Source organism: Clostridium mediterraneense, from assembly GCF_900091705.1.
In the GTDB taxonomy this organism is placed as follows: domain Bacteria; phylum Bacillota; class Clostridia; order Clostridiales; family Clostridiaceae; genus Sarcina; species Sarcina mediterraneense.
Genome location: NZ_LT594784.1, coordinates 115,343 through 173,013 on the forward strand (window position 1 = coordinate 115,343; position 57,671 = coordinate 173,013).

57 protein-coding genes and 1 pseudogene (1 of these 58 cut by a window edge) are annotated in these 57,671 nt (G+C 25.1%); 30 read left to right on the forward strand and 28 right to left on the reverse strand.

Annotation, left to right across the window (positions count from 1 at the left end):
• The first annotated feature begins 185 nt into the window (after window positions 1-185).
• The gene (locus BN8917_RS01820) at window positions 186-1,358 is read left to right on the forward strand and encodes an MFS transporter (protein ID WP_066869823.1); all 1,173 of its coding nucleotides are present in this window, start codon (window positions 186-188) and stop codon (window positions 1,356-1,358) included.
• A 175-nt stretch (window positions 1,359-1,533) separates the two neighbouring features.
• Window positions 1,534-2,541 carry a hypothetical protein gene (locus tag BN8917_RS01825; protein ID WP_066869826.1) on the forward strand — a complete coding sequence of 336 codons (1,008 nt, stop codon included), beginning with the start codon at window positions 1,534-1,536 and terminating at the stop codon, window positions 2,539-2,541.
• 78 nt (window positions 2,542-2,619) lie between these two features.
• Here the strand turns inward: BN8917_RS01825 and BN8917_RS01830 are convergent, their stop codons facing one another.
• The 4 genes from BN8917_RS01830 to BN8917_RS13990 form a co-directional block, all read right to left on the reverse strand.
• Entirely contained in the window at window positions 2,620-3,405 is a 786-nt protein-coding gene (locus BN8917_RS01830; protein ID WP_066869829.1) for a hypothetical protein, read from the reverse strand.
• 271 nt (window positions 3,406-3,676) lie between these two features.
• Window positions 3,677-4,324: a pentapeptide repeat-containing protein gene (locus BN8917_RS01835; RefSeq protein WP_066869832.1), complete on the reverse strand. Its 648-nt coding sequence runs from the start codon at window positions 4,322-4,324 to the stop codon at window positions 3,677-3,679.
• Between the two features lie 140 nt (window positions 4,325-4,464).
• Window positions 4,465-5,007, reverse strand: a complete 543-nt coding sequence (locus tag BN8917_RS01840; RefSeq protein WP_066869835.1) for a hypothetical protein — start codon at window positions 5,005-5,007, stop codon at window positions 4,465-4,467.
• Between the two features lie 244 nt (window positions 5,008-5,251).
• Entirely contained in the window at window positions 5,252-5,728 is a 477-nt protein-coding gene (locus BN8917_RS13990; protein WP_235829964.1) for a VanZ family protein, read from the reverse strand.
• Between the two features lie 190 nt (window positions 5,729-5,918).
• Between BN8917_RS13990 and BN8917_RS01850 the strand changes: the two genes are divergently transcribed.
• Complete coding sequence (locus BN8917_RS01850; RefSeq protein WP_066869840.1) at window positions 5,919-6,923, forward strand: acyltransferase; 1,005 nt, start codon at window positions 5,919-5,921, stop codon at window positions 6,921-6,923.
• A gap of 111 nt (window positions 6,924-7,034) precedes the next feature.
• Window positions 7,035-7,652 carry a sugar O-acetyltransferase gene (locus tag BN8917_RS01855; protein ID WP_066869843.1) on the forward strand — a complete coding sequence of 206 codons (618 nt, stop codon included), beginning with the start codon at window positions 7,035-7,037 and terminating at the stop codon, window positions 7,650-7,652.
• A gap of 62 nt (window positions 7,653-7,714) precedes the next feature.
• On the opposite strand, the gene BN8917_RS14585 is transcribed toward BN8917_RS01855, so the two are convergent.
• The 3 genes and pseudogenes from BN8917_RS14585 to BN8917_RS01865 all read right to left on the reverse strand — a co-directional run bounded on the left by BN8917_RS14585 (window position 7,715) and on the right by BN8917_RS01865 (window position 10,466).
• Complete coding sequence (locus BN8917_RS14585) at window positions 7,715-7,948, reverse strand: hypothetical protein (RefSeq protein ID WP_066869845.1); 234 nt, start codon at window positions 7,946-7,948, stop codon at window positions 7,715-7,717.
• A 534-nt stretch (window positions 7,949-8,482) separates the two neighbouring features.
• Window positions 8,483-8,638, reverse strand: a pseudogene (locus tag BN8917_RS14810) (SH3 domain-containing protein); the annotation flags it as partial.
• Window positions 8,639-8,831: 193 nt separating this feature from the next.
• A complete protein-coding gene (locus BN8917_RS01865; protein WP_066869847.1) occupies window positions 8,832-10,466 on the reverse strand; it encodes an SH3 domain-containing protein in 1,635 nt (544 codons plus the stop codon).
• A gap of 702 nt (window positions 10,467-11,168) precedes the next feature.
• Between BN8917_RS01865 and BN8917_RS01870 the strand changes: the two genes are divergently transcribed.
• A complete protein-coding gene (locus tag BN8917_RS01870; protein ID WP_066869850.1) occupies window positions 11,169-12,524 on the forward strand; it encodes a glycosyltransferase family 2 protein in 1,356 nt (451 codons plus the stop codon).
• Window positions 12,525-12,648: 124 nt separating this feature from the next.
• Here the strand turns inward: BN8917_RS01870 and BN8917_RS01875 are convergent, their stop codons facing one another.
• Together BN8917_RS01875 and BN8917_RS14295 are read right to left on the reverse strand one after the other, a co-directional pair.
• On the reverse strand, window positions 12,649-13,137 hold the full coding sequence (locus tag BN8917_RS01875) for a hypothetical protein (protein ID WP_066869853.1): 489 nt from the start codon (window positions 13,135-13,137) through the stop codon (window positions 12,649-12,651).
• A gap of 498 nt (window positions 13,138-13,635) precedes the next feature.
• The gene (locus tag BN8917_RS14295) at window positions 13,636-13,773 is read right to left on the reverse strand and encodes a hypothetical protein (RefSeq protein ID WP_159426719.1); all 138 of its coding nucleotides are present in this window, start codon (window positions 13,771-13,773) and stop codon (window positions 13,636-13,638) included.
• Window positions 13,774-14,058: 285 nt separating this feature from the next.
• Between BN8917_RS14295 and BN8917_RS01880 the strand changes: the two genes are divergently transcribed.
• Together BN8917_RS01880 and BN8917_RS01885 are read left to right on the forward strand one after the other, a co-directional pair.
• Window positions 14,059-16,491 carry a sialidase family protein gene (locus BN8917_RS01880; RefSeq protein WP_066869856.1) on the forward strand — a complete coding sequence of 811 codons (2,433 nt, stop codon included), beginning with the start codon at window positions 14,059-14,061 and terminating at the stop codon, window positions 16,489-16,491.
• Window positions 16,492-16,889: 398 nt separating this feature from the next.
• Complete coding sequence (locus BN8917_RS01885) at window positions 16,890-18,743, forward strand: glycosyl hydrolase family 18 protein (protein ID WP_066869859.1); 1,854 nt, start codon at window positions 16,890-16,892, stop codon at window positions 18,741-18,743.
• Window positions 18,744-18,825: 82 nt separating this feature from the next.
• On the opposite strand, the gene BN8917_RS01890 is transcribed toward BN8917_RS01885, so the two are convergent.
• Window positions 18,826-19,626, reverse strand: coding sequence for an EFR1 family ferrodoxin (locus BN8917_RS01890; protein ID WP_066869862.1), 801 nt, complete (start codon window positions 19,624-19,626; stop codon window positions 18,826-18,828).
• Between the two features lie 1,240 nt (window positions 19,627-20,866).
• Here BN8917_RS01890 and BN8917_RS01895 point away from each other — a divergent pair.
• Window positions 20,867-21,220, forward strand: a complete 354-nt coding sequence (locus tag BN8917_RS01895) for a DUF5412 family protein (RefSeq protein WP_084748437.1) — start codon at window positions 20,867-20,869, stop codon at window positions 21,218-21,220.
• Between the two features lie 130 nt (window positions 21,221-21,350).
• On the opposite strand, the gene BN8917_RS01900 is transcribed toward BN8917_RS01895, so the two are convergent.
• Complete coding sequence (locus BN8917_RS01900) at window positions 21,351-21,893, reverse strand: hypothetical protein (protein ID WP_066869864.1); 543 nt, start codon at window positions 21,891-21,893, stop codon at window positions 21,351-21,353.
• 203 nt (window positions 21,894-22,096) lie between these two features.
• On the opposite strand from BN8917_RS01900, the gene BN8917_RS01905 reads away from it, so the two are divergent.
• The 10 genes from BN8917_RS01905 (at window position 22,097) to BN8917_RS01950 (ending at window position 31,946) form a co-directional block, all read left to right on the forward strand.
• Complete coding sequence (locus tag BN8917_RS01905; protein WP_066869867.1) at window positions 22,097-23,068, forward strand: ABC transporter ATP-binding protein; 972 nt, start codon at window positions 22,097-22,099, stop codon at window positions 23,066-23,068.
• Window position 23,069: 1 nt separating this feature from the next.
• Window positions 23,070-24,584, forward strand: a complete 1,515-nt coding sequence (locus tag BN8917_RS01910) for an ABC transporter permease/substrate-binding protein (RefSeq protein ID WP_066869870.1) — start codon at window positions 23,070-23,072, stop codon at window positions 24,582-24,584.
• 291 nt (window positions 24,585-24,875) lie between these two features.
• Entirely contained in the window at window positions 24,876-25,376 is a 501-nt protein-coding gene (locus BN8917_RS01915) for a hypothetical protein (RefSeq protein ID WP_066869871.1), read from the forward strand.
• 105 nt (window positions 25,377-25,481) lie between these two features.
• Window positions 25,482-25,958, forward strand: a complete 477-nt coding sequence (locus tag BN8917_RS01920) for a DUF3794 domain-containing protein (RefSeq protein ID WP_066869874.1) — start codon at window positions 25,482-25,484, stop codon at window positions 25,956-25,958.
• A 14-nt stretch (window positions 25,959-25,972) separates the two neighbouring features.
• Window positions 25,973-26,455 (forward strand): SPOCS domain-containing protein, encoded by a 483-nt coding sequence (locus BN8917_RS01925; protein WP_066869877.1) that lies wholly within the window; start codon window positions 25,973-25,975, stop codon window positions 26,453-26,455.
• 14 nt (window positions 26,456-26,469) lie between these two features.
• Window positions 26,470-27,714, forward strand: a complete 1,245-nt coding sequence (locus tag BN8917_RS01930) for an SPOCS domain-containing protein (protein ID WP_066869880.1) — start codon at window positions 26,470-26,472, stop codon at window positions 27,712-27,714.
• A 57-nt stretch (window positions 27,715-27,771) separates the two neighbouring features.
• Window positions 27,772-28,581 carry a DUF11 domain-containing protein gene (locus tag BN8917_RS01935; protein WP_066869883.1) on the forward strand — a complete coding sequence of 270 codons (810 nt, stop codon included), beginning with the start codon at window positions 27,772-27,774 and terminating at the stop codon, window positions 28,579-28,581.
• A gap of 173 nt (window positions 28,582-28,754) precedes the next feature.
• Window positions 28,755-29,675, forward strand: coding sequence for a BclA C-terminal domain-containing protein (locus tag BN8917_RS14740; RefSeq protein ID WP_407641387.1), 921 nt, complete (start codon window positions 28,755-28,757; stop codon window positions 29,673-29,675).
• 231 nt (window positions 29,676-29,906) lie between these two features.
• Window positions 29,907-30,707, forward strand: coding sequence for a DUF11 domain-containing protein (locus tag BN8917_RS01945; protein ID WP_066869890.1), 801 nt, complete (start codon window positions 29,907-29,909; stop codon window positions 30,705-30,707).
• A 93-nt stretch (window positions 30,708-30,800) separates the two neighbouring features.
• Window positions 30,801-31,946 (forward strand): glycosyltransferase family 2 protein, encoded by a 1,146-nt coding sequence (locus BN8917_RS01950; protein WP_066869892.1) that lies wholly within the window; start codon window positions 30,801-30,803, stop codon window positions 31,944-31,946.
• Window positions 31,947-31,987: 41 nt separating this feature from the next.
• Here BN8917_RS01950 and BN8917_RS01955 read toward each other — a convergent pair whose 3' ends face one another.
• The 5 genes from BN8917_RS01955 to BN8917_RS01975 form a co-directional block, all read right to left on the reverse strand.
• Window positions 31,988-32,749 (reverse strand): hypothetical protein, encoded by a 762-nt coding sequence (locus tag BN8917_RS01955; RefSeq protein ID WP_066869895.1) that lies wholly within the window; start codon window positions 32,747-32,749, stop codon window positions 31,988-31,990.
• A 2-nt stretch (window positions 32,750-32,751) separates the two neighbouring features.
• The gene (locus tag BN8917_RS01960; protein WP_084748439.1) at window positions 32,752-33,591 is read right to left on the reverse strand and encodes a ParA family protein; all 840 of its coding nucleotides are present in this window, start codon (window positions 33,589-33,591) and stop codon (window positions 32,752-32,754) included.
• A gap of 244 nt (window positions 33,592-33,835) precedes the next feature.
• Entirely contained in the window at window positions 33,836-34,021 is a 186-nt protein-coding gene (locus BN8917_RS01965; protein ID WP_066869902.1) for a DUF4177 domain-containing protein, read from the reverse strand.
• Between the two features lie 515 nt (window positions 34,022-34,536).
• On the reverse strand, window positions 34,537-34,911 hold the full coding sequence (locus BN8917_RS01970; protein WP_066869905.1) for a cytidine deaminase family protein: 375 nt from the start codon (window positions 34,909-34,911) through the stop codon (window positions 34,537-34,539).
• Window positions 34,912-34,970: 59 nt separating this feature from the next.
• On the reverse strand, window positions 34,971-35,333 hold the full coding sequence (locus tag BN8917_RS01975; protein ID WP_066869908.1) for a hypothetical protein: 363 nt from the start codon (window positions 35,331-35,333) through the stop codon (window positions 34,971-34,973).
• A gap of 193 nt (window positions 35,334-35,526) precedes the next feature.
• Here BN8917_RS01975 and BN8917_RS14005 point away from each other — a divergent pair, with 193 nt between their 5' ends.
• Window positions 35,527-35,670: a DUF4177 domain-containing protein gene (locus BN8917_RS14005; protein ID WP_235829968.1), complete on the forward strand. Its 144-nt coding sequence runs from the start codon at window positions 35,527-35,529 to the stop codon at window positions 35,668-35,670.
• A 245-nt stretch (window positions 35,671-35,915) separates the two neighbouring features.
• On the opposite strand, the gene BN8917_RS01980 is transcribed toward BN8917_RS14005, so the two are convergent.
• The 4 genes from BN8917_RS01980 to BN8917_RS01995 form a co-directional block, all read right to left on the reverse strand.
• Window positions 35,916-37,049, reverse strand: a complete 1,134-nt coding sequence (locus BN8917_RS01980; protein ID WP_066869911.1) for a DUF4825 domain-containing protein — start codon at window positions 37,047-37,049, stop codon at window positions 35,916-35,918.
• 36 nt (window positions 37,050-37,085) lie between these two features.
• A complete protein-coding gene (locus BN8917_RS01985) occupies window positions 37,086-37,469 on the reverse strand; it encodes a hypothetical protein (protein ID WP_066869914.1) in 384 nt (127 codons plus the stop codon).
• Window positions 37,470-37,753: 284 nt separating this feature from the next.
• Window positions 37,754-38,347 carry an ATP-dependent Clp protease proteolytic subunit gene (locus BN8917_RS01990; RefSeq protein WP_235829965.1) on the reverse strand — a complete coding sequence of 198 codons (594 nt, stop codon included), beginning with the start codon at window positions 38,345-38,347 and terminating at the stop codon, window positions 37,754-37,756.
• Between the two features lie 379 nt (window positions 38,348-38,726).
• Window positions 38,727-39,221 (reverse strand): helix-turn-helix domain-containing protein, encoded by a 495-nt coding sequence (locus tag BN8917_RS01995; RefSeq protein WP_235829966.1) that lies wholly within the window; start codon window positions 39,219-39,221, stop codon window positions 38,727-38,729.
• A gap of 356 nt (window positions 39,222-39,577) precedes the next feature.
• Here BN8917_RS01995 and BN8917_RS02000 point away from each other — a divergent pair, with 356 nt between their 5' ends.
• Window positions 39,578-40,009, forward strand: coding sequence for a GNAT family N-acetyltransferase (locus tag BN8917_RS02000; protein ID WP_066869920.1), 432 nt, complete (start codon window positions 39,578-39,580; stop codon window positions 40,007-40,009).
• A gap of 114 nt (window positions 40,010-40,123) precedes the next feature.
• On the opposite strand, the gene BN8917_RS02005 is transcribed toward BN8917_RS02000, so the two are convergent.
• Window positions 40,124-40,609, reverse strand: a complete 486-nt coding sequence (locus BN8917_RS02005; RefSeq protein ID WP_066869923.1) for a hypothetical protein — start codon at window positions 40,607-40,609, stop codon at window positions 40,124-40,126.
• A gap of 303 nt (window positions 40,610-40,912) precedes the next feature.
• Between BN8917_RS02005 and BN8917_RS02010 the strand changes: the two genes are divergently transcribed.
• Window positions 40,913-42,349 (forward strand): hypothetical protein, encoded by a 1,437-nt coding sequence (locus BN8917_RS02010; protein WP_066869926.1) that lies wholly within the window; start codon window positions 40,913-40,915, stop codon window positions 42,347-42,349.
• A 377-nt stretch (window positions 42,350-42,726) separates the two neighbouring features.
• Here BN8917_RS02010 and BN8917_RS02015 read toward each other — a convergent pair whose 3' ends face one another.
• Window positions 42,727-44,424, reverse strand: a complete 1,698-nt coding sequence (locus BN8917_RS02015) for an MFS transporter (protein WP_066869929.1) — start codon at window positions 44,422-44,424, stop codon at window positions 42,727-42,729.
• Window positions 44,425-45,273: 849 nt separating this feature from the next.
• Between BN8917_RS02015 and BN8917_RS02020 the strand changes: the two genes are divergently transcribed.
• The 3 genes from BN8917_RS02020 (at window position 45,274) to BN8917_RS14685 (ending at window position 46,982) form a co-directional block, all read left to right on the forward strand.
• Window positions 45,274-45,996, forward strand: a complete 723-nt coding sequence (locus BN8917_RS02020) for an MORN repeat-containing protein (RefSeq protein ID WP_066869932.1) — start codon at window positions 45,274-45,276, stop codon at window positions 45,994-45,996.
• Between the two features lie 28 nt (window positions 45,997-46,024).
• A complete protein-coding gene (locus BN8917_RS02025) occupies window positions 46,025-46,687 on the forward strand; it encodes a hypothetical protein (RefSeq protein ID WP_066869935.1) in 663 nt (220 codons plus the stop codon).
• A gap of 160 nt (window positions 46,688-46,847) precedes the next feature.
• Window positions 46,848-46,982 (forward strand): hypothetical protein, encoded by a 135-nt coding sequence (locus BN8917_RS14685; RefSeq protein ID WP_265327628.1) that lies wholly within the window; start codon window positions 46,848-46,850, stop codon window positions 46,980-46,982.
• Between the two features lie 204 nt (window positions 46,983-47,186).
• Here the strand turns inward: BN8917_RS14685 and abc-f are convergent, their stop codons facing one another.
• Window positions 47,187-48,752: a ribosomal protection-like ABC-F family protein gene (abc-f, locus tag BN8917_RS02030; RefSeq protein ID WP_066869938.1), complete on the reverse strand. Its 1,566-nt coding sequence runs from the start codon at window positions 48,750-48,752 to the stop codon at window positions 47,187-47,189.
• A gap of 620 nt (window positions 48,753-49,372) precedes the next feature.
• Between abc-f and BN8917_RS02035 the strand changes: the two genes are divergently transcribed.
• Window positions 49,373-49,786 carry a hypothetical protein gene (locus tag BN8917_RS02035; protein WP_066869941.1) on the forward strand — a complete coding sequence of 138 codons (414 nt, stop codon included), beginning with the start codon at window positions 49,373-49,375 and terminating at the stop codon, window positions 49,784-49,786.
• A gap of 518 nt (window positions 49,787-50,304) precedes the next feature.
• Here BN8917_RS02035 and BN8917_RS02040 read toward each other — a convergent pair.
• Window positions 50,305-50,490, reverse strand: coding sequence for a hypothetical protein (locus BN8917_RS02040; protein WP_066869943.1), 186 nt, complete (start codon window positions 50,488-50,490; stop codon window positions 50,305-50,307).
• Window positions 50,491-51,041: 551 nt separating this feature from the next.
• Between BN8917_RS02040 and BN8917_RS02045 the strand changes: the two genes are divergently transcribed.
• On the forward strand, window positions 51,042-51,482 hold the full coding sequence (locus BN8917_RS02045; RefSeq protein ID WP_066869947.1) for a hypothetical protein: 441 nt from the start codon (window positions 51,042-51,044) through the stop codon (window positions 51,480-51,482).
• A 252-nt stretch (window positions 51,483-51,734) separates the two neighbouring features.
• Here BN8917_RS02045 and BN8917_RS02050 read toward each other — a convergent pair whose 3' ends face one another.
• From BN8917_RS02050 to BN8917_RS02065, 4 genes are all read right to left on the reverse strand, one after another.
• A complete protein-coding gene (locus BN8917_RS02050; RefSeq protein ID WP_341472951.1) occupies window positions 51,735-51,986 on the reverse strand; it encodes a hypothetical protein in 252 nt (83 codons plus the stop codon).
• Between the two features lie 46 nt (window positions 51,987-52,032).
• A complete protein-coding gene (locus BN8917_RS02055) occupies window positions 52,033-52,425 on the reverse strand; it encodes a hypothetical protein (RefSeq protein WP_066869950.1) in 393 nt (130 codons plus the stop codon).
• A gap of 2 nt (window positions 52,426-52,427) precedes the next feature.
• Complete coding sequence (locus BN8917_RS02060; RefSeq protein WP_066869953.1) at window positions 52,428-52,625, reverse strand: helix-turn-helix transcriptional regulator; 198 nt, start codon at window positions 52,623-52,625, stop codon at window positions 52,428-52,430.
• 306 nt (window positions 52,626-52,931) lie between these two features.
• Window positions 52,932-53,738: a glycosyltransferase family 2 protein gene (locus BN8917_RS02065; protein ID WP_066869956.1), complete on the reverse strand. Its 807-nt coding sequence runs from the start codon at window positions 53,736-53,738 to the stop codon at window positions 52,932-52,934.
• Window positions 53,739-54,078: 340 nt separating this feature from the next.
• Between BN8917_RS02065 and BN8917_RS02070 the strand changes: the two genes are divergently transcribed.
• The 4 genes from BN8917_RS02070 to BN8917_RS02080 form a co-directional block, all read left to right on the forward strand.
• Window positions 54,079-54,501, forward strand: coding sequence for a hypothetical protein (locus BN8917_RS02070; protein WP_066869959.1), 423 nt, complete (start codon window positions 54,079-54,081; stop codon window positions 54,499-54,501).
• Window positions 54,502-54,629: 128 nt separating this feature from the next.
• Window positions 54,630-56,294 carry a DUF11 domain-containing protein gene (locus BN8917_RS02075; RefSeq protein WP_066869963.1) on the forward strand — a complete coding sequence of 555 codons (1,665 nt, stop codon included), beginning with the start codon at window positions 54,630-54,632 and terminating at the stop codon, window positions 56,292-56,294.
• A gap of 258 nt (window positions 56,295-56,552) precedes the next feature.
• A complete protein-coding gene (locus BN8917_RS14305) occupies window positions 56,553-56,726 on the forward strand; it encodes a hypothetical protein (protein ID WP_159426720.1) in 174 nt (57 codons plus the stop codon).
• A gap of 513 nt (window positions 56,727-57,239) precedes the next feature.
• The coding region annotated (locus BN8917_RS02080; RefSeq protein WP_141668650.1) for a hypothetical protein crosses the window boundary (this coding region is incomplete at its 3' end): on the forward strand, window positions 57,240-57,671 show 432 of its 3,936 nt. Its footprint extends 3,504 nt past the window's final position.

The following is a 57,671-nucleotide window of genomic DNA, read 5'->3' on the forward strand; positions in this document are numbered from 1 at the left end:
TCTTTTTTCTTTTTATAAAAAAAATAGTTGATTAATCAACTAAAATAGTTGACACATCAACTAATATGTTTTATACTAAGATAGTTGATTGGTCAACTAATTAAAAAATAAGCTTATAAACATAGGAAAGCACTAATTATAATAAATAGATATATAAATTTTTTTAACAAAGGAGAAATTTAAAAATGAGAGCAATAGAAAAGATTGCTATTTTATCAGTTTCAATATTAACAATAATAGCAACAGCAGCATTAGGACCTGCACTTGGGCTAATAAGTCATCAATTTCCAAGTGCATCACCATTACTTATAAAATCAATAGTTACATTACCAGCACTTATATGTATCCCGATAAGTTACTTTAGTAATGATTTAGCAAAGTTTATATCTAAGAAAAACTTAATTATTATAGGAACAATACTTTATCTTATAGGTGGAGTTTCAGCGTACTTTACTACAAATATTTATTTCCTTTTAGGAACTAGAGCAATTTTAGGTCTTGGACTTGGAGTTGTAGCATCACTTTCATTAGTACTTATTGGTGATTTTTTTGAAGGTAAAGAAAGAGCTAAGTTTACAGGATTCTCAACTTCAACAAGTAATCTTGGAGCAGTAATAGGAATTTTACTAGTTGGATATCTTGGAACAATTAATTGGAGATATATTTTCTTTGTTTATCTAATTGCACTTATAGTACTTGTTTTAGTTGTAATGTTCTTACCAAATAAAAAAGAAGAACAAGTAGCTAGTGCTAATGATGATACAAAGAATATAAAATTTAATAAATCAGTATTTAAATATTCAATAATTGTAATATTAGCTTTTATGGTATTTTACAGTATTCCAACAAATATAGCTTTATTTATGGGATATAAGCATCTTGGAAGTTCAGAAATGTCAGGGTTGTTAATTGCACTTCTAACATTCTCAGGATTTCTATTTGGATTAAACTTTGGTAGATTATTAAAGATATTTGGAGAAAAATTAATTTTACTTGCTTTTACACTTATGACAATAGGAGTTTTAGTAGTAGGATTTGCTCCATCACTTTTAGTAATAATAATCGGAGTTATGTTAGTAGGATTTGGATTTGGTTTATCAGTTCCTTATTCAATATTCCATGCATCTAAAATTGTTCATGCAAAGCATACAGGACGTGCAATTACTATAGTTACAACTTCAATTTATGTTGGGGTATCTATATCACCAATGGTGCTTGATTCTCTTGCAAAATTACTTCATGTAAATAATATGGTAGGATCATTTTATGGAGCTGCTATCCTTGGAGTAATAGCAATCTTATTTAGTCTTTATGTGATATTTGGTGGAAATAAGAAAAATGAAGCTGTAGCAGCTTAATAAAAAAGAGTTAAACTAAATTTATAGTTTAACTCTTTTTTTGTTTATTTATAAAGCAATTTTAAAGTTTAAAGATAATTTATTGGTGAATTGTAAATTATAATCTATATAAATAAAATATTGACTAATTTTGTGATAAAATTAGATTAAGCTTTAGTCAGATAGGAGGGATGGAATGAATATTATTCTTTATTTAATATTTGCTATATTTATTATGGTCTTTTTAAGTGCTGTACTAGGCAAAGGTGATTTTGCTAGAACGGTTCTATTTTTTATACAAAAATATTATAATAAAATTTTTATGGTTATAATTGTTGTAATAATAGGAATTTCTATAAAAAACGTATTAACTCCTATGTCTAAACTAACTCCTTATTACAATAGTAATGGTATTTATCAATCTAGCCATGATATAAAAATGCAAGCATATATGAATTTAATTATATTTGGTATAGTTATAAGTTTTATTATTTATAATTATTTTAAAAATAAAAAGAATATAAATAAAGATAAAAAGAATAATCCTCATGAATTTACTGAAAAGTGTATTCCAGATGAAATTAAGAATAAAGCTCCTAGAGAAATTGATTACCTAGCAAAGATAGATGATATGGCAAGGTACGGTAAAAGTAGTGCAGAAATTGCTTGGAAACTTGGTCTTAATGATTATTTTATAGATAGTCTTGATGTTTTAAGAAAAAAATTTGATGATGATTATATAAATAAACTAATAAGAGTTGTTAAATATAGAGTGGATAATGATGTAGTTATCTTAAAAGCTAGTATGCCTTTTATTAGTGAAGAAGAAAAGCTAAAAGTTATAGAAAATGAAAAAATTAAAAAAGAAAGTATACTTAAAGCTGCAAAGCTATTTGAGGAAGGTTTTATTAAATGTGAAGTTTCTGAAAAAGTAGATCTTATACCTATATATATAAATATTACTTCAGAGCATTATAAAGAAATAAATAATACAGAAAACTTAAATGAAATGAAAGATATAATAAGGTTCTTTTATTTAAGAAGTGAGGAATATAGAGAGTTTATAGAAGGTCTTGTAGAATATTATGATTTCCTTAAAAGATATTTACCAGAAGCACATGGAGAATTTGTTAGAGAATATATTGGACTTGATAAAAAGTCTTATAAAGCATTAAAGAAAGAATTTAATAGTAAAAATAAATAAAAAAGATATTCACTTTACATAAAGTGAATATCTCTTTTTTTTGCTATTAATTTAATATAAACCTCTTAGATGATTTAATTAATTATTAGCTTTTCTCCAAATGATTTTATCACCTGAAATTTCACCATAATAAGTAGGATTTCCTACTATATGTTGACTAGGTATAGATATAGTTCCTTTCATCATCATTTGTGAGTCACAATTTACAAATTGGATTGAATTATTTCCATTAATTAAAGTAAAGTATGCATTATTAGTTCCTTTAATCTTAGCATTATAGAAATTAATTATATCAGCATCTGTAGTTGTGGCTGGATTATAAGTTGTAGTTGCATATTGTCCGTATGTAATAGTATGAGTACGATTCATTTCAGGATGCTCTACAAAATTAGGATTTATTCCACCAAAATTATTAGTATTTTGATTTATAGTTGTAGTTGTGCTTGTAGATGGCTTTGATTCACTAGTATTTTTAGCAGCCGCTACATTTGGTGAAGCTTGGTTACTACTTGTATTTTTAACTTCAGTTTTAGTAGTAGGATTTACCTTAACTTCAGTTTTATTAGGAACTACTTTATTCGTTTCAGTTGTTGTATCATTAGACATAACTTCTTTTGAATTATTAGCTGCAACATCTTTTTTATTATCAGTTACAACTACTTTTGTATCAGTTTTAGTTACTGGATTTACTTTATTTTGATCTGCATTTGCTACAGGAGCTTGTACAGGTTGAGTAACTGGAGCTACTGCTGGAGTTGGTGATTTAGCTTCATTTTTAGAATCACTTGACTCACTACTACATCCAACAAAAGCAAGAGCCCCTATTATTAAAACACCAATAGCAATTAATTTTTTATTTTTCATTAGTATTACCTACCTTTAAATTAATTTTATAAGTAATTATAATATTAATTTCAAATAATGTTTTTATAGTTAAATTTAATACTATTAATAAATCCATGATTTAATTAATGCATATTTTATAATAAATTGTCTTAGTTAGAATTTTAATATAAATGTTACTCAAAAATAATTAAGTTAACAAAAATAAAACAGATAAGAAGGATATAATTGTATTAGAATTTCTTAGTATTAATCTTATTGAAATGATGGAATGTTAGGAAATAAATAGATTCTATTTTATTATTAGTCCAAGTAGTCTAGTTAATTCTAATCCTTGTGTAGGACTAACTATAGCACCTCTAATATCTTCAATTTGTAGACCTATTCCCATTATATCGCAAGAGCTTAAATCTATTTTATTTAAAGAAGTCTTATCAAAATATGAATTAACAAAACTATTATCATTAAATAGCACATCTGTAAGTTTTACTTCTTGAAATATAGCTTCATCAAAATTACTATTACTAAAACTTGATTTTCTTATCTTTGAAAAAGAAAAATTAGAATATCTAGCTAGTGAATTATCAAAAACAACATTTTTAAAACTGCTCTCATCAAATCTTGCTCCAACTAATTTACAATTAATAAACTCAACTCTTTCAATACTTGCAGAATTAAAATCAACATTAGATAAATCACAATTTTCAAATCTACTATCTATTAAATCTATATTATTAAAAGAACATGCACTAAAAACTACATTCTTAAAAATACAAGAATCAATAGTTATTGCCCTATCATTTTTATTATGTATTTCTATATTTTCAACTAGTTTTTCCTTTATACTATCCGCATAAATTATCTCATCATAAATATTCTCTATTGTCTCTAAATCACCTATAATCCTAGGCTTATCTATCTTTATAACTTTAGCTTTCATATAATCAATCCCCTCTATTAAACTTATTTATATTATATCAGTTTTAATATTTAGTAGAATTATTAGTTTAAAATAAAAAAATCCCTTTATATTAAGTTTATCTTAAAACTAAATATAAAGGGAGGCTTATATTTTAATAATTAAATTTCTGATTTTTCCCACTTAATTTTATTTCCATCTATTTTTCCATAATATAGAGGATCACCTATGTTTCTAGCAGCATCTGAAATAGGTCCTTTAATCATACTATCTGTACTAATCATATTATCTCCATTAGATCCGCAGAAATCTATAGAATTATCTCCATCACTTAAAATAAAGTAATTATTTTTAGAACCTTTAATTTTATCATTATAGAATCTTATTATATCTTCATCTGTAGTTGTCGCTGCATCATAAGTTGTTATAGCATAATTACCTGCTGGAGAGTCATTACTACCAATTATTGCTTTATGTTCTATTATATTAGGATTTATTCCACCATAATTAGTAGATTCTTTCTTTGTAGTATTTGCTGTTTTAGTAGTATCAGCCTTTGGTACTTCAGTTGTTTTATTATTATCAGTAGCTATGTTTGTTGTTTGAGCTGATGTATTAGGATTTACAGAATCATTACTACATCCTGTAAATCCTAATAAGACTACTATTATAGATCCTGCTACAATTAAATTTTTCTTTCTCATTTTTTCATTCCTCGCATTTATTATATGTCTGTAAATGATTATACTCTTAAATTAAAATTTGTGTTTTTACCCTTAATTTTACATTGTCAATAAATTTACCATTTAATTGTTTTATGAATTAAAATTAACATTTAAAATTTAAATATTAATATAAACGTTACTAAAATATAATTAAGTTAACAAAGATAGAACAATTTAGATATATACAAAAAGGATTTATATAATTTGTAGCAAAACTTTGAAATTAGTTTGCTAAAGTAAGTATTATGAGTAAGCTAGAAACTAATAGTAAAATTATTGAGCTACAAATAGTAATAAAAGTTTTTGTGGCAGAATCAGTTTTAAATAGCTTTTTAATTAAAGTAAAAATACCTATACCAGTAATTCCTCCAATAGTATTAGTAAAAACATCAGTTATATCAGTAGCTCCTAGACCAAAGATATATTGGCTACATTCAAAAAATACACTTATTATAGCTATTTTAATAATATTTTTAAATATAGTAGAATTTTTACTTAGTATATTTATATAAATACCCATTGGAATAAATAAAATTATATTTCCGATTATATCTAGTTTAATATAGAGACCAATGATAAGGTTATAAAATGGAATTAGATTTATTGATCTAACAGATAATCTATCACTACTAAATAATTGTAGTGGAGATACATATTTAAATAAAATAAATTTTAATATAATTAAAAGATAAAATATCAAACCTATAATAAATAAAATATTAATTATTTTCTTTTTTATCTTAAGCTCCCCCTCTGAAATATTTTATCAGAATCCTTGATGTTATCCAATTATTGGTAGTGGAATAAGATTTTAAATATATCTATATAAATATCAGACTTAGGGATACTAAAAATATAAGAAACAATTTATATTTTAAGGAGACTCTAAAATGGATAAAAGCACTAGAAAATCTAACTTTGAATTACTTCGTATAATAAGCATGATAATGATTGTTATGCTTCATACACTTGGAAAAGGATCAGCTTTTACTAGCTTTAAATTAACTAGCATTAACTTCTTTATAGTTAATATTTTAGAGTCTTTATCTATTGTGTCAGTTAATTGTTATATACTTATTTCAGGTTATTTTGGGGGAGAATCTAAGTTTAGATTTAGGAAACTTGTAGATTTATATATGCAAATTTTATTTTATTCTATAAGTATTTCAGCAGTTTTTTGGCTACTTGGAATTTATAAGGTAAATAAGGTTGATATTTATAGAACACTCTTTCCAATAAGTTTTCAAAACTGGTGGTTTATGAGTATGTTTTTTATTTTATATATGCTTACTCCATATATAAATAAGCTTTTAAAATCACTTTCATTTAAGGAGTTTAATCTTCTTTTAATTCTTTTAGTAGTTATATTTGTAATATGGCCATCAATATTTGTTTTAAAGCCAGTAGATATAACAGGTGGGTATAGCTTGTATAATTTTATTTTTCTATATATAGTTGGATTTTATATGAATAAATATCTTAGGAATATAAGTTTAAATAAATATCTTTTAATATCAATATATATACTTTGCTCCTCATTATTAGCCTTCTTAAATATAAAAGAATCTATAGTTTTAAATAAAAATTATGGAATGTATAGCTATAATTTTATATTAGTATTTATAGCATCTATAGTATTATTTTTATTTTTTAAAGAGCTTAAAATAAATAATAATAAGATTATTAATAGTTTAGCTGGTTTAACTCTTGGAGTTTATTTAATACATGAACATATTTATGTAAGAAGCTTTATATATAAGTTTTTAGGATATAGGAATTATTTTTATGGAGCTTATTTTATAATGGCTACAATACTTATAGTTTTACTTATTTACTCAGTTTCATCATTAATAGAATATTTAAGACAGCTTTTATTTTCTTTTAGGTTAAGATAACAATTATTAAAATATTGGACTAATTATAGTTCTTTTTTATTTATAAATATAATTGCTTAAACAGTATGCTATAATCTCCTTAAAATATAACTTTTAAGGGGATTAATTGCTATGAATGAAAAAGAAAAGATGTTAAAGGGGTTAATATATAATCCTTCAGATAAAGAATTAGAGGAGCAAAGAATAATAGCTAGACAAACTTCTATTGCTTTTAATAATACTACTGAATATCAAAAGGATAAAAGATATAATATTTTAAAAGAATTGCTTGGATCAATAGGTGAAAATGTAGAAATGTATCCTAATGTAAATTTTGATTATGGTTGTAATACTTATATAGGTGATAATTGCTACTTTAATTTTAACTGCACTATTCTAGATTGTGCAGAAGTTCGTTTTGGGAATAATGTATTTGTTGGTCCTAATTGTTCATTTTTAACACCAGTACATCCACTTCTTGCTTCAGAGAGAAACTTTAGAGAAGATGAGAATGGCAAAAAATATGTATTAGAATATTGCAAGCCAATTGTAGTAGAAGATAATGTTTGGTTTGGTGGTGGAGTAATTGTAAATCCAGGAGTAACTATAGGACATGATACTGTTATTGGCTCAGGAAGTGTTGTAACAAGAGATATTCCATCAGGAGTAATTGCAGCAGGTAATCCTTGTAGAGTAATTCGTGAAATTACTGAGGCTGATAGAGTATTAACTAATGAAATCTTAATTTAATAAAAAGTCCTAATAAGCTTGTTTACTTATTAGGACCTTTTTATTTTTAATATTTTTAAAGTTTAATTATCCTTTATACATTGATTTAAAGAAGAATTAGACTGTCCTCCACCAAATGTAACTAGGCTATTTCCTGATATAAGAAGGCATTGTGGGAAGCGAACATAATTTATAAATTCTTGATTAGTTAATTTTTTAGAGCTTGGTAAAGCTAATATTAGTTGAACTTGGTCAGCTTTATTATATTTTAAATCTCCATAATAATTATCTTTTGAAAATACGAATAGATACCACATACTTTCTGTTACAATATAATAATTAGGATTTTTTACTGTCCAACCATTAAATGAGAAAAGATTTTTAGTTAATATTATTTTCTTACCTTTATATGATTTAGTATAAGCACCTTGTCCTACAGCAAAACCTATTTGTTTTCCTACTGTCCATGTACCGAAGTATTTTGAAACTAATTTATTATCATTTGGATGAATTTGATTTTGATTATTTTTAAATGTTATATATTTTTTATTTACATATCCTGTACCAACATAAGGGTAATATATTTTATATGAATCTCCTTTTTCACCTAATATATTAACTTGTTGCCCATTATTAATTTGCCATTGTATATTAGGGTTATTTAATGATGTTACAACTGCTGAGTCACTATCTGGTTGAATATTTGTAATATAAGCTATTTTATTTACAACACTATTACTTGGGTTTTGAGTTGGATTATTATTTATATTAGTTTGTTTACTTATTGAACTATTATTTGTTGAATTAGTATTATTGCTTGATTGAATTTTTGATATTACTAGATATTCTTTAAAAATAAAGCCTATTGTACCATTAATATTAACTTTATACCAATCACCTTGTCTACCTAATAATTTTACTGATGATCCATTAGTTAAGGTACTTATAATAGATGAGTTTATTCCAGCAGATTGTCTTAAGTTAACTACTGAACTTACATTTACTATAGAGGCCTCCCCTTGTAAACTTAAGCTTTAAGTGATTACAGCTTTTTAATATATATGTGATTTATTTATCATATTTGTTAATATTTATAAAAGTATATAGATTTGTAATATATTTTTTTAGTATTAGAAGTAAAGAAAAAATCCTAATAAGCTTAAATTACTTACTAGGACTTTTATTTTAAATTATTAAATTTTAATACATATCTTTAATATTGTAGTCTGTTAATTTTAAATTATCTAAAGGAATCCATCCTTCTATTGTCTTTCCGTTTTGATTACTTTCAACATAAACCCAGTTACCTTCAATTTTCTTTGTTACAGCATTAAAAGATGCAGGAATGCTAGTTTTAGATGAATCAGTATCTGGCTTTGAATAGATATATCCTGCATTTAATGTAGTTGATCCTTTTCCTATATAGTCACTTAAATCAGGGATTTTAGCTTCCATCTTAATATCTCCTCTTACACATTCATTAAGTGAAGTATTAAGTAGTCCACCTCCAAAAGTTACAAGCTTATCTCCTGATACCATAACTGGAGTATAATCAAATACTAGGTTTTGAAGCTTTGTCATATAATCTTTATTAGTTACTTTTTCAGAGCTTGGAAGAGCTATTATAAATTCAACTTCTCCATTTTTATTATATTTTAAATCTCCAAAGTTATCATATTTTGAATTTCCAAAGAAGACTCCTCTATCCTTTGGTACAATATAGTAGTTAGGGTTCTTTATAGTTCTACCATTAAATGAATATAAATCTTTTGTTATTATAAGTTTTTTACCTTCAAATGATTTAACATAGACATCTTCTCCTATAGTTGAACCTATTTGTTTTCCTACTGTCCATGTACCAAAGTATTTTGAAAGGAATTTATTATCATTTGGATAAGTCTGATTTTGATTATTTTCAAAAGTTATATATTTTTTATTTATATAACCTTGTACATTTTCTGAACCATCTTTATAAACTATTTTATATAAATCACCTTTTTCACCTAATATTTTTACTTGTTGTCCATCAAAAACTTTAGATCTATAACCTGTATTATCTATAAAAGGATATTCTGTATTAGGTCCAACATTTGCAATATAAGCTATTTTATTTATTACATTATTATTTGAATTTTGTGATGTACTGTTATTAGTTCCCTTATTGTCTATGTTTGATTGTGCATTTGAACTGTTAGCTACTGATGATTTATCATTATTATTTTTTGAACTTGATGTTGAGTTATTAGCTGATGTATTGTTATTTGATGAATTTATAGCTGTTCCTATATATTCTCCATAGATAAATCCTACTGTTCCATTAGCAGTAACTTTAAACCAATCACCTTGTTTAGCTAATAATTTTACCGATTCTCCATTAGTTAATGTACCTATAACAGATGAGTTTATTCCAGCAGATTGTCTTAAATTAACTACTGCACTTACATTTATTATAGAAGCTTGTCCATCTAAACTTGTTAATTCACAGTTCTCGCAATTTGAAATTATCTTCATATTAGCTGAATCTATGTATCCAACTGCCCCTGTTTCATGTACCCTTACTTTATAATACCCATTACTACTTCCTAAGATTGTGAGCATTTCACCTGTTGATAGATAAGAATTAACTCCTTTTCCATTAGAAAATGTATAAAGATTTAATTTATTATTACCATTAATAACTACAGCTTCATTAGTTTTAACAGCTGAATTTGTTTGAGTTAATAATACTTTATAATTAGTAGAACTTGTATTTTGATTAGAAGCTAAAGTTGGTGCTGATATAAGAGCACTAACAGTTGCTGTTGCTATTAATCCTAATATAATTTTTTTCTTCATTAGTATATCCTCCCCTATAAGGTAAATCTAACCTATAATTGTAATAAAATAATATTAACACAGGAATTTAGAAGTTCAATATTCGATTAGTTACACTTTATCAATAATTATGTAATATTCTTCATATATTTGTTATTATTTATAATAAATATATATTAATAAATACATTATACTGTATATTAATAACAATTTAGAAAATTTTTATATTAATATAGATAACAAGAATTAATTAATAAAATAGTTAATTAGAAATATTATATTTCCTTTTCTATTTTGTTCTAGATAAATATATCGAGTTATTAAAGTATTAGAGGATGATCTAAATAATATATAAAACCTCCATACAATAAATGTATGAAGGTTTTTCATTTCTTTTTTATTACCATTGCTTAAGTAAGTATAATTTTAATTTATCTTTCCCCATTTAATAGTATTTCCATTAATTTGAGTATAATACTTAGGTCTAGTAATTATATTTTTTTAGTATCAAATATAGTTTTTTTATGTAAATTAAGCTTACTATAAGCTATAAATTTAACTGAAATTTTTTACTATTAATTAGGCTAAAATAGTTACTTTTAAATTTCTTAGTTGAATTTTTTGTTAATATATCTTCATTTATTAATAAATGGTTTATATTTCTTGACAATAATAATATTTCCAGTTATTATACTGCAAGGAATGAAGGTGGTGCATAATTTAATGAAAAAACAAACGAATTTTAGACAAATAAATCAAAGAAAACTATTTCCAGAATTCTATATAACAGTTAAAGCAAAATTTTATATTTGCATAGTAATAGCAATCTTATGGATGCTATTATCTTATTACATAGGTAAACGATGGATATATGACTTAGCTGAGTTAACCTCTTTACCAATAGCAATTTTAATAATATCAGGTATTGCATTGCTTCCTGGTTTTATGAATACATTTTTAGTTAGCAGTTTAATTATGGACAAGCAGCCTACTCTTAAAAGTACCAATCCTAAGGATGATGTAACTCTACTAATAGCAGCATATAATGAAGAAGCTGGTATTTATAATACTTTAAAGCATGTTAAGTCTCAAAATTATAAAGGTAAAATCAATGTTGTAGTTATAGATAACAACTCTAATGATAATACTCCATCAGAGGTATTAAGATCTAAAAAAGAACTAAATTTAGATGTAACACTTATACATGAGAAAACTCCTGGTAAGTTTAATGCATTAAATACTGGACTTAAAACTGTTACCACAGACTATGTAATAACTTTAGATGCAGATACACTTATTCATAAAGATGCTATATTAAATTTAGTATCAAGAATAAAATCTGCACCATCAGATGTTTGTGCAGTAGCTGGCTCAATGTTAACTAGAAATAGTAGAGATAATTTATTAACTAAAATACAAGAGTGGGATTATTTTTTAAGTATAGCATCTATAAAAAGAATGCAGGGCTTATATCAAGGGACTTTAGTAGCTCAAGGAGCATTTTCTTTATATAAAACAAGTGTTGTTAGAAAAGTTGGGGGATGGTCAGATGCTATAGGAGAAGATATAGTTTTAACTTGGAAAATGCTTAAACTTAATCAGAGAGTTTATTTTGAACCTATGGCAGTAGCATTTACAGATGTTCCTACAAAATTATCTCATTTTATAAAGCAACGTTCTAGATGGGCTAGAGGAATGATTGAAGGTCTCAGAGAAGTTAAGCCTTGGCAATTACCAAGCAAATTCTATAAGTTTTTAACTGGAATAGATTTAATTATTATTTTTATGGATTTCTCATATACTTTCTTCTGGATTCCTGGACTTATACTTGCTGTATTTTTTAGAAAATATTATATTGTTGGTCCTGTAATGATTTTTGTTTTGCCATTAACATTGATAAGTTTCTATATCTTATATAGATATCAAGCTAATGTTGTATTTAAAAAGCTAAATTTAGAAGTTAGAAAAAACTTTTTAGGATTTACTCTTTTTATATTAACTTATCAAATAATTATGTCTCCTGTATCATTATATGGATATGTTCAAGAATTAATCGGTACAAAAAGAACTTGGAAATAATATTATTAAAAAATCTCTAGTAATAAATGCTAGAGATTTTTTATTCATATCACTCTTTTTTTATTTTTTAAAGTACTTTTCAACTTTATTTAAATAATTAATTATAAAAATATTATTTATAGTCTTAATTTATTTTTACCCATTTAATAGTATTTCCATTGATTTGACCATAATACTCAGGCTTAGCAATTATATCTCTTTTACCATCAGAAATACTCCCTTTATGTAAATCAAGATCACTACAACCTATAAATTGAATTGAATTTTTTCCATCAATTAAAGTGAAATAATTATTATTAGATTTTTTAACTACATTATTAAAGAACTTAACTATATCTTCATCTGTAGTTTTAGATGAATCATAATTTACAGTTCCATAATAGCCAACTACCCTGTTATCACTATCTATTTCTTTATGTTCAACTATATTTAAATCTATTCCACCATATTTGTTCTTAGCATTTTGTAGACCTGAAGTAGCTATACTAGGAGTCTCTATCTTATTATTAGGATCTAATTTTATTTCTGTTTTACCAGTAGATTTATAAAAATTAAATCCTGCTAGTATTATTACTATAATTGCTGAAGCTGTAAGCAGTATCTTATTTCTCATTAATATACCTCTCTTTAATTATAAATACGAATATAATTATAACTTTAAATCAACTTTAGAGTTTATATACAGACTTTGATATTATTAATAAAATTACCATTTAATTTATTTCTATTTTAGAATTTACAAGTTTAATTAAATTTCTTATAAAAATGTAATTAAAAAACAGTTAACTTAATAAATTTGATAGATAGATTTCTTATTTTATTCAAAATAAAGGATATATTTTAATGTTTTTAAGAAAATAAAATCTATATTAATTAATATATAGTTAAAATCCTTATTAATAATCATAAAAACTTATACAAAATAGTTTAAATATTAATTCTATATATACTACATTCAACTTAGTTGTTCAACCAATTCAACCTATTAAACAAGTGATTAAACTTAGGGTTTAATAGCTTTAAAGCTTAATTGAAAGAGTTTAATAGTATTTATAAAAAAAAATTATACTTATATTAAAAAAAGTGATATAAATATATCACTCTCAAATAATTAATCAAATTTTCTTTTTAGAATTCTATATATCTTTCCTAAGTATATAGTGCACATTATTAAGCAAATAATAATTACTGCTTGTGTAGCTATACTAAGTATAGGTCCAAAAGCTATTACTAATGATATAAAATCCACTAAAATTTCCCCCTTTTAAATAAGCTTTTATTAAAAGCTCCTCTAATTAATATACTATAAATTTACATTTCCTAACAGATATAAAAGATATTTATTTTAACTTAGATAAATCTATTAAAACTAATTTTTTATTGGAAATTTAAATATTTTACTCAAATATAATTTGATTTATTTTTTACTAAATAAACTTTTTTCTAAAAATAAATAATTTGTATATCATTTGTAATATTCTTCAGTATTAAACATATTATTAAATATAAATTTATATTAAAGGAAGTGTATGATTTGAAGAAGGGAAAAATATTACAAGTGATTCTTATAACTGCAGTAGTTGGTAATATAATTACTGCTACTACATTAGCCGCTCCAAATACGACTTCAACAAAAGAATATGTTAGTCTTGCTAAGATTGATTCCAATAAAAATATTAAAATGCCAAAACCTATATTATCATCTAATAATGCTAAAGTAACAAATGGTGAGGGTGTTAATTTAAATCAATATTTAAATCAAGTAAAAAATTTAAAAGATGGAACAATTATAACAAGATTTAAATTAGATAAGATTGGAAGTATTCAATCCTTAATTGGGATAAGTAATAAAAATGAAGTAAATCATCATTTCCATATATGGACAGATGGTTCTCAAATTGGTTATGAAATAAGAAATGAATCTGAAAATATTAAAGGAACTGTAGCAGCTAAATTAAATAAAGGGATAAACACTCTTGCTTTTAAAGTAGAAAAAGATGTTGGATATTCAATATTTTTAAATGGGGAAAAAATAAAATTTGATTCATCTAAGGCTACTAAGTTCTTAAAAGATATGGATAATTTAAATTCAATTGATATTGGTAAAACTGAAAGAGCTGGAACAGCAAATAAATATCTTATGAGTGGGAATATTGATTTCTTGAATTTTTATAAAGGTGCAATATCAGATGAAGATATAATTAAAAAGACTTTAGAAACACAAAAATTAGAAGATGCTGTCCTTCCTGAAAACGTTTTTATATCAGAAACACAAAAATTATTTAATACTGGCGATTTAAATTCAAAGAATTTTAGGATTCCATCATTATTAACAACTAAATCAGGAACTACTATTGCAGCAGCAGATATTAGAAATAATCATGCTGGAGATTCACCTGCAAATATTGATGCTGGAATAAGAATAAGTAAAGATGGAGGTAAGACTTGGGGACAAGCAAAACGAGTTATTGATTATCCTGGAAATGCATCTGTGATAGATTCAAGTATGCTTGAGGATGAGCAGACAGGAAAAGTATTTTTATTTATAACTGCATTCCCTGAAAATTATGGCTTCCCTCAATGTGATAAGACAGCTACTGGATTTGAAATGTTTGAAAATGAACAATGTATGGTTTTATATGATGGTGCTGGCACAGCAGGTCAAAAAGGACAAGGTAATAAATATTATATTAAACCAGATGGAATTGTATATAATTCTAATGGTGAGAAAACATCATATACAGTAGATGCTAATAATAATTTATATGAAAATGGTACAAAAGTATCAAATACATTTTTAGCAGAAGCACCTTTAAAAGCTCTTGGAACAGCTTATTTAACAATAATTGAAAGTTCAGATGAAGGAGAAACTTGGAGTGATCCTAAAATAATATCTGGAATGGTTAAAAAAGATTGGATGAGATTTATAGGAGCTGGACCTGGAGTTGGTATACAAATTAAGAATGGAGAAAAAGCAGGAAGACTTGTATATCCTTTATATTATACAAATTCTAAAGGTTTTCAATCTAGTGCTGTAATGTATAGCGATGATCATGGTGAGACTTGGAATCTTGGAGAATCTCCAAATGATTCAAGAGATGGTCATAGTGAAAATTCAGATACTATAGGAAGTGGTAATCAATTAACTGAAGCACAAGTTGTTCAAATGCCTGATGGTCAATTAAAAATATTTATGAGAAATACAGGTAGCTATGTTAGAATTGCAACTAGCTTTGATGGTGGTGAAACTTGGGATAGTGATGTATATGAAGATAAAAATTTAAGAGAGCCTTATTGTCAGTTAAGTGTAATTAATTATGATGGATTAATTGATGGAAAAAAAGCAATTATTTTCTCAAATCCAAATGCAGCATCTAGTAGAACAAATGGAACAGTAAGAATAGGTTTATTAAATGAAAATGGAACTCATAGTAATGGAAGAACAAAATATGAAATAGATTGGAAGTATAATCAAACTGTTGTGCCAGGTAGTTTTGCTTACTCATCTATAAGTCAATTATCAAATGGAAATATTGGATTATTCTATGAAGGAGCTACAAATTTATCTGTAGATTTTGTTCAAATGAATATAGATTATTTAAAAACAGATTTAACTAAGGAGGGTGAGGCTGCTAAATTAGCTTCTGCTGAGATTATCAATAGTAAAGATTTTTATAATCCACCTCATAAAATTAATCTTAAATTAAAATTTGATCAAGCTGTAAGTTTATTTGGAGATACTAATTTTACTGCTACATTGGATAATAAGGAAGTTAAATTTAATGTTAAAGATAAAACAGCTACTGAAGTGACTTTAGAGGGAACTATTCCTAAAGATGTTTCTAAGGGTGAATATAAGGTAAATTTAAATCCTAAGAGTGATTTAGAAATTATAAATAGTTCTGGTAAGAGCATAGATATATCTAAAGGTTTAGATACTGGAATATCAATAAAAATAGGAAAGTAGATTTAAATAACTAAGGACATAGATTTTAATAGATACTTATTAAAATATAAGTTATCATTTCAAAGTTAAATAAGATTCCTATTTAGATATTTTAATATTGATTATTTGTATACAGTATAAAGGGGAGTAGATAAATCAAGGAAATAATTTATGATTTATATAAATTAGTGAAAAATATTAAGTGGGGGAATGGGTAATTAAAACAACCTTGATTTATCTTATACCTTAATTATGAACAATAAAATTAAGTTTTAATCATGTATTTAATAAATAAATATAAATACAAAAAAATACTTTTATGGAATAAAGAGGAAATGGTGAGGGGATGTAGAATTTAATTTGTATAGATTAATTTAATCATGTTAAATTATTTATTAAATTCTAAGGGGGAATCTTTTATGGCAAAAAGAGCTTTTAAAAAATTTACTAACAAAGGAATTGCAACATTAACTTTAGCTACTATTCTCTTAGGTACATCTGTTACATTGGTAAGAGATTTTAATGTAAATGCTGCAGAGCAAAATGTTACTCAAGGAAAACGTAATGTTATGTATTATGGCGACTGGTCTATTTGGGGAGGTCAGGATAATTTTTATCCAAAAGATATTCCAGCAGATCAACTTACACATTTAAATTTTGCATTTTTAGATTTTGATGCTAATGGTAACTTGAAGTTTACAGATAAGGATGCTGCTGTTGGGGCTCCTGTTGGTGAAGAAGGAGTCCAATGGGGAGGAGCCAATGCTGGGATATTATCAGCATTCCAAGAATTAAGAGCTAAAAATCCAAACTTAAAAATAGGTATATCTATTGGAGGATGGTCTAAATCTGGTGATTTCTCAGAAGTTTCAGCAGATGCAACAAAAAGGGCTAAGCTTGTTGAAAACGTTTTAAAATTTATAGAATATACTAATATGGATTTTGTTGATTTAGATTGGGAATATCCAGCTGAAAAGCGTGACCCTGATAAGGTAGATAATCAAAATGATGAAGGAACAACTAAAGCTACAGCAGCTGATAAAGAAAATTATATAAAATTATTACAAGACTTTAGAACTGCTTTAGATAAACAAGGAAAAGAATTAGGAAAAACTTATGAATTGAGTGTTGCACTTCCAGCACCAAAGGATAAGTTAGATTCAGGAATAGATATAGAAAAATTATTTAATATTGTCGATTTTGCTAATATTATGACTTATGATATGAGAGGAGCTTGGGATGAGGTTAGTGGACATCAAACAGGCTTATATACTAATCCAGAAGATCCTACTAAAGATAAGGGATTATCTGTAGATGAAAGTGTAAATTATTTAATAAGTAAAGGAGCAAAAGCAGATAAAATAGTAATAGGTGCAGCTTATTATACTAGAGGATGGGATAAAGTAGCTAAAGGAGATGATGATGAGCTTCCAGGTTTATTTGAAGAAGCTGAACTTTCTGCAAAAGATGCTGACCAAACACCTACTAGAGGTGGAGTAAATGAAGCTCCTTTAAAAGTTGGCGAAGGTGGACGTAGAGGAGGAGTTTGGTCTTATAGAAGTTTAGATAAATTAAAAGCTTTATATCCAGATATAAAAGAATATTGGGATGATACTGCTAAGGCACCTTATTTATATGATGAAAAAACAGGAGCATTCTTCACTTATGATAATGCTAAATCAATAACAGAAAAAACTAAGTATGTAAATGAAAATAATCTTGGAGGGGTAATAGGTTGGATGGCATCACAAGATGCTGAAACTAGCTCTGATTCAAAAAGAAGAGATGAATTAACTACAATTACAAAGAAAGGATTATTTGGAGATATTAAATTACCTGCTAATGAGATAGTTTACTCTGAAATTGATATTGAAACAAATGTAAAAGCTGTTACACTTGAATCTGGAACCGGTGGTGGATATGAAATCACTATAAAGAATAATGAAAAATTACAAGAATCAGATGAAGTGTTAAAAGAAGTTGAACGTGGAGGAGAAACTATAAAAACTCCTAAATTATATATAAAGACTGATAAGAAATTAACTGCTGGTGACCATATGGCTGGGGCTGTAACTTATGAAAATGGTTATGTAGTAGTAGATCTTAAAGGTGTTTGGGAAGGTAAAAATATAGAACCTGGCCAAAGTTACAAATTTAGATTAGCAGCAACTGAAAATATAGAAGATATTTCAGCTATTGAATCAATAGAATTAGTTCAACGTATGAATGAAAAAGGAACAGAATTAGGAAGACAAATAATATTTAAAAAATAGACTATATAAACATTAAATAAGGAGACTACCTCATAATGCTGTAATTTTGTATTATGAGGTGGCTCTTTTTTATTTTAAGCAACTATTTTTTGGTGAATAACTCATTTACCTTTATATCTGGCTGATGATATCTTTTTATTCCAATAGTTGAAGATTTATATTGGATTGCATCTTTAGGACACCACTGCACACAGGCAAAACAAAATTGACAATTATCTAGTTTCCACTTAGGTCTACCATCAATCATTTCAATATTATCAGCAGGGTAAACATTGCTGCAAATAGTACAACTAATACATTTATCATCTACAGAAAAACCTTTATCAAAGCGACTTTTTTTAGCTAAACTATGAATTCCATAATAATTCATCTTGTTAAGGAGGTTCTTAATATTATTTTGTTTATATTCTATTAAAGTACGATTTTTAATAGCCTGTGCAATATTTGGAATAAGCTCCTTTTCTTTATTAAAAAATTCTTCCTTTTGCTCATCTGTTGTTATATGATCCTTTGCAGGCATATTATGAGGCATCCTTATAGCAAAGCTTGCATTTAAAGATAAGTTTTTTTCTGTAAGTACTTTATCAATTTGATTAAAGACAAGCCCTTCTCCATTTTTATCACCATGTGTAGCAATACTAAAAATATAAGGATTAGTATTTTTAATTTTTAAACTACTTATAAAGCTAGCTACTAATTTAGGAATTCCACTAAAAATACTAGGAGATATAAAGCCAATTATATCTGAATCAGTATGTAAATTTTTATTTATTATATTTTGAGTTATTCTTATTAACTCTATATTATCAAAATATGTTGATAAGTCCTTAGCAACTTTTAGCCCATTTCCTGTTGCACTAAAATAATATATTGTTACCTTCATAATTCTCTCCAGTTTAATTATATAATCTATATGTTTAAATATTTTAGGCTTATTATAGCATCAAAGTTAAATCTAAAAGTGTTTATTAAAAGTCAAAATTATATATTTACTATTAATGATTTATAGGTAAATTTATTTTGAGAGAACTGTATAGTTAGAATAGACTTATTTACTAGAAGATAATGATTTAATAGAATTAAGAAAATTAATATAAAAAAAGCTTAGCAAATTTAAATTAAGTTATGTATTATAGCTTTTATTTTAATTTAAATAAAAAGGATTCAATTGAATTTATACTTTCAATTAAATCCTTTCATTTATATTTAGTTTTATGATTCAATATTTCCATTTACATTTAAATAGTATCCAAATAAACCTGAAACTATAGCCTCCATAATTATTAATGTCTTTTTCATAAGCACTACCTCCTAAATAATCTTATCTAATTTATTTATTAAAAAGTTTTTTTAGAATTCATGTAGTAACCAAACATACCTTCAAAAATTGCATTTATAATATCTAAAATATTTCTCATCCTAAGTACCTCCAAAATTAATATATCTAATCTAATTATTAAAAAGTTTTTTCAGAATTCATGTAATAACCAAACATACCCTTACAAATTGCATCAATGACATTTAAAATATTTTTCATCTTAAGTACCTCCAAAATTAATTTATTTAATCTAATTATTAAAAAGTTTTTTCAGAATTCATGTAATAACCAAACATACCCTTACAAATTGCATCAATAACATTTAAAATATTTTTCATCTTAAGTACCTCCAAAATTAATTTATTTAATCTATTTATTAAAAAGTTTTTTCAGAATTCATATAGTAACCAAACATACCTTTACAAATTGCATTAATAATATCTAAAATATTTCTCATCTTTTGTTCCTCCTAAAATGTATCACTCAGTTTATGATTTAATTTTACTATGTTTTTATCTATGCTTATATCGATTTACATTTCACTAGCCTTACAATTTTGTAATTATACTAAATAAGGCTATTATTCTATGAAATATAATAATTAGAAGCTAGTTATATTAAATAAATTATAAAGTAAATGTTTACAATATAGCTTATTATTAATATAGAACTTTAAATTAATTAGAAATAAGATTTTAATTTGTAAAATTTTTGATGTTAAAAATTAAATTATTGTATATTTTATTACCTAAAAATTCTTTTATTGATATTATTTATTTAAATATATTAAAAAGGGGAATATTTTGTGATTAAAAAATTTGTAATTAAAGCAATATTAGTTATATTAGTCTTTTGTAGTCTGCCTATTATATTATATAAATATAATTCTATAAAGGATATTCCAAAAGGCAATTTAATTGAGGAATCAGTGTCTCCAGATGAGAATTATAAGTTAAGAGCTTACTTATGCCAAGGAGAGGCAACTACTGACTTTGCAATTAGGGGAGAGATAGTAAATAAACTAGGATTTAAAAAGAATATTTATTGGTCATATCATGAAAAGGAAGCAAAAATAGAATGGTTAAATAAAAATACAGTTAAAATAAATGAGAAAATTCTTGAAGTTCCAAAAGAAGTCTATGATTGGAGAGAAAATTAATAATAAAAAGGACTATCTCTAAAGGAGAACTTTATTTATCTTTGAGATAGTCCTTTTTATTTAAACAGTATAATATTATTTAAATATATAAAAATCCTTATATTATGAAATAGTTCTATTTAAATTATTTTTAAATATTTTTAGATATTTTATTATTTTTTAATTTTTCAAGTTTTTGATTATAAGCATTTCTAGTGTAATTATAATAAAGTTTATTATCAGCTTGATACTCTACTCTATCTAAATCATCTATAAGTCCACAAAGAAGCATACCATTATATTCTAATAGTTTAGTTGTTTGTACTGCATTTAAATCATTTTCAGAATTAAATATATGATTAATTTTTAATATTGTTTTTCCATTTATCTCATCATCAGTCTCATATGTAAATTTTCCATATTTATTTAATGGAAGCTGTTCTAATATTTCTTTAAGACTAGTATTCTCATAAATTGAAATTAACTCATTTAGATTATCATCTTGCTTTGCATAATCTAAAATTAGTTTAATTTCAGATTCAATATCCTTCTTTTTATTATTTTGTTTTTCTTGTATTTCTATATTAGTAGATAATTCTTTTGTAGTATTAGTTTTAGTATTTGCAGTATTTTCTTTAGTACAAGCTGTAAATAAGCTTAAACTTATTAAACTAAGTATAAATATTTTCTTCATAATCTCAACTCCTTTTATATAATATTCCAAATTATAGCATTTATTTAGATATAATCTATTAATTTCTTATTAACTAATTGAAAAATATTACAATTAGGCTTTGTTTCTTATAAATATATAAGTATTTAACTAGTTTCTTTGTAATAAAGATAATATTAATAGAAATTTTAGATACTAATTATTTAAAAAATAAGGAGAAATTTATGATTAGATTTGAGAATGTCTCTAAAGAATATAGTACTAGTAATATTGCAGTAAAATCTTTAAATTTAAATATTAAAGAAGGTGAATTTTTTGTTCTTATAGGGCCAAGTGGCTGTGGTAAGACTACTACTCTTAAGATGATAAATCGCCTAGTTGATTTAAGTAAAGGTACAATTTATATAGGAGGAAAGAAAATAAGTGATTATAATATCCATGAGCTACGCTGGGATATAGGATATGTTCTTCAGCAAATAGCACTTTTTCCACATATGACAATTGAAGAAAATATAGCTATTGTTCCAGAACTTAAAGGTTGGGATAAAAAGAAAATTTATAATAGAGTTACACAGCTTTTAGATAGTGTAGGACTAGATCCAGAAAAATATAGAAATAGAAAACCTAGTGAACTTTCAGGGGGAGAACAACAAAGAGTTGGAGTAATTAGAGCTCTCGCAGCAAATCCAAGTATTATTTTAATGGATGAGCCATTTAGTGCTTTAGACCCTATTAGTCGTCAAAAGTTACAAGATGATATATTAAAACTTCAAAGAAAAATAAAGAAAACTATTGTATTTGTAACTCATGATATGCAAGAAGCATTAAATCTTGGAGATAGGATTTGTGTTATGAAAGATGGGGAAATTGTTCAATGTGATACTCCAAATGAAATAATAAATAATCCTAAAAATGATTTTGTTCGTAATTTTTTTGAATCAGGAAATGTATATAAATCAAGTTTATTAGATGATAAGCTAACGGTAGAAAACTTATTAGATGAAGGTTTTTACTATGATTACAGCATTTTAGATAGTACTTTCTATATAGATTATAATGAATCTATTGAAAATCTTTTAAGTCTTTTAGTAGATAAAGAAAGAATAGCAGTAAAAAAGAATGGAAAATTTATAGCCACTATAACTAATGAAAATATATTAAGATTTATCTCTTTAAAACTTCAAAAAGGAGCATAATATGGATATATTTTTTAATACACTTCAGCAACGCTCAGGTGAGCTTTTCACTGCAATTCTTGAGCATATGCAAATATCATTTATCTCAATATTTATAGCTGTTATTATAGCTGTTCCACTTGGAATTTATTTAACTAGACATAGAAAAATTGCAGAGTTAATAATTCAAATAGCAGCTATTTTTCAGACTATTCCCTCTCTTGCTCTACTTGGTATACTTATCCCATTTGTAGGAATTGGACAAGTTCCAGCAATTATAGCCCTAGTAATTTATGCAATACTTCCGATACTTAGAAATACTTATACTGGAATAAAAGAAATAGACCCTGTTCTTATTGAAGCTTCTAAAGCTATGGGAATGTATAAAATAAAAAGACTTTTTAAAGTAGAACTGCCACTTGCAATGCCTGTTATTATGGCAGGAATTAGAACTTCAATGGTTCTTATAATAGGTACTGCAACACTTGCAGCACTTATAGGAGCTGGTGGACTTGGTGATTTAATCTTACTTGGAATTGATAGAAATAATAATAGTTTAATCCTTCTTGGAGCTATTCCAGCTGCACTATTTGCTATAATTTTTGACTTTCTTCTTAAGTTTTTAGAAAAGGTAAGTCTTAAGAATATAGTGAAAATTATGGGTTTATCAATTGTTATAATTGGTTTATTTATAACAGCTCTATATTTAAATTCATCTAAAAAAGAGCTTGTTATAGCTGGAAAACTAGGCTCAGAGCCAGAAATTTTAATAAATATGTATAAGCTTATGATTGAGCAAGACACTGATTTAAAAGTAAGTTTAAAGCCTGGAATGGGTAAAACTAGCTTTCTTTTTAATGCTTTAAAATCTGGTGATATAGATATTTATCCTGAATTTACAGGAACAGTGATTGATAGTTTTATAAAAGAACCAGCAAAAAGTAAAGAGGCTAAAGAAGTTTATAAACAAGCTAGAGATGGTATGAATGAAAAGTTTTCAATGACTCTTTTAAAGCCAATGAAATATAATAATACTTATGCTATAGCAGTTTCAGATGATTTAGCAAAAGAATATAACTTATCAAATATTTCAGATCTTAAAAATATTGAAAATAAAGTTAAGGCAGGTTTTACACTTGAATTTGCAGATAGAGATGATGGATATAAAGGGCTTTCAAAGGTATATGGGCTAAGTTTTGATGAATTAAAAACTATGGAGCCAAAGCTTAGATATAATGCAATAAATTCAAAAGATATTAATTTGCTTGATGCCTACTCTACTGATAGTGAAATACAGCAGTATAATTTAAAACTTTTAAAAGATGATAAAAACTTCTTTCAACCATATCAAGGTGCTCCACTAATGTTAAATAAAACTTTAGAAAAATATAGTGAAATACAAGAGCCACTAGAAAAACTTTCAGGGAAAATAACAGATGAAGAAATGAGTGAAATGAATTATAAGGTAAATATAAAAGGAGAATCACCTTATGAGGTAGCTAAAGAATTTCTAAAAAAAGAAGGACTATTAAAATAAAAATAGCTCTTTGCTAAAAATATTTAGCAAAGAGTTATTTTATTGTATATATATTTAGTGAATAGATGATTTAGAAGATTTTAGATAAGTTTTAATTAAAATAAATATAAAATTTCTTTAATTTATCGCATATTTTAAGGCATTTACATATTAAAATAAATAAAATTTGTGAGTTATAATAAACATATTTTTTTATTTTAAATTAGTTGTAACAAACTGTAACAAAAGGCTTAGCTATCAATATACTATTAATGTAAAAAAAATATATTTCTCATAAATAGGAGGCTAACCATGAGCAAAAATTATTATAACTGCGTTACAGATTATAATTATGAAAAGCAAGAATGTTGCGATTCACCATGTAAACCAGTTAAAGAATGTTGTGATAATTCATATGTTGTAGGAAATAGTGTAGATTTTTGTGTTGATAAATGTGATAGCGAAATCAAAGCAGATATCAGAGTTGGATTTAGAGACACAGTAAGAGTATGGGGACAAATTATTGATTGTGAAGGAAGACCAGTTCCTTATGCTTATGTGAAATTAGTAAAAGTTACAAGAGATTGCCAAGAAGGAATAGCTCATACAGTAACAGACTGTTTAGGTTATTATCAATTTGACCTTTGTAAATGTGATGATGGATCAATGTTTAGACTTTTAGTAGGTAAAGCTTCAGTTGGCGGTGAAGAAAGAGTAATTTCAACTGGAATTAGAGGAGCAAATTGTAATCCTTGTGATTGTAAAGCTAATAAATGCGCTAATCCATGTGAAGATACATGTAAATGTAGATAATAGAGCGTAATTCTTAATTTCGAAAATTAATTTGCTAGTATTAATTTAAATATTAGCAAATTATTTTTAAATATAGTAATTTTAAATAATCTAAAGGAGGCAAATATGGCATCTATAGAAAGAGGATTAATTGAATATAATGGCATAGATGTATGTAGAAAAAATAATTTAAAGAATTTTAAGCAAGTAAATTATGAAAGTACTTTTTGTGTGCCAGGACAAAAGCCAGATATTGAACAAATAGTAAAGGTTTATGCAAAGACCTCAATATCAAAATCTGAAGTAGTAAAAACACCAGTAGGTAAATCACTTGAAGGTCAAGAAGTAACAGGATATAAACTACTAATATCTGGAGATATAAATTATAAAATACAATATGTTGCAAATGAAGCTACTCAATCTGTTCATACATTCCATAAATGTGTTCCATTCTGCGGTTATGTAGTTTTACCAAAGAATTTTAATGCTGGATTATATATTAGTCCATCAGCATTAATAGAAGATATTTCAGTAGAACAAATAGATTGTAGATGTGTCTATTCAAATATAACTTTATTACTATTAGTTGATATTAGCTGTTAGGGAGGTGGATAGTTATGGCGATATTTAAAGGTTCATGTATACAAAATATGTTACCTAAAGATGCAAAGTATTTTAAAGAAGAAGAAATATCTGAAATATTAACAATACCTTGTCAAAAACCAGAGGTAGAAAATGTACTATCTGTATTAGTATCTCCCGAAGTAGAGGATATAAAAGTGATAGATACAGAAGTAGGTATATCAAATGAAGGTCAAGTTCTTACAGGGAGTAAACTTATAGTAGAACTTAGAATTAAAGAAAAAATAACTTATGTTGCAGATGAAGAAACACAATCAGTTCACGCAGCTCATTATGAAAATTTAAAGAGCTTTTTTGTTGTAATTCCAAATGAAATAGATGGTGAATATGCTTGTGATTTATTACGTTCAAATAGAATAAGTGTAACTCCATATGTAGAAGCTGTTCACTCTAAAATGCTTGATAAAAGAACAATATTTAAATGTGTCCTTTTATTTATAGATGTTAAGTTTTGTTAAGGGAGGTGAAGGATATGGAAGAAAGATGCATTAATAGTTGTGATAATAGATTACTTGTAGAAAAATGTTCAAATGTAGAACATGCAATAGTAGGAGACGAAATTGAATATAGCATAACTGTTATAAATGAAAGTGATGTTATGTATGAAGATGTAACTATAATAGATACATTAGATGCTTCATTAGAATTTGTGAAAGACAGCGTATATTTAGGAAATTATCCTTTAGCATGTGCTAACGTTTTAGAAGGAGTAAGCATTAATTGCTTAAAACCAGGAGAAATTAAAATATTAACTTTTAAAGCTAGAGTATTATATAGACCAAAATGTGGTTTTGTATGTAATGCTGCTTTAGCTAAATATCGTTATGCATCAAGTATAGGTACTAATTATGAATCTTTAGAAGAAGTTAGTAATGAAGTATCAGTAAAAATTGATATAGCTGATATAGAAGTATGTAAGCGTGCTAATAAAGAAATGGCATCTGTTGGAGAAGTTATTTCTTATGAAATAATTTTAACTAATGTAGGAACACTTGATGCTAAAAATATATTATTAATAGATGAATTTCCATGTGAAGTATGTTTAGTACCTAATAGTTTAGTGGTAGATTGCAATAGAATCAATTATTCAGGTGATAGTATAAATATATATGTTGGAAATGCAAGACCAGGAGAATCTATTGTTGTAAATTATAAAGTTGTAGTTAAAGAACCAAATTGTTGTGGAGTATTATTTAATAAAGCATTTGTTAAATTTAATTATAATTTATGCAACTGTTTACTTGGAGAAAAAGTATCAGGTTGTGATAGATTATCTGAATCAGAAGTTAAACTTGGAATACACACATTTAAGCAATTATCAGTAGATAAAAATCTTTGTGTTCCAATTCAAAAACCAGATATTGAAGAAATTAATGAAGCAAAAGTAGAAGCAAAAATTGTATCATGTCATGTTATAGAAACACCAGTTAGTATTTCTAATGAAGGTCAAAAACTTTCTGGTTATAAATTAATAGTTAAAGGTGAATTAAAAGAAATTATAGAATATACTTCAGATACTTTAGAACAATCAGTTCACTCAGCTCATTATTTAATACCATTTTCTAGTTTTGTTGTATTACCAAAAAATTATTCATTGGGAAGTAAAATAGATATAGAAGCAATAGTTGAAGATGTATATTATAAGCAACTTGATTGTAGAAGTTTCTTTACTAATGTTGCCCTTTTAATTAATGCTAAAGTTTTATGCTGTGAATAAAACTATTTTTATAAATAATTTAATGATGAGAGTATGTAGAAAGGAGAAGGGTAATATATGGTAGAGTTAGTAGTTCAAAAAAGTGCAGATAAAACCTATGTATTTATGGGATTATCTAATAGAATTAAATATTCAGTAATAATTACTAATATTGGAGATCAAAAAGCTTGTGGAGTAAGATTAAAAGATATAATATGTCCAGGCGTTAATATAGTAAAAGATTCTTTTTCTATTAATGGATGCAATTTAAATATTAAAAGTCTTAATAGAGAAGTAAGTGTTGGATCAATAAGACCAGGATCAAATATTTTGATTAATTATGAAGTAGAGATTTCAGAAATTAATCCTCCATCAGAAATAATTAATCAAGCAATAGTAACTTATTGTGACGAAAATAATAATATGTTAGTAGCAAGAAGTAATGTAGTTACAATACCAATTATCAATTTAGACGTAAGTGTTTGTAAATCAGTAGATAAGACAGTAGCTAAAGTCGGTGAGGTTTTAAATTATTCAGTTCTTATTAGAAATAATAGTAATATTCCAATCAATGATATAGTTTTCTATGAAGATTTACCTCAAGAAGTGGAATTATTGCCAGGAAGTGTATTAGTTAATTTAACTCCTCAATATCTTGAAAGTTTTGAAAATGGATTACCACTTGGAAGTTTAAATCCATACTCAAGTAGTATATTAAGCTTCCAAGTAAAAGTAACTGAATTACCAAATCCAGCAATTATATGTAATATTGCTAGAATTGAATTCACTTATACAACAGTAATTTCTGGAGTGCCAATTGTCTCAATAGGTGAAACTTGCAGTAATAGTGTTTTAACAAAAGTTATAAACAAAAAAATAACTTGCTAGTAGCCTAAAAATTAATATTATTATAAAGGAGAAATTAGATGAGCGGATGTTATAGTAATCAAAATAGTTATCAATACGAATGCAATAGATCATATGGTAGTTGTAATAGACCAGTTGATAATTGCAATTGTGGATGTACCACAAGGGTATGTCCTCCAGGACCAGTTGGACCAATAGGACCAACAGGTCCAACAGGTCCGACTGGACCAACAGGTCCAACAGGAGCAACAGGTGCTGGACTTACAGGAGCAGTACCTTTTAACCCTGCAAATGCACCAGGATATCCAGTTGGTCAAGTAGTTACTTTTGAAGGTAGCACTTATTTAGTTGTTTCAGCACCACCAGTTGGAATACCAGGAAGTTCAGCTAGCTATTTATTATTAGCAGCAGCTGGAGCAACAGGAGCAACTGGAGCAACAGGAGCAACAGGTGATACAGGAGCAACAGGTCCAACAGGTCCTACAGTAGTTGGAGCAACTGGACTTACAGGAGCAACAGGAGCAACAGGAGCAACTGGTGATACAGGATTAACTGGAGCAACTGGGGCAACAGGAGCAACAGGAGTAACAGGTGATACAGGAGCAACTGGATTAACAGGAGCAACTGGAGCAACAGGATTAACAGGAGCAACAGGAGCAACAGGATTAACTGGAGCAACAGGTCCTACAGGTCCTACAGCTCTTAGTACAAGTGCTTATGGATTCTTCTCTAATAGTGGAACAGCAACACTTGCACTTGCAATAGGAATTCCTCAACAAGTCCCACTAAATGTTACAAATCTTGCATTAAATGAAACTTTAGCAGGAAATTTAGTTACTCTTGCAGAAGCTGGTGTTTACCAAATAGATTATTATATGACTTCAACAGCAGCAGTTGGAGTTGGTGTAACTGTAGGTATTAACCAAAACGGTGGAGCAGTAATACCAGGTTCACAATCAGGTGGATTAGTTGCAGTTGGAGTAGGAGCAGTATTAGCTGGACAAGCAATAGTTAATGCAGCAGCTGGAGATACAATAGGAATAGTTGCATCAGCTACTATTATAGCAGCATTTGCAGCAGCTAATATTTCAATTACTATTACAAGAATAGCATAGATAATTTATAAAGTTTAGATAAAAAAATATAGGAGCTATCTTTTTAGATAGCTCTTTTTAGATGATAATATGTTAAGTAAAACGCCATATAATCATCAACAAAAATATTTTATTGAATATTATATAGTATGTGATTGTCTAATTAGGCAAAGTTAATATTTAATAAATAAATCTCTTAATGTTAAATATCAATCTAAAGTGGATGACAATTTACAAAGGAGGAGAAAATAATTGATAAATTTAAGTGTACAAAAATTAGCTAATAAAAGTTTCTTACTACTTCCAGCGTCAAATATTATTAGATATTCAATAATAATAACTAATACTGGAGATGAAGATGCAAGATTTGTAAAAGTAAGAGATATGCTAAGCAGAGGCGTATCAATAATTCCAAGTTCAATAGTTGTTGATGGATGTCCACAATCTAATTGTAGATGTAGTGATAGTATTTTTGTAGGAACTGTAAGAGCTGGTGGAAATGTTATAGTAACTTTTGATGTAAAAGTTTGTGAAAATACTTTATTAGAATCTGTATCTAATAGAGCTGTTGTAACTTATATTGATAGTACTAATCAAATATTTTCAGTTGAAAGTAATGAATCAGTAGTTGCAATAATTAATTTAAAGATATGTGCTAAAAAGTCTGTAGATAAACTAAGAGCAAGAGTTGGCGAAACTTTAACTTATTCAGTTTTAATAAGAAATGATAGTACTGTTCCTTTAACAAATGTTTTATTCTTTGATGAACTTGAAGCAAATCTTAGTTTAGTAGCTGGAAGTATAAGAATAAATTCTATACCTCAAGCAGGAAATTCTTTAAATGGACTACCTCTTGGAACAATAAACCCTCATAGTAGTATTTTAGTAAGTTTTGAAGCTGTTATTAATGACATAGTTAGATTATCAACTATTAGAAATACAGCATCCATAACTTATGAATATACTATTATTGACAATGGAGTACCTGTTGTTTCAACTGCTGAAACAACAAGTAATTGTGTTAAGACCCAAGTTTTATTTTGTAATTGCTAATAATAATTATAGAGCTAGAAATTTATAATTTAAATAGAAGCACATGTGTAAATATGTGCTTTTTTAATAAGTAATAATTAAAGGAGATTATATATGGAAAAAAATATTTCTCTAAGTTTATGTATGATAGTAAAAGATGAAGAAGCAACTCTTGAAAGATGTTTAAATTCAGTAAAATCCTTTATTGATGAGATTATAATAGTAGATACAGGATCTACTGATTCTACTAGAGAAATTGCAAAGAAGTTTAATGCTAAGATTTATGATTTTAAATGGATAGATGATTTTGCAGCAGCGAGAAATTTTGCTTTTAGTAAATCAACTAGTGAGTATACTATGTGGCTTGATGCTGATGATTTTATAAGTGAAGGCAGTATAAAAGAAATTGAAAACTTACTTATAAATTTTGATAAGCGATATGATTATGTTAGTGCAGAATATATTTTACTTAGATATCCGAATGGAAAAGTTAGCTATTCTCTTAAAAGAAATAGAATTGTTAGAACAAGTATGAATTTTAAATGGATAGGAAATGTTCATGAATATTTAGAGGTGTATGGAAATGGACTTGCTGGTAATTTTGCAATAGAACATGGTAAGGTAAAACAACATACAGATAGAAATCTTCAAATATTTAAAGCTATGGAAAAGAATAAAAAGAAATTTACTCCAAGAGATTTACTATACTATGCAAATGAGCTTAAGGATAATGCTTATTATGATGAAGCAGTTAAAAATTATAGAAAGTTTTTAGCTACAAAACTTGGGTGGATTGAAGATATAAAAACAGCTTATGCTAAAATTATAGACTGTTTTAAGGCTACAAATAAAAAGGAGCAAATACCTAATGTTGCTTTTGAATCATTTAAATATGATGTTCCAAGAGCTGATATTTGTTGTTCTCTTGCTGAATATTTTATGGAAAAAAATGAATTTCCAAAAGCAGCATTTTGGTATAGAACTGCATTAGATTGTATTCCTCCCCAAAATAGTATGGCCATAGATAATAAAGAGTTCTATACATTTATTCCAGCTATACAACTTTGTGTTTGCTATGATAGAATGGGTAATTTAAATTGTGCTTATTTCTTTAATGAACTTGCTGCAGCTTTTATTGGAAGTTCTGATAAGGTTGATTATAATAGGCAATATTTTAAAAATAGATTTAGTCAGTTAAATATTAAAGCTCCAAGTATTGAATATCCTATTAGAATTAGTGATTATACTAAATATTTATAATATTAAAAAAGCATTGCAGAGATATTATCTGCAATGCTTTTTTATTTGTAGAATTTTTTTAGAGTTTCATTTAATATTACGTTTAACATAAGGTTTCTACTAACTTTATAACCTTTTTCATTCATAGAATTTATATAGCTTGTAAGCTTTTCTTCCATATATTCAGTTAAGTTATACATTATAGATTTAGATCCAGTATTTTTAAGCTTAACTTCTGTTATTTGAACTATTCCAAAGCTTTCAATATCATCAAGTCCTAAAGTTATTACCTTATTTGTAAAATCAATTATATTATAATTTTTCTCAGCAGCGTATTCTTTTATTGTGTCTAGTATATCATTGTAAACTCTAATTGTAGTCATTTTACCAACAAATACATCATTTTTTACATTAAGATTAAAGAAATTATCTTTATCTTTAAGAAGATTTTTAAGTACTATATTATTAGATATTTCTTGCTCTGTTTTTGAGGAGTTTATTTCTTCAATAGCTTTATTATCTAATATTTTAGAATCTTCTTTAGTTTGATTAGATGCTGTTAAAGGATTTGCTGTAATAGTAGCTTGTCCATTTGTAACTGTAGCTGTTTGTATATCTATTTCATTATTTATAGAAGTAGTTTCTGTATTTAGATTTTGATTAGGCATTGTAGCTGCTATTTCTCTATTTTCTAATACTTCTTTAACTTTATTATCTTTTTGAATAGCTATAGAATTTTCATTTCTTAAATCACTCATTTTTAGAATAGAGCTTCTTTTTCTATTCTTTTTTGATCTTGCTTCAAAACTATTTTCCTTCACCATTTTTATAATAACCCCTTTTGTCTCATTTCTTTTATAAGTTCTTCATAAGCTTCACAGGCAGTGCTCTTTGGATCATTAAAAGCTACTGGAAGTCCTGAAACTTCTGAATGTTTAAATTTAACTGTATCAGGTATTAAAGTATCAAAAATTAATCCATCAAAGATATCTTGTTTTGATAGATAAATAGCAAATTGTTTGCTAAGAACAGTTCTTCTATCAAATTTATTTACTATAAGTCCCTTAATCTTATTTTCTATTCCGATATCGCTGCAAGCACTATCCCATTCTGACATAAATAGTTTGCATCCTTTAAAACTATTCATTCCTATATCACTTACCATATATATTTCATCACTAGCATATAAGCAGTTTTGAGTTATAAGTCCTATATTAGGTCCAACATCACAAATTATGTAGTCATAAGAAGCTTCTAAGAATTCTCTATTAGCATCTATCCAATTAAGTAGTCTTTTTTGAGGGTTTATTCCTCTGATTCCCATAAGTTGAAGCTCAGATTCAGTTACTGTAAGATCTATGTTTGAAGGGATTAAATCAATATAATTAGTTTCTTCAAGTAGATTTTTTATAATAACTTCTGATGGTCTTATATCCTTAGTTAAAATCTCACTTAATGTATTATAAGTATACTCAAAATCAAAATCATCATCTTGAGCCATACCAAGATTTTCAGAAATATTTCCTTGAGGGTCTGCATCTATTAATAAAATTTTTTGCTTTTTAGCAGCAAGACAACCAGCAAGATTAAATACAACAGTTGTTTTTCCTACTCCACCTTTAAGAGTTCCAACAGTTATAAGCTTCACATATATCAATCCTTCCATTTTATATTCTATATATAAGTATATCGTATATTATATGGTAAGAACAATAAAAATTACTTAATATTTATATTATTATTGATTTTAATATTAATTAGATGGGATTTTTATATATTTTAATATAGATTACAATACAAATATAAATGAATTATAAATTAATTCATTTATATTTTATTTAGTAAATAAGCTAATAATAGATATTAGATATAAAGAAGATAGAAGTTAAGCTATATCTTCTTTGAGTAAATTAATTATTTATTTTTTCAAATACTAAATCTATTTTTGTTATTTTTCCGTTATGATATCTAAAGCTTGCAGGAATAGCAGATACAAATCTCCAACCCCCTTTACTATATTTTCCAATGATTTCTCTATGATTAGAAGCTGAAAAGAAATTATCAGTATTTATTTCAACAAATTTATATGTATACATTAATATCCCTCCTTATAAATCTACTAAATAAAAAATATTTTGATATAGATTAAAATATAAATATAAATGAATTATAAAATAATTCATTTATATTTTATCTAGCAAATAAGCTAATGATTATATAATTTAATATATTTTTATAAGTTATATTTTTTTAATTTATTAGCAAAATAATAAATTATATAAGATAATATTACTGGAATAAATAGTGCTATAAACTAATAGAAAAAGTGTCAGTACCATTTAAGCTTACAGCTTTTAATTCTGGGATATCTAAAAGATATCCAATAAAATTATATGTTAGGAATATAATTATAAAAGTAATTAAAGTGAACTTTTCTATATATTTTATTTGAATCACTTCTTTATAATTTTTAGAAATTATTAGTTAATATTTATATTAAGTAAAGATAAAAATAGGTATATTATTTTTTCTAATATTAAAATTCTTTATTATAATTTAGAGAGAATTTTTAATTACTTTCTAAATTATAGTTTATAAGTATATTAATTTTTTACCATCTGTTAGGTAATAAATCATTTAAAGTAAGAATCTTATTATTAGCTATCATTATTTCACATTTATAGTTTTCGTCGTGTATTTGACAAATAAATTCTCTGCATCTTCCACATGGTGGTACTATCACTCCAGTTTTATAAACTGATACTATTTTTTTTATTTTATTTTCTCCATCTGTAATCATAGAAGCTATAGCTGAATGTTCTGCACAAAATCCCATAGAACAAGGAGTATCTATACATACACCAGTATAAACTTTTCGATTATCAGCTAAGATGGCAGAGGCAACAGAACCCGCATAAGAATTTTTAGATATTTGCCTAGGATTTAAAGTACTTTTAGCAATTTGATATAATTCATTAAAATCCATATTTATAACTTCTCCTTTTAGATATAGCATATTAAAGTTTAGTTTTCTCTAGAGTTAATTTAAAAAGTATAGCTAATAATAATACAGATAATCCCTCCTAAAAATAAGGATGATCCACTTAAGCTAATCTTAAAATCAGTTTTCATATTATTTTTTTGTTTTTCAATTTTAGAGGTTTCTAAATTAGCAGTTGCAACATATTGAGCATTATCCTGACCTATTGAAGAAAGAGATATTCCACTAGGATTTCCGTTTATAAAGGAAAAAGCACCTGAAATAGCTACTGCTACTCCCTCAATAAATAAAACATCTTTTAAAGAAAAATCATTAAATCTAACAATGACTATACCAACTAATACTAAGATAATACTCCATAATACACCAAATAAAATACATTTAGATAAAATCTTAGATTTTTTCATAGTCCCTCCTTGATAATTTATATATCTAATTTTACCATATTTATACATGTGAGTAATATGATATGTTTTAAGAAAGTGATTTAATATAGAAAATATATTTTTTTATATCGCTTTATTTAGTATTTAAAAATTAAATGGAAATATTATGTGTTAATATAAATTTATTGAAGTTTCTTTTGATAAATTTTTTGGCATAAAAAAGGAATCTTACTTTGATAAGTACAAAGAGATAATAAATGAACAAGCAAAAGGTGGGTGGAGATTAAAACAAGTAGTTATTCTAGCTAATGAGAAAAACAGGTATGTCAGTATCTTATGCTTATCAAATTATTTTTGAGAAAGAAGTAAAATAACTAGAATACAAAAATATTTAAATTTAATACTATTTGAATTTAAGGAATATATAAAATGAATTATATTAAAATTCATTTTAATATATAATTGATTATAAATATTTTTAAAGATTATATATAAACATAAAAATAAAGCTTTAAACTAAATGATTTTAGAAAAATAAAAGAACTTACTCTTTTAGTGAGAAGTTCTTTTTATAATTTAATTAGTAGTAGTGCTTAATTAATTTTATTCTCTATTAGTTAAAAATTCTCTTACAATACTCTCATAATAATCTCTTTCAAATCCTACATTATAATCCTCATAATTTATACTAATCTTGTATAGCTCTGGAATTAAAGTATATAAAATATAAGAATTATATTCAAAGATTTTATATATTCTATCAGTATCTAGATTTTCTGTTGATGCAAAGTTTAATTCTATTGATGGTACTTCATCATTATTATTTTGATACTCAGTTATCTTACCATATTTATTTAATGGCAATAATTTAAGTAACTCATTAATTTTTTTACTATTGGGTTTTAAATTTTCATATTTAGTTATTGAATAATCTTCTAATTTATTATCTATATCAAAATTGTTGGATATAGCCTTTAATATAAAGCTTGGCTTTAGTTCTTCTACAATAGATTTTTGCTGCTCATGACCAGCTATAACATTCTTAGAAATCTCTTTATCATTTTTTATAAAATTCTCTAATAGATTATCATAATAATTCCTAGCATATACTTGAGTTTGGCCAGTTGCTTCTATAGTAATGGTATCTAATTCGGGTACTAAAGTATATAATATACATGCATTATATTCTAATATACTTGTTAATTCTTCTTTAGATATATCTTTATCTGAAGAAGAATTAAATTTGATTTTTATTGATGGTACATTATGATTATTAGTCTCGTACTGTTCTATTTCTCCATATTCATTTAGTGGTAAAGAATAAATTAATCCATTGACCCTTTGTTCATTAACTGCTAAGTCTTGATATTCAAGTATTGAGTAATCATCTAATTTATGTTCAATATTAAAGTTATCAGAAAGCTCTTTTAATAAAAGTTTAGGACTTAAATAATTTATTAGAGATTCTTTTTTAACTTCTTCTTTCTTTTGCTCTTGTTTTTTATGTTCTTGCTTTTTTGCTTCTTGTTTCTCTGACATTTTAGTGGTTTTAGCATCTACTAGGGGCTCAGGCGTATCATTAGCTTCTATATTTTCCTCTAAATTAGGAGCTGTTTTGAATGTATTAGTTTCTATATTTTGTCTATAGTTTAAATTATTTTTTGTGACATTATAAGATATGATCCCTGCTATTAAACCACTTGCTAGAATAAGTGAAATAATTTTTTTATTAACCATGGTTAATCTCCTATTTATATTAGTAAATGTAAAGTTTTATTTTTCATTAATAGCCCACTCTATATCAAATTCTCCAGAGTGCTTGTCCCCTATTGCTGTAAGATAATAATAGCCAGCTTCTTCTATCTTAACTGAATCTTCTTTTTCTAAATCAGCAATTACATTTTTTTCTTTATCTCTTAAAAGTAATTTTAAACTTCCATCTTCAGTATTAACATCAGTATTCCATTTTAAAACATCTGATTTATCTAATTTGATTTTTTTATAGTATGTCCCACTAAATTTATCATAGCTACCCTCTATATTTGAACCAATAGCTTCAATACTTCCATTTTTCATTACTCCAGAAAAGAAGGTACATGAAGCAAATATAGTTATTCCCAAAATTAATAATGTTATAACTAATATCTTTTTTATCATTTTATCACCTACATTAAACTAACTATATACTAATTATACTATATTATCCTTATAATGTATTTTATTAACAATAAATATATAATAATAATTAAATATTAGGACTTCTAATTATTAAGATAAAACATATATTAATTAATTTATATTTAGATGTTTTAACTTTCTTAACTTAATTTTTAGAAGAAAATTATATGTAGAGAATAAATTTATAATAAAAAGCTCAGTGAAACTTAAAAGCTTACTGACTTTTTATTATAATTTTTAAATTATATCATTATTCTAATATATTATAAGTTTTCTAGTTCATCATATTTTGAGATAACCTTATTTACTATTCCGTATTCAACTGCATCAGAAGAACTTAACCAATAGTTTCTATCTGTATCTTTATCAATTTTTTCTAATGGTTGACCTGTAGCTTCACTGATTATAGTATTAATTCTTTTACGCATTCTAAGTATTTCTTCTGCTTCAATTCCTATATCTGTTGCTTGACCTTGGAATCCACCTAAAGGTTGATGTATCATATATCTAGTATTAGGTAGTGAATATCTATCTTCTTTATTAGCTGCAAGATAAATTGTAATACCAGCACTTGCAACCCAACCAGTACCAATTACAATAATACGAGGTTTAACAAATTTAATCATATCATGAATTGTATCACCAGCTTCAACATGACCACCCTGACTATTGATAAATAGCTTTATTGGCTCATCACTCATTTCTTGCAGGATTAAAAGTTGAGTACTTACTTTTTCAGCTAAAGCTTGATTTATCTCTCCAGAAATAATAATTGATCTAGAATTTAAAAGCTTTTCTAAAACTAAAGCTGAAGCTTCCTTTTCTTTTTCTTGCTTTTCATCTTGATTATTCATCATAATAACACTCTCCTATAAATTTAATATATTTAGATTTAATAAAATTCTCATCTCTTTTATCTATTATAACATTATATATCCATAAAATGGATTTTAAAAAATAATTATATTTATTTAAAGTTCTTATATATTAATAAGTATTGCCTTTTAATTTGTAAAAATAACAATAGATAAATATATTTTTTAAAATTTAATAGTTTTTATTATGTAAATCGTATTTAAGTTTATAAGTAACTTGCTATAAAAAATATATAACAAGTAAGAATACTAATTATTTTATTTTAAATTAATATTAATTAAATTTATAACTAAATATATTATAATATATATTAAAATGAATTATTTTATAATTCAAAAGTTAAATAAAAAAGATTCTTATTTACCAAAATAAGAATCTTTTCTTTTTACTTCTTTCTTCTTGTCTTTGTTTTAATTCTTCTTTCTTTTCAAGAAGTAAAATTTCAGCATTACTTAATGCTTTACTTTGTAGCATTTGAGAATTTAATAAAAGTTTATTTTGTTGTTCTATTATCTCCATAAGCCTTTCAATTTCTTTATTTTTAAAATCAATAGCTTCACTTTTACTTTTAATAAGCTTTTCTAAATGCTCTATTAAACTATTTTCAACCTTACTTGAATTAGTTGAACAACCAGAGTTTAATGGATTTGAATCATCTTGAGATCTTTCAGATTCATTAAACCTTTGTTCAACCCCTTTAAGAGTATTTAAACCTTCAATTGATAGATGTTTAATCCCATCAACCATGACTATATATTGCTTTAACTCTTCTTTATTAAGTTTTTTATAAACTGCTTGTTTACTTATATTTAATTCCCTTGCAACTTGTTCAACACTATAAACCAATTCAATCATTCCTTAAATTTAATTCAACTTTACTTAATCTATTCTATAAATTGGTTTAAAAACCCTTGTAAATTAATTATTATGTAAATTATATATATTATTTAAGATAAATTAGTAAATTTAAGAATAGTAATATAAAGAGTTTTAATTAGTATATTAAACTTATATAAAGAGCTAATAAATAAACTATTAAAATATTAAAATATAAAATGTATAGAATTATAATACAATTTAAAATGAATTATTAAATAATTCATTTTGATATAAAAGAAAATAAAAGGATATTATATTTGATTAATAAAGGGATAAATTATATTTTAATCTATAAATATAATTTAAATTAGAATATGGAGTGGGGGCAAAATATGAATAGTTATATTATAAGAGAAAGTAATAGTAAAGAAGATGATTTTATTATTAATAAGATAGTGGAATATAATTTATCTAAAGTTCCAAGTAAACAGGATAATGATTTTATATGGATAAATAGAGTTATTGAAAATGAAAATAAAGAGATTATTGCAGGAATACTTAGCAAGATGTATTGTTGGAATTGTTTATATATAGATGTTTTATGGGTTAAAGAAGAGTATAGAAAAAGTGGTTTAGGATCAAAGTTAATAAAAGAAATTGAAGGCTTAGCGAAAGAAAAGAAATGTAATTTAATTCATTTAGATACTTTTGATTTTCAAGCAAAGGATTTTTATATTAAATATGGTTATGAGATTTTTGGAGTTTTAGATGAATGCCCGAAGGGACATAAAAGATATTATTTAAAAAAGAATATTTTAAATTAATTAGATATAGCAATATAAGATATATAGAATTATAATACATTTCAATATGAATTATAAAATAATTCATATTGAAATGTAAAATAATAAAGAAAAATTTATTATTAAATTTGTGGTTTAATCAGTCCACATAAGGGATATTGATTTTATATCTCTTTCAGATTCAAAGATAAATGCACATGATGTTACATATATTTCATCTAATATTTCTAAATATTTTTTACGTTTATCTGAAGCTTGTCTCCAGAGAATATATAAATCATATTCTGAATTAGAAAGAAATTCGCTTATTTCATATGCCATAGATACAGTAGTAGTATCATTTCCCATCCAATGACATAATGATCTAAAAAGATTAGATTCTTTAAGATTTTCTTTTAGATAGTTTTTATCTAATTTTCTTAACCATTTAAATTTAGTAGTGTTAGTAACATCAATATTATAGTCTGGATATTTATTTTTTAATGTATCCATAGTTTCTTTTTTTACATCCCAATTATGTTGGATCTTAATATGATCAGCTCCAGATTCTAATGCTTGATAATATTTAGCACCACTATAATTGAACAGTTCTAAAAGTTCTTCAAAGAAATTATTTTCCATATAATCACCTTCTTTAGTTTATATTAGTTATTTATATATTACACCTATGAAAAAAATAAATCTATCTAGAATATTGATAGATAGGATATATTTTAGTAAAATATTTAGTTTTTTCTTTTATGTAATTATTATGTAAAATATATATATTTTTTTATTATGAAATAAGGTATAAGATAAATGTTAGCTATTGATTTTATAGGAATACTAATTATTTATTATCTATTATATAAATATATGGATAAGTAGAACAAAGAAATTTGATAGTGATTAAACAAAAGATAAAATAAGGGGATAATTGATAAAATGGAACAAAAGAAGTTTACTTATACTTTTACTAAAGAAGAGCTTGTTTATATTTGTAAAAAGCGATTTCTAAATTTAAAAGTAAAGAATAAGAAGTTTATAGAAAAACAAGCATTAAAGAATGAAATGTTAAGAGGGGAAAGTATCTTAACTATAAATAGCAATTCTTTTGAGGTGGATAATCTTATTAATTTAAGTTTTAATGATTTAATAGAAGTGAGTTATGAAAATAAGTTATTAACTCTAAAATTTATAACTGGATTTTGGATATATATACCTGAAAGAGCCTTTAATAATATAGATGATATAAAGTTATTGATTGAAGAATTATCAGATATAGCTAAAAATAATATAGAGCAAGAAGAATTAAATCCTAGATATTATGATATAGCTGATGAAATAGTAGTAGATTCTATTTTAGAGCATTCTCAATATGAATATTTAATATCTGCTGAAAAGAATTTATTAAAGAGTAGTAATCTAAAAAGGAATTATTTTAAAAGAAGAATTTTATTTATTATTTATACTCTTATATTAACTATAATTAGTATAGGAAGTACTGTATATTCTTTTATATCAGGGGATTCCTTAGTATTTCCACAAATATTAATTTATATAATAGGATTTATTGTCCTTATTTACATTTATAGATTTATTCAAGATTGTAGGTTTAATAAAATTAGAAAAAATAATACTGGACAATATGCTAGATATAGAATTATCTTTAAAGAAAATGAAGTAAAAACTTTATATAAAGATGAATTAAAAACTTATAAGTATAAAGACCTTCAAGGAACTATACTTCAAGGTTCTGATTATATTTTAAAATTTAAAGGTGAAACTACAGAGGAAATAGTTTTTTTATCTTTACTTAAGAAACCTGAATATATGATTCAAGGAATTAAAAATAAAGTATCAAGATTTGAAAAGAAAGAAACAAAAGGAAAAAATAAATATAAAAAATGGAATGTAGCAACATTAGTTATTGTAATAATATTTATGTTTATAGGATCTTCTCCTATAAGTTTTATAAAAACAACAATGCCTAATACTTATAAAACTATGGTTATAGCTAGAAATAAGAATATATTCACTAAGATGATTAAATCAATGGCTAAGGAAGCAGGACTTCCTATACTTAATAGTTATCAAATTATATCATATAGTGGACAAAAATATGGTCTTACTGCAAATAAAAATTCTATAATTTCTATTAGTTATAGTTTAAATAATAGTTATACTCCTGTACCAAGTGATATATGTGAAGGAATCAATTTTAATAATGAAAAAAATGAATTTGTAGCAGTATTTAATAAGGAACATAAGCTTATGGCAATAATTAAACCTACAGGTAATGAGAAAATTGTAGATACTCCAAATGTTCTTAAAGATATATTAAATGGAGCTAAAACTGTTTCAAGTGGTTATGAACTTTAAATTTAATAATAAAAAACTCCCTAAAAGTAAATTTACTTTTAGGGAGTTTTTATACTTTAAAGATATTTTTATATAATCATAAATTGTTCTTTTAAAATTTAAAAATCAAGCTATTTTATCAATAATATATTAGAATGAATAAAATTATAATTCATTTGCATAAAAATATAATTTTATTCATTTTAATTTTAAAATTAATCACTCCACATAAGTGATATTGCTCTTATATTCTTTTTAGATTTAAAAATAAAAAAGGATTGTCCAAAAATAGAATTAGATTCTATTTTTGAAGACAATCACTTTTTTGTGTTTAAACAATTTTTTATAAATTTTGTTTAAAAGATAATTATGCAAAAATAAGCAAAATTTTTATACTATTATGCTAATTTTTTTAATTTATTAGGTATAAATAAAGTTGTTATAATTGCTATAGCAGCTATTATAGCTAATGTTATAAACATTTTTTCAAATCCTTGATTCATAACATGTTGATAAGTACTTTCTATTGTACTTTTTACTTTATCTAATTCTAAAAAATAAGTATTTTTCATTTGTTCTACAGCAGTTGCTGGTGAGATATTAGATCCTAAATGTCCTTTTACTCCAGCTTCTATCTTTGGTGCCATAACTGTAAATTGTTGATTTACAAAATTTCTTATTATAGAGAATATAGTTGTAACATTTGCATTTTGGAATGCGTTTATCATTGAAGAATTTCCTGCTGTAGCATTCATAGATAAAGCCATTCCATGAGCTTTAGGAAGTAATGGAATTATTTTTCCTGGTACATTTGCTCCTGTTTGAACTATAAATCCAACTAGAAGGTTTGGTGATAAAGCTATTCCTAAAGATCTTATAAGTGATAATGTTGATTGTGCTGAGCCTATTTCTTCCTTAGGTACAGAACTTTGAATTACATAATTAAGTGGTGTTCCCATTGTAAATCCTACCCCTAATCCAAGTAATGCTAATCCTATTATTAATGCGGCCATACTTAATGTTGATGTTACAATAAATGCTAGTATTAATAATCCTATTAATGAACAAACAAATCCAAATAATAAAACTATTTTAGCTGACATTTTATCTATAAGTCTTCCACCAAAAGGTGCTGCAAATCCAGAGAATAAAGCCATTAAAGTTACAAAATATCCTCCTGAACCTAATTTTAATTTTAAAACATTACTACAGAATTGAGGTAAGAATACAACTACCATAAGGCTTGCTCCAACTAAAAAGGCTATAATAAATACAGCAAGCATTTGTCTATTTTTGAAATATTTAAGATTTATTATTGGATCTTCAGCCTTAGATTCAACAAATATAAGTATAGGCAATAATATTATTGCTGCTATTAAGTAAGGATAGCATTCTATTGACTTAAAGCTTTCTCCTAAATGTATGAAATTTAAATTTGTTATAAATAACATAAGGCAAATAATAAATAATCCTGATGCTACACTTCCAGCAAGGTCCATTTTCTTCTTTATTCTTTGAACTTTAGGTATTTTTATTCTAATTAAAGCAATTAAAACTACTAAACATATAGGAATATTTATGAAAAATAATATTCCCCATCTATCAGCACCCCAAGTATCCAAAATAAATGATCCTAATGATGGTCCTATAAGAGTAGCTATTCCATTTATTCCACCAACCATTCCAAGAGCAGCTCCCCTTTTTTCTGGTGGAAAACTATTTCCTATAAATGCAGTTGCTATTGGAAGTATTCCTCCAGCACCAATAGCTTCTATTACTCTAGCAACTAATAAAAATTCATAACTTGAATAGTAATTTGATATTCCACATAGGAATGACCCTATTCCAAATATTAATATACTAATTGTAAACATTGATTTTAAGCCATTCCTATCTGCTAATTTACCTATTATAGGCATAGATACAGCATAAATTAAAGAATATAATGTTATTATCCATATACTAGCATCAGCAGAAATATGTAAGGTATTTCCCATTACAGTACGTGCTGGTGAAATTATAGCAGTATCTAATGAGCCCATAAATATCCCAGCTAAAAATATTATAAGCAATACTTTAGATGATTTCTTATTCATTTTCTTCTCCTTTGTATAAATTGAAATTTAATTTAAATAAAGTTAGGCTTTATCTAAATTTTAAAGAAAGTCTCTAGAAACCTATGTCTATAATATCTCATCCTATAAAAGTTAAGGTATTACATAAATTAGTTACTAGATAAATTCAATTTTTTAATAAATAATCTTCATGAAGTATACTATAAACTATTACCTTACGTTATGTTCAATAGTTTATTGAAAATTTTTTAAAAAAATAAGACCCATCTAAATAGTTTTAGGTCTAAATCAGGAATTAGTGCTTAAAAATAAATTTGAATTAAGTAGTATTAATAAACTAGTTTTATCCAACTTTTTATTATATATTTCATTATTCTCTGCTGTTATATATATCTTTACTCGCTAAATATTTGCTCTTTATATTAAAAAGTAAAAAGTAGTCTTGATAATAATAATCTAAGTCTATTTTTTAATATAACATTATATTTCTTTTCATTTTTAACTTTTTATACTATATATCTTCTTAGACTTGATTTAGAGAAATAACTTAACCAAATATACTGTTTATTTATAATAGATTCATCATAAAAATAATCCTTTATTATAAATTTTAATATTTTTTTATTTTACTCAAACTTAATTAGAAGAATAGCTTAGCTAAATAGCCAAGCTTATTTTATATACAGAATTATTCTATATTTTTCTTTATTTTATTAATTTATCTAATTTATATATAAATAATTAATACAAAATTAACAAAAAATATCTTTTGTATAAAATTACATAATTATTTCTTAAAAGGAACAAATTATTTAAAAATTATTATATAATTTATTTAAAAAGTATAACAAAAGATTAGAGAGGTATAAAATGAGCATATTTAAAAAACTATTTAGTAAGGCAAAACATATAAGATATGAAAATGGAGAAATTTATACTGGTGGAATTAAGGGTGGTTTAATGCATGGTAAAGGAAGATTAGAATTTCCTGATGGAAAACTTTATATGGGAGAATTTAAAAATGATAAAGTAGATGGTAGAGGCTCAATGACTTATACTGATGGTTCAGTTTACGAAGGTGAATGGAAAAATAATAAGATTCATGGAAAAGGTAAGTATACTGGCTTTGAGGGAGATATTTATATAGGTGATTGGAAAGATGGGGTACGTTCTGGAAAAGGAAAACTTATGCTTCCAAATGGTAATACTTATAATGGAGATTGGGTTAATGATTCAATGGAGGGCTTTGGTAAATATAATTGGGCTGATGGATCATTTTATGAAGGTGAATGGAAAGATAATAAGAGAGAAGGAAAAGGGATATTTGTTTTACCTGGTGAATATGCCTATGATGGTGAATTTAAAAATAATACATATACAGGTGAAGGTAAATTAATGTACTTAGATAAATATACATATTTTGGACAATTTAAAGATAATTTATTTCATGGTCATGGAACTATGATGGTAGAAAAAGAATATGTTTATATTGGTGGATGGAAAAATGGCCTAAGACATGGACAAGGGGAGTTAATGTTAAATGACGGAAGGGCTATTAGTGGTAAATGGGAAAATAATGAGTTTATAGGCTAATTTATAATAAACAAAGGATAAAAAATATATGGATATAGAAATTAAAAAAAATTTAATAGATTCTTATTTTAAATATATAAAGATAATTTTAGGGATTATTGCAGTATCTTTTATTAGTTTAATATCAATGCATTTAATCTTAGCTGCATTTTTAATAATAACAGCATCTTTAGGCTTGAGCTTTGTATGTTTTTATTACAAAAATAAAATACTAGATAAAAAGAGTTTATCATCTAAGATAATATTTTTTAGTTCTATAGTTTTAATGATTATGTTTGTAAGTCAATTTATACTTTTAAAGTATAATCTAGCATTTATAGAACCTCTTGATATTATAGTACTATTTTCACCATTATTAATACTTATAGTAAATTCTATAAATGTAGTATTAATTAATAAGTCAATTGCAAAATGGGCAGAAGAAAATTCTTTATCTATTAAAATAGGTAAATTATCTACTGCTTTATATGCTTTAATAGCTATAGGGATTTCACTTATAACTATTTTTTATATTTTCCTTATTTGCGCTTTTTCAGATGTTGATAGTAGGGATGTTCTTGTTGTTAATAATAATACTTATATAGTTACGAAGATATCATATAATTGGATGCATCCAGAAATGGTAAGTACAACTTATGATGAAGTAGTTTTTCCTGGATTTATAGTGAAAAAGGATGTTTCACCTTATTAGAAGTTTAAGATAGCATTTCTTAGTAAATTAAATTATTAGAATAGTATAGATAATTTTTCTTAAAATTAAGTAAAGTGGACAGGCTTTTTATAGTACTTTATATCTAACAGGTAGAGAAGTTGATACAGGTACATATATTAAAATTTCTAACAGTTGTTCAATGTGTAAGAGAATAATAATTAATGCTGGAATTACTTTAATGATAATAAGAGATACAGAAGAAAATTATAGTGTTATTGATGTAAATGATTGGATTGAGAATGATGAATCTCTCTTAGGAGAGTTTGGATATTAATAATAAAGTAATTAATTAAAAAATATTAGGATATAAAGATATCCTAATATTTTTTTATAAGATTTATTTAAATCAACTTATTTAAACTAGTTGAACAACCTTGTTGAATAAGTTGATTTAATATATTAAAGACAGTAATTATAAACTATATATCAAAATGAATTATATAAAAATACATTTTGGTATATAAATTTAAATAACTTTTTAGAATATCTCTAAAATATTAGTAGCTACTGTATTTCCAAAGTATTGATCATGTTCAACAAATAACATAGTAGGCTTTACATCAAGAATCATCTTTTCTATTTGTATACGGGAAATTATATCTATGAAATTTAAGGGTTCATCCCAAATATAAAGCTTTGATGGTTCACATAAACTTGCTGCAATAAGTAACTTTTTCTTTTGTCCTTCGCTCCAATCTTCTATATTCTTTTCAAATTGGGTATGCTGCACAGCTAATTGAGTTAAGCTACTTTTTAAATGTTGCTCATCTATTGCTTTATTTTTAGAGAATTCACTAAGCTTTCCTTTTAAAAAGCTTGTTTCTTGAGAAACATATGATATTTCATTTATCTTTTTTATATAACCTTTGTAATTAATTTCTTTGTCCATTAATAATTTTATAAGGCTTGATTTTCCACAACCATTTTTCCCTTTAAGCCAAAGGCGTTCTCCAGCTTTAATTGTAAAGCTTAATGGTTTTTCAAAAAGCTCTTTATCATATATTATTTGTAAATCTGCCACCTCTAATAAATTTCCTGAGTTAATATTTATATTATCTATTTTAAGTTTTTCTATTTTTTCTGTATTCTTTAATAATTGTGACTTTTCTTCTATTGCTTTTTCTTGTCTTTTTTCCAAACTCTTAGCTCTTTTCATCATTTTTGCAGCTTTATGTCCAATAAATCCTCTATCTACAGGACCATTGCCTTTTTTAGTTGCTTCTAATTTATTAGACCAGTTTGATTTTTCGTTAGCTGTTTTCTTTAATCTATTTATATTTCTGAGTAACTTTTCATTTTCTGTTTTTTCAAATTCATCTCTTCTATCAGTATTTACTTGCCATATAGAATAGTTACCCCTTTGTATATCTATATTACTTTTATTAATAGATAAAATATGACTAACAACTCTATCTAAAAGACTTCTATCATGTGAAACTAATATAAAACCATTTTTACTTTCTAAGTATTTTGCTATGCGTTCTCTTCCTTCTGTATCTAAATGATTAGTAGGTTCATCAATAAGTAAAAAGTTATTTTTCCTTAGGAATAATGCTACAAGTAATAATTTTGTCTGTTCACCAGGACTTAAAGTATTAAAAATCCTATTTAGTATTTCAGCTTCTAAACCTATTTTTCTAACTTCTTTTTCTATAATTTCATTGATAATATAGCCATCATTATTTAAAAAATTCTCTAAGACTTCACCATATTCTTTTATATATTTAGCATCGCTTGAATATTTCTCTAATTCTTTTTCCCAGCTAGTAAAAGGTGCAATAGCTTCTCTCATTACTTCTAAAGCTGTTTCATTATCATTCTTTACTTTCATAGGAAAGTAATCAAAACTTACAGGGCTTATTATTTGACCACTATATTTTAACTTTCCTTTTAACAGCTTTAGAAAAGTTGTTTTTCCTCTACCATTTCTACCTATTAGGCCTAATTTCCATTGTGTATCTATATTTAAAGAGACATTTTTAAATATATCCTCTCCATGAGTATCATATTGAAAACTTAAATTGTTTATTTTAATTTCTGCCATAAAATTTCACTCCTTTTATTGAGGAAATAAAAAAACTTCCTCATTCTAAATAGTGTTTTACTACTTAAAGATAAGAAAGTTACTACATACAAATATTATGACACACAAATAAAGGCTATAATTCCCCTATTAATTATTTCAGTTATAACATCTAATCTTATTCCTAACTTTAAGTAGTTTTTTAGGCTTGCTTAATAAGACATCTCTATTGATGCCTAAAAACCTAATTAAACTATTTTATTGTTATTTTGAATAAGATTAATTGTTCATTTTATCTGATCACCTCTATGACTATTTTTTATTATTATAATTCTTTTATAATTTGATTACAAGAGAATATATTAATCGTATTTAGTTGAATAGCTTAAATTTTTACAAAAACATAACTTATTATTTTTTTACTAAACAACATCACAATAAACTGCAATATTTTTGCCATATTTTAAGGTGAATTGCTAACTTTGTGATGAAATTAGATATTTTGTTGTTTAATTTTAGTTTATAAATACTATATTTCAATAAATAGATTATTTTGGAATGTGAATTTTAAAATAAATTTTATCTAATATAATTTTATAAAAGTTTTTATAAAACTTAAATATCAATTTAGGGGGTAACTAATGAATAAAAAGTTATTTTTAAAATTAGGATTAGGAGTAGGAGTAATAGTAACAATATCATCAGCAGCACTTATTTCAGATGGACAAAAAAATAATTCAACAAAAGAAATTGAAGTTTCAAAATCAGATACAGATTCCTTAGATTCAAATACTCAAGCTTTAGTAGCAGAAGATGGGGGGAGTGTCTCTTCTTCTACAAATTTAAAAGATTCTAAATTTGAAAAAACTCAAGAAAACACTAAAGGAAAAACTCAACAAAATGTTCAACAAAATACTCAACAGAACGTACAAGAAAACACTCAACAAAATGCTCAACAAGAAGAGCTTGAAAAAGAGTATTATACTATAATCAAAGATGCTTGGCAAAGACAAAAAGACTATGTTGATTCTATTGAAGATCCTTGGATAAAATAATCAGTGCAAACACCTTTTGCTGCAGCTTTTGCAGAGTCAAGTCGATTACTTTTAGAATATCCTGAAAATATTGAAATTATAAAGAGAAGTTTAAAAAAAGTTGTTAATGGTGAATAAGCTAGAAGATAATTTAAAGTATTAAAACTTAAAGAACTAAGATGAATATATCAAATATCAAGTGTTTGTATCTAAGGTTACAGAAAATATAGATAATAAAATGCAGTATTAATTAGTATTTAATCCTGCATTTTTTATTATACAACTGATTTTTTGGAATAGTTAAGAATTAATATCCTAATGTAAAAAAATAAAAGTTATAATATTTATATATAGTTTTTAGTTCAAAACTTAGAATATTTTATATGTAGATATTGTAAATTACGAAGATTAATATGTAGATAATAAATTTTATTTTAATGTTTGATATATGAGATTTAAGTATGTTTATACAGAGTATTATTTAATAGATATAGAGAGTAAATTATATAAAGCCTTTTATTTTAATCTTATTAATTATCTTAACTTTTTAAAAATATTAATATCCCAATGATCCATATACTGCTTATAGAAATTAATTGATAAATATTAAAGTTTATAGTTGATTCAAATATCAAGTTATAAAATGGTATATAAAGTATTTTTAATATTAATGGTGAAAAGAGAATAACCATTAATCCTATAATTCTATTAATATAATTTATCATTTAATCCTCCTAATGAATGTTAAATCTATTTAATTATATCAGATATACCTAGAATTTTCTTAATATTTACAATTAATTAATTTACATTCTATAAAATTTAACCACACTCATATTGTTATTAATAATATATAGATAATGACATAGAATAACTGATAAAATAGATATTCTGTTTTTGATAAAAATGATGATGATCTGTAAGATTATTTAAAGAGAAAAGATTTTTATTTTGGAAAAGTTAAAAAGCTATTGTAATTTCTGATAATAATTAAGAAAGAGGAGATATAAAAGTGAATTAAGAAAAGTTTAGGTGATAGTATTAATTGGACAAGTTTATTAAGAGAAATAGAGGATTTAGGCAAAGGAATCCTTGTAGAAATAAAATAATTTAATAAGGAAATGAAAAAATTTGATTAATAGTGTTAGAAGAGGTTTGTATTAAATATATACAAACCTCTTCTATTATATAAAAATTTATTTTAATATATAGTATATAATTTAAGAGTTAGAAATATAGCAGCGATTATTTTTAGAGTATAGAAAAGGAGAAACAAATGAAAAAGTTATTAGATTTCTTAGAAGAGTTAAGGGATAAGTATAAAGAAGAATATTTATATAATGAAAAATGGGAAAGTACAAGCATAGATATGGTTGTAAGTAGAGAGGATAAATATAAAATAGCCCAAATAATAGTAGAGGAAAAAGTAAAATTAAGATATATATATATAATGGTTGATTGGGTAGAGCCATATCCATATATAAATACGATTAAATTATATAAAGAGATGATGAAATCTCTAAATGTTATAGTATCCGCATCTTTAGACCTTTTGGAAAAAATGATTTATGCTGAAGGTGGAGAAAGGTATAAAAGATTTCTTGAAGAATATAAGGAATCTAAGATATTAAAAGATGAGTATACAATGAATGATGAAGAATATAGAGAATATAGTGAAAAACAAAATTGTAATTTAAGGAACTTAATGAGTTTGTAAAGAAAAATAATAGTAAAAAAGAATGTTTATTTATTTCAGTTATAACATCTAATCTTATTCCTAAGTTTAAGTAGTTTTTTTAGGTTTATGTAATAAGACATCTCCATTGATGTCTTAAAACCTAATTAAACTATTTTTTATTATTATAATTTGACTGCAAGAGAATATATTAATTAATTTAAAATAATATATAAATCTTTTTTAATTTAATACTAGTTTATATATTTAATCCTAATATCTTTTTTAAAATTATTATGCATATTTAAATGCATAATAAATAACATATAGCCAACTAAATATTCCATGAATTATAGCCCAAGGTATGGACTTCCAAGCAGTATAAGATATAATCATTGCTAGACAAGAACCAAAGGAAACTCCTGATTTTACAGTGTTTTTTATAGTACTAGAGCTTTTTTCTTTTTTATAATATCTAATCTCTTCTTTATAAGAGCCTGAATCATCTGATATATTATTAATCTCATTTTCATTATCTTTAAACATTTAAATTCCCCCTAAAATATTAATAAATTAGTTTTTATATATTAATTTATAGATGTTTATTATAATATTCTCCTGCAGAACATATTATAATCACTTCTAAGATACTTAATGATGCAATAAGGAGTGCTACCCAATAGTAATTTAAAAATATCATAAGTATAGTAATAAATAATTTTATAAAAATCATAATATTATTTGATGCAAAATGAGCCTTATATCTAATCAGGGTATTTCTCTCATCATTTATTTCTATATCTTCTAAGTGTTTTTCATCCTTACTAAGTACAAAAAATGATATTACTATTAGCCCAATTGCAGCTATTGTAAATATAATTGATAATGTTTTTTTATCCATTAGTTTATATACTAATAAGCCTAGCATTTGTAGTGTTATTCCTATAATCACTAATATGGTCTGTAAGTTTTTTTTGTTTTTCATTTTTATTCCCCCTCATAAATAAAAATTTCTTCAATAGACATCTTAAAGTATCTAGCTATTTTAAAAGCTAATATTATAGATGGATTATATCTCCCATTTTCTAATGAGCCTATTGTTTGTCTTGAGACCTCTAAATCCATTGCAAGCTTCTCTTGGCTAATACCATTTAGTTTCCTTATTTCTTCTAGTTTATTTTTCATCCTATACCCCTTTTACAATAAAATGGAAAGTTCACTTTAAGTAATTGTATTATTTTACCATGTTAATGTCAAGCTTACTTTCCATTAGTTTGTTTTAAATAAATTGGATTATATTATAATTCAATTTCATTTTTTATAATTTAATTTTATTAAATGCTTATTTTAACTTATATTAAACTTTTGATTAAACCTTTTTCAATCTGATTTAAAGCTTAATTAAACTAGTTTCAACCTTTTAAACCTTAGTTTAATATAAAAAAATGATTTAACTAAAATTAATTATTTGCTAAATCATTTCTTATTGTTTTATTGTCCTAAGCAGCTCTTTTTAAAATTATTTATTCCACCAAGGTCAGTTAATCTATAAATATGATAAGCAGGGTAAAAGGTATCAACATAAAGATCTATTCCAAGAACTATAGCTCTAATACAAAAATGTCTATCTTCTCCCCAAAATGAAACATTATATATAGGGTCAAAGCTTATAGGTTTTTCTAAGGCTGATTTAGATATTAAAGTACAAGCTCCAAGTCCTCCAACTTTATATGTTCCAGCTGTTCTTAGCATTTTAAGAAATTCATCTGTTTTTTGATTTATTTGCTCCTGATTTAAAACTACGCCAGGTTCTGAGTCATAAAGAGTATAAACATCTTTCATCCATACTTGTGGCAGCTCACTTGCTCCTGGAACCCATCTTGTCCAAAATATATTAGCCACTATTTCTTTGTTTGTAGATATTAATCTTTTTAATGTTTTAGGGTGAAGAACTATATCAGAATCTATAAAAAATAGATAATCAAAATTTTCTTTTCTTGCTACTTCAATTATTGAATTTTTAAAATTTGCTACTTTTGATACTAAATCATTTGACCAAATATGGGTTACTTGAGTACATATATATTGAGAATCATAAGTACTATCAATTATTCTTGTGCCTTTAACTTCATCTTTAAATGCTTTTAAAACAGCTTTTGACTCCTCATCTTTATTATCATCAATAAAATAGTATTCAACTGTTAAATCATCTTTCTCGAGCCCTTTTAATGATGTTAAAAACTCTTTTAATATATTGGGATTTTGATGTATGGGACTTCCAATTAATACTTTAGTCATAGTAGACCTCCTAAATTAATTTTTTATTGGAATTCTTTGAATAGACTAGCTTTACACCTACTTTGTAAGAATACAGTATCTAAAGCTAGAATAAGAATATATAGATAGAGATTTTAATAAAGATATAGTTTACTAATATATTTTTTAATTAAGATTTGTATTTATCCCATTCAACTATTGGTTGAATAGATAGTTTACTAATATATTTCTTATTAACCCCCATCATTATATTAGTATAGAAATTTAAAGATAAAGGTGCTAATAAACACAAGTTTGGATTTATTTATATATTATAAAGTAAAAATCTTTACAAGAGAGTTTTTATGGAGGGATTAATAATATGGCAGTTATCTATAATGAAAGATTATGTTATGATATGAATTTTAGTGATGAGAAATATTATAAACAGAAAAAAGATAATGATTGTGTAAGAGAAAAATATAAATGTGATTTAAACATAGTAAAGGAATCTGGGTATTTAAATAAGACAGTAGATTTAGAGCTAGATTCTTGTAAAACTGAAAAAGCTTTAAATGTTGAAATAGGAAAAAAAGATTTTTTAAGAGTTTATGGAACAGTTAGAGATTCTAAAGGCGAGGCAGCAAAAGAAAAAAGAGTTACTTTATTTAAATCAATGCTTTTTAACTATAAGACAGAATATATTCCTATTTGTGATATGGTAACTGATGAGAATGGTGTATATGAAACTATTTTAGATAATTTAAATCCAGAAGATCATTATATGGTTAAAGTTAGTGATTAGAAATATTTAAGTATTTATTATTAAAGTTTATAGATGGATTATAAACTTGTTAAATTCATCTATAAATTTTACTTTAAATTTAGAATATCTTTTTATGCTATTTGGAATGTAGATGGAGAGTGGTATTGTTGGAAAAAGATAGAGATATTATAAAGAAAGTTGATTACTTAGTGGAAAGGTGTAATTTAGAAGATTTAGTAGATATAAGTTTAAAAGCTAATATTAAAGAAATTGATAAAGATGACTCTTTTATTTATAAACTAAGTATTAAAAATAATAGTGATAAAGATATTTTTGATTTAAATATCTTTCAAGACTTAGAAAAGAATATTAGAGTTAGAAATATTATTTTAGATTCTAAAGATATTATATCTAATAGAAGAGATAATTTATTAAATAATTTTTATATTGATAGATTAAAGGCAAAGGAAAGAAAGGATATAGATATAGTAGTGGATTTTAAAGAATTTGCTAGTATTGATTATATAAAAAGTAATGTAAAGCTTAAGGCAAAATATTTTGATAATGATAATTGTGCAAATAATATCTTATTAAGATCAAAGCCGTGTAATATAGGATTTAAAACACCTGAAGTTAATTTAATTAAAGAATGTTTTGTTAGTGAAGCTATAGTGGGGGACATAGTAGAGTTTTCTATTATAGTTGAAAATACAGGCGATTTAGATGTAGAAAATGTTGTTGTAAAGGATATATTAAAAGAAGAATTAGAGTTTGTAAAAGGAAGCATTAAAATAGATAATATCCCTTGTAAAGATGAAAATATCTTATCTGGAGTTGATATAGGATTTTTAGGTAAATATTCTAGAAAGCAAATCTTATTTAAAGCTAAGGTATTATCACGCCCTAGAAATAGAGTTATAAAGAATATATCTGTTGCTCAGTATAGATATAGATTATCTTGTGACAATAAGTTAAGAGATGGTGAGGTTATAAGTAATGAAAATTTCCTTGATGTAGATATTGCACAAGTAGATATAGTTAAAAAGATTGATAAAAAATCAGTTTCACTTGGAGAAAAGGTTCTTGTTTCTGTTGATATTATTAATAATGGAACTTTAGAGGCTGTAAATTTATTATTAGCTGAAAGTATAAGTCCCTTATTTGAAGTAGCTGATAAAAGAATAGTAATAGATGGACATATAATAAATAACATAGATTTATCAAAAGGTATTTTGATTGGTGATTTAAAAGTTGGGCATAAAAGACGTATAAGTTATATGCTTAAATATACTAAAGCAGGAGAGTGTAGTGTAGCTTATGATAAAAGTACTTTAAGTTATTATTATAGACAAAAATCAGGATTAATTTTTGAAGGGGATATACTTACAAATAATTTAGAAATAATTACAAACATAAATAATTTTAAATATATTTCAATATCAGATAAGCTTTTTAAAGAACATTGTAATCCTGAAATTTTAGAAATAGATAATCTTAATTCAAATATTAAAATACTTGGATACCATCTTGTAAAGACCATAAAAAATAAATCTAATGATGGACAAATCTTAACAGGAAATAAAATTGTCTTTAATGCATTAGTTACTTTAACTGTTGAATATACAGCAAAGGAAGATAATTTAGTTTATACATTTACAAGAAAAATTCCTATTTCAAGCTTTTTAATATTACCAGAGGACTTTAAGCTTGGAAGTAGTATAAAACTTGATTATAAGATAGAACATATTAACTTTAAAAAGAGAGATGATGCTTCACTTTATTTTAATATATGTGTACTTTTCCTTGCTAAGATTAAAACTTATAAATCTTAATAAAAAAAGCTCTTTTAAGGGCTTTTTTTTTATTTTAACCTTTTAAGCTTTACTTTTTTATATAATGAATTTATATTTTATGGTGACACTATATATAAATATGTAGATTTTAAATATAAAAAAGTTTGAAGTTTAGCTTTAATTTAGTTAGTATATATTTAGTATTAATATTTGAGTATTAATACTCGGATTATTATAAATACATATTAATTATTTGTAAAGTACAATAAGTATTTATAGTTATGGAGGTAGTTAAGATTGACAAAAGAAACTAAAGTGACAATTGAAACATTTATTTTAGGTTTAGCACTTGGAATATTTATGTTTATCCCTTGTTGGGTTCATGGATCAGTATGGGCAGGAGTTGCTCTAGCCTTATTAGAAATTGTAAGTGCAATGTTCCTTGGAAGATTTATGCTAAGAGAGAATTAATTTATACTAAAAGACCGTAAAGGTCTTTTTTTATTTTTAAATTTATAACCTAGTATTGGAACTATACACTTGTTTTTTCTTTAACAAGAAGAAAACAATAATTAAGTAAAAAAAAAGAAATAATAAATTTTAAGGCAAGTTTTTTTTATAGTATTAGTAATTTTTATTTTAAATTATTTAAATATAAAAATTATCTTTAATATAATTTAAAAATTTATATTCCCAATTTATGTATTAACAAATTATTTTTATTTATGATTATAATAATAAAAGTATTATGTATTAATTATTAGGGTTATACTATCAGTAATTAAAATAATTCTAATAATATTAATATAATCAATAATAAACTAAATTTAAATATATTAAAGACAATTTATTATTTTATAAAACTGTATATTCATATGTTACAGTTGTTTTTAAATCTTAATTACTTTCTTAAATTATTTTAGTAAAATAGAATATATAAATTGTCATTATATATTAAATATTTTAACTAAGGAGGAAAAGACATTGAGAAGTAAAAAATTAAGGTCAATAGTTGCTATGGCTGCTATGACTGGCTTAGTTTCTATGGCTTCTAATGGACATACAACAAAGAAGATAGATAAAAAATTATTAGCTTCAAATGAAATTGCATCTAATAATTCGTCTAGTAGTAGTATAAATCCAAATGATTTAAATATTCAGATTAGTAATATTAGTGTTACTAAGGAATCAGCTAATGGATTTACTAATAATACTGATTATGTACCTGAAAATAGTATTCCTAAGACAACTAATATAGCTACTAGTAATACAGAAATGGTTTACAAAATAGCTGTATCTTTAAGTAGTAAGACAGGTAAACTTTATAAAGTACCTAAATTATATTTAACTGCTAATCCTTTTGCACAGTATATGGATAAAAATTCTAATGATCCAAAGGAAAAGCAGGCAGCAGAA

Bases quoted from the DNA above. Each gene is read 5' to 3' on its own strand.
- BN8917_RS01955 (WP_066869895.1), bottom strand. From the start codon at position 32,749: ATGGTGAAGGAAAATAGTTTTGAAGCAAGATCAAAAAAGAATAGAAAA.
- BN8917_RS01995 (WP_235829966.1), bottom strand. From the start codon at position 39,221: ATGATTGAATTGGTTTATAGTGTTGAACAAGTTGCAAGGGAATTAAAT.
- BN8917_RS01825 (WP_066869826.1), top strand. From the start codon at position 1,534: ATGAATATTATTCTTTATTTAATATTTGCTATATTTATTATGGTCTTT.
- BN8917_RS02040 (WP_066869943.1), bottom strand. From the start codon at position 50,490: ATGATAAATTATATTAATAGAATTATAGGATTAATGGTTATTCTCTTT.
- BN8917_RS02005 (WP_066869923.1), bottom strand. From the start codon at position 40,609: ATGGAAAATAATTTCTTTGAAGAACTTTTAGAACTGTTCAATTATAGT.
- BN8917_RS01985 (WP_066869914.1), bottom strand. From the start codon at position 37,469: ATGATAAAAAAGATATTAGTTATAACATTATTAATTTTGGGAATAACT.
- BN8917_RS01830 (WP_066869829.1), bottom strand. From the start codon at position 3,405: ATGAAAAATAAAAAATTAATTGCTATTGGTGTTTTAATAATAGGGGCT.
- BN8917_RS01960 (WP_084748439.1), bottom strand. From the start codon at position 33,591: ATGGAAGGATTGATATATGTGAAGCTTATAACTGTTGGAACTCTTAAA.
- BN8917_RS01885 (WP_066869859.1), top strand. From the start codon at position 16,890: ATGGCAAAAAGAGCTTTTAAAAAATTTACTAACAAAGGAATTGCAACA.
- BN8917_RS02000 (WP_066869920.1), top strand. From the start codon at position 39,578: ATGAATAGTTATATTATAAGAGAAAGTAATAGTAAAGAAGATGATTTT.
- BN8917_RS02010 (WP_066869926.1), top strand. From the start codon at position 40,913: ATGGAACAAAAGAAGTTTACTTATACTTTTACTAAAGAAGAGCTTGTT.
- BN8917_RS02070 (WP_066869959.1), top strand. From the start codon at position 54,079: ATGGCAGTTATCTATAATGAAAGATTATGTTATGATATGAATTTTAGT.
- BN8917_RS01915 (WP_066869871.1), top strand. From the start codon at position 24,876: ATGAGCAAAAATTATTATAACTGCGTTACAGATTATAATTATGAAAAG.
- BN8917_RS01820 (WP_066869823.1), top strand. From the start codon at position 186: ATGAGAGCAATAGAAAAGATTGCTATTTTATCAGTTTCAATATTAACA.
- BN8917_RS01925 (WP_066869877.1), top strand. From the start codon at position 25,973: ATGGCGATATTTAAAGGTTCATGTATACAAAATATGTTACCTAAAGAT.
- BN8917_RS02025 (WP_066869935.1), top strand. From the start codon at position 46,025: ATGGATATAGAAATTAAAAAAAATTTAATAGATTCTTATTTTAAATAT.
- BN8917_RS01975 (WP_066869908.1), bottom strand. From the start codon at position 35,333: ATGAAAAAATCTAAGATTTTATCTAAATGTATTTTATTTGGTGTATTA.
- BN8917_RS01990 (WP_235829965.1), bottom strand. From the start codon at position 38,347: ATGATGAATAATCAAGATGAAAAGCAAGAAAAAGAAAAGGAAGCTTCA.
- BN8917_RS01950 (WP_066869892.1), top strand. From the start codon at position 30,801: ATGGAAAAAAATATTTCTCTAAGTTTATGTATGATAGTAAAAGATGAA.
- BN8917_RS02035 (WP_066869941.1), top strand. From the start codon at position 49,373: ATGAATAAAAAGTTATTTTTAAAATTAGGATTAGGAGTAGGAGTAATA.
- BN8917_RS02045 (WP_066869947.1), top strand. From the start codon at position 51,042: ATGAAAAAGTTATTAGATTTCTTAGAAGAGTTAAGGGATAAGTATAAA.
- BN8917_RS01980 (WP_066869911.1), bottom strand. From the start codon at position 37,049: ATGGTTAATAAAAAAATTATTTCACTTATTCTAGCAAGTGGTTTAATA.
- BN8917_RS01890 (WP_066869862.1), bottom strand. From the start codon at position 19,626: ATGAAGGTAACAATATATTATTTTAGTGCAACAGGAAATGGGCTAAAA.
- BN8917_RS01910 (WP_066869870.1), top strand. From the start codon at position 23,070: ATGGATATATTTTTTAATACACTTCAGCAACGCTCAGGTGAGCTTTTC.
- BN8917_RS02055 (WP_066869950.1), bottom strand. From the start codon at position 52,425: ATGAAAAACAAAAAAAACTTACAGACCATATTAGTGATTATAGGAATA.
- BN8917_RS01875 (WP_066869853.1), bottom strand. From the start codon at position 13,137: ATGAGAAATAAGATACTGCTTACAGCTTCAGCAATTATAGTAATAATA.
- BN8917_RS01865 (WP_066869847.1), bottom strand. From the start codon at position 10,466: ATGAAGAAAAAAATTATATTAGGATTAATAGCAACAGCAACTGTTAGT.
- BN8917_RS14585 (WP_066869845.1), bottom strand. From the start codon at position 7,948: ATGTGGTATCTATTCGTATTTTCAAAAGATAATTATTATGGAGATTTA.
- BN8917_RS01840 (WP_066869835.1), bottom strand. From the start codon at position 5,007: ATGAGAAAGAAAAATTTAATTGTAGCAGGATCTATAATAGTAGTCTTA.
- BN8917_RS01850 (WP_066869840.1), top strand. From the start codon at position 5,919: ATGGATAAAAGCACTAGAAAATCTAACTTTGAATTACTTCGTATAATA.
- BN8917_RS01905 (WP_066869867.1), top strand. From the start codon at position 22,097: ATGATTAGATTTGAGAATGTCTCTAAAGAATATAGTACTAGTAATATT.
- BN8917_RS01920 (WP_066869874.1), top strand. From the start codon at position 25,482: ATGGCATCTATAGAAAGAGGATTAATTGAATATAATGGCATAGATGTA.
- BN8917_RS01835 (WP_066869832.1), bottom strand. From the start codon at position 4,324: ATGAAAGCTAAAGTTATAAAGATAGATAAGCCTAGGATTATAGGTGAT.
- BN8917_RS01930 (WP_066869880.1), top strand. From the start codon at position 26,470: ATGGAAGAAAGATGCATTAATAGTTGTGATAATAGATTACTTGTAGAA.
- BN8917_RS02065 (WP_066869956.1), bottom strand. From the start codon at position 53,738: ATGACTAAAGTATTAATTGGAAGTCCCATACATCAAAATCCCAATATA.
- BN8917_RS01935 (WP_066869883.1), top strand. From the start codon at position 27,772: ATGGTAGAGTTAGTAGTTCAAAAAAGTGCAGATAAAACCTATGTATTT.
- BN8917_RS02050 (WP_341472951.1), bottom strand. From the start codon at position 51,986: ATGTTTAAAGATAATGAAAATGAGATTAATAATATATCAGATGATTCA.
- BN8917_RS01900 (WP_066869864.1), bottom strand. From the start codon at position 21,893: ATGAAGAAAATATTTATACTTAGTTTAATAAGTTTAAGCTTATTTACA.
- abc-f (WP_066869938.1), bottom strand. From the start codon at position 48,752: ATGGCAGAAATTAAAATAAACAATTTAAGTTTTCAATATGATACTCAT.
- BN8917_RS14685 (WP_265327628.1), top strand. From the start codon at position 46,848: ATGTGTAAGAGAATAATAATTAATGCTGGAATTACTTTAATGATAATA.
- BN8917_RS02020 (WP_066869932.1), top strand. From the start codon at position 45,274: ATGAGCATATTTAAAAAACTATTTAGTAAGGCAAAACATATAAGATAT.
- BN8917_RS01965 (WP_066869902.1), bottom strand. From the start codon at position 34,021: ATGTATACATATAAATTTGTTGAAATAAATACTGATAATTTCTTTTCA.
- BN8917_RS01970 (WP_066869905.1), bottom strand. From the start codon at position 34,911: ATGGATTTTAATGAATTATATCAAATTGCTAAAAGTACTTTAAATCCT.
- BN8917_RS01870 (WP_066869850.1), top strand. From the start codon at position 11,169: ATGAAAAAACAAACGAATTTTAGACAAATAAATCAAAGAAAACTATTT.
- BN8917_RS02015 (WP_066869929.1), bottom strand. From the start codon at position 44,424: ATGAATAAGAAATCATCTAAAGTATTGCTTATAATATTTTTAGCTGGG.
- BN8917_RS01855 (WP_066869843.1), top strand. From the start codon at position 7,035: ATGAATGAAAAAGAAAAGATGTTAAAGGGGTTAATATATAATCCTTCA.
- BN8917_RS02060 (WP_066869953.1), bottom strand. From the start codon at position 52,625: ATGAAAAATAAACTAGAAGAAATAAGGAAACTAAATGGTATTAGCCAA.